General features: G+C 61.1%; 47 protein-coding genes, 1 tRNA gene and 1 pseudogene (1 of these 49 running past the window's edge). 13 read left to right on the plus strand and 36 right to left on the minus strand.

Going from position 1 to position 57671, the window contains the following annotated elements; genetic code table 11:
* The coding region (locus EFB14_RS30500; protein WP_164737616.1) for a MobA/MobL family protein at positions 1-463 on the minus strand (463 nt) is incomplete at its 3' end.
* A gap of 324 nt (positions 464-787) precedes the next feature.
* Between EFB14_RS30500 and EFB14_RS30505 the strand changes: the two genes are divergently transcribed.
* A complete protein-coding gene (locus tag EFB14_RS30505; protein WP_245438345.1) occupies positions 788-1801 on the plus strand; it encodes a nucleotidyltransferase and HEPN domain-containing protein in 1014 nt (337 codons plus the stop codon).
* A 286-nt stretch (positions 1802-2087) separates the two neighbouring features.
* On the opposite strand, the gene EFB14_RS30510 is transcribed toward EFB14_RS30505, so the two are convergent.
* Positions 2088-2164: transfer RNA gene (locus tag EFB14_RS30510), tRNA-His, on the minus strand.
* Between the two features lie 130 nt (positions 2165-2294).
* Complete coding sequence (locus EFB14_RS30515) at positions 2295-2744, minus strand: phasin (RefSeq protein WP_125842673.1); 450 nt, start codon at positions 2742-2744, stop codon at positions 2295-2297.
* Positions 2745-2956: 212 nt separating this feature from the next.
* On the opposite strand from EFB14_RS30515, the gene EFB14_RS30520 reads away from it, so the two are divergent.
* Entirely contained in the window at positions 2957-6775 is a 3819-nt protein-coding gene (locus EFB14_RS30520; RefSeq protein ID WP_126830417.1) for an ATP-binding protein, read from the plus strand.
* A gap of 237 nt (positions 6776-7012) precedes the next feature.
* Here EFB14_RS30520 and EFB14_RS30525 read toward each other — a convergent pair whose 3' ends face one another.
* Positions 7013-8965: an acetoacetate--CoA ligase gene (locus tag EFB14_RS30525; protein ID WP_126830419.1), complete on the minus strand. Its 1953-nt coding sequence runs from the start codon at positions 8963-8965 to the stop codon at positions 7013-7015.
* Positions 8966-9298: 333 nt separating this feature from the next.
* Here EFB14_RS30525 and EFB14_RS30530 point away from each other — a divergent pair, with 333 nt between their 5' ends.
* Complete coding sequence (locus EFB14_RS30530; protein WP_126830421.1) at positions 9299-11188, plus strand: AsmA family protein; 1890 nt, start codon at positions 9299-9301, stop codon at positions 11186-11188.
* A 105-nt stretch (positions 11189-11293) separates the two neighbouring features.
* Here the strand turns inward: EFB14_RS30530 and EFB14_RS30535 are convergent, their stop codons facing one another.
* The 5 genes from EFB14_RS30535 to EFB14_RS30555 all read right to left on the minus strand — a co-directional run bounded on the left by EFB14_RS30535 (position 11294) and on the right by EFB14_RS30555 (position 16899).
* Positions 11294-12112 carry an ABC transporter permease gene (locus EFB14_RS30535; RefSeq protein ID WP_125842665.1) on the minus strand — a complete coding sequence of 273 codons (819 nt, stop codon included), beginning with the start codon at positions 12110-12112 and terminating at the stop codon, positions 11294-11296.
* 3 nt (positions 12113-12115) lie between these two features.
* Positions 12116-13027 carry an ABC transporter permease subunit gene (locus tag EFB14_RS30540; RefSeq protein WP_125842663.1) on the minus strand — a complete coding sequence of 304 codons (912 nt, stop codon included), beginning with the start codon at positions 13025-13027 and terminating at the stop codon, positions 12116-12118.
* 4 nt (positions 13028-13031) lie between these two features.
* Complete coding sequence (locus EFB14_RS30545) at positions 13032-14174, minus strand: ABC transporter ATP-binding protein (protein ID WP_125842661.1); 1143 nt, start codon at positions 14172-14174, stop codon at positions 13032-13034.
* A gap of 91 nt (positions 14175-14265) precedes the next feature.
* The gene (locus tag EFB14_RS30550; protein ID WP_125842659.1) at positions 14266-15363 is read right to left on the minus strand and encodes a polyamine ABC transporter substrate-binding protein; all 1098 of its coding nucleotides are present in this window, start codon (positions 15361-15363) and stop codon (positions 14266-14268) included.
* Between the two features lie 126 nt (positions 15364-15489).
* Complete coding sequence (locus tag EFB14_RS30555; RefSeq protein WP_126830423.1) at positions 15490-16899, minus strand: helix-turn-helix domain-containing protein; 1410 nt, start codon at positions 16897-16899, stop codon at positions 15490-15492.
* Between the two features lie 190 nt (positions 16900-17089).
* Between EFB14_RS30555 and aceA the strand changes: the two genes are divergently transcribed.
* The 3 genes from aceA to EFB14_RS30570 all read left to right on the plus strand — a co-directional run bounded on the left by aceA (position 17090) and on the right by EFB14_RS30570 (position 19907).
* Positions 17090-18379 (plus strand): isocitrate lyase, encoded by a 1290-nt coding sequence (gene aceA, locus EFB14_RS30560; RefSeq protein ID WP_125842655.1) that lies wholly within the window; start codon positions 17090-17092, stop codon positions 18377-18379.
* Positions 18380-18400: 21 nt separating this feature from the next.
* The gene (locus EFB14_RS30565) at positions 18401-18637 is read left to right on the plus strand and encodes an SMc00767 family acetate metabolism repressor (protein WP_039617955.1); all 237 of its coding nucleotides are present in this window, start codon (positions 18401-18403) and stop codon (positions 18635-18637) included.
* 166 nt (positions 18638-18803) lie between these two features.
* The gene (locus EFB14_RS30570) at positions 18804-19907 is read left to right on the plus strand and encodes a helix-turn-helix transcriptional regulator (protein WP_125842653.1); all 1104 of its coding nucleotides are present in this window, start codon (positions 18804-18806) and stop codon (positions 19905-19907) included.
* Positions 19908-19923: 16 nt separating this feature from the next.
* On the opposite strand, the gene EFB14_RS30575 is transcribed toward EFB14_RS30570, so the two are convergent.
* Positions 19924-20793, minus strand: coding sequence for a LysR family transcriptional regulator (locus tag EFB14_RS30575; RefSeq protein WP_125842651.1), 870 nt, complete (start codon positions 20791-20793; stop codon positions 19924-19926).
* Positions 20794-20882: 89 nt separating this feature from the next.
* On the opposite strand from EFB14_RS30575, the gene EFB14_RS33655 reads away from it, so the two are divergent.
* Positions 20883-21116 carry a hypothetical protein gene (locus EFB14_RS33655; RefSeq protein WP_164737617.1) on the plus strand — a complete coding sequence of 78 codons (234 nt, stop codon included), beginning with the start codon at positions 20883-20885 and terminating at the stop codon, positions 21114-21116.
* Here the strand turns inward: EFB14_RS33655 and EFB14_RS30585 are convergent.
* From EFB14_RS30585 to EFB14_RS30595, 4 genes and pseudogenes are all read right to left on the minus strand, one after another.
* Complete coding sequence (locus EFB14_RS30585; protein WP_126830425.1) at positions 21089-22936, minus strand: methyl-accepting chemotaxis protein; 1848 nt, start codon at positions 22934-22936, stop codon at positions 21089-21091. The two genes, EFB14_RS33655 and EFB14_RS30585, sit on opposite strands and share 28 nt — an antisense overlap.
* Before the next feature lie 235 nt (positions 22937-23171).
* Entirely contained in the window at positions 23172-25703 is a 2532-nt protein-coding gene (locus tag EFB14_RS30590) for a methyl-accepting chemotaxis protein (protein ID WP_125842647.1), read from the minus strand.
* A 309-nt stretch (positions 25704-26012) separates the two neighbouring features.
* A complete protein-coding gene (locus EFB14_RS33140) occupies positions 26013-26156 on the minus strand; it encodes a hypothetical protein (protein ID WP_164737618.1) in 144 nt (47 codons plus the stop codon).
* A 197-nt stretch (positions 26157-26353) separates the two neighbouring features.
* A pseudogene (locus tag EFB14_RS30595) lies at positions 26354-27575 on the minus strand (BaiN/RdsA family NAD(P)/FAD-dependent oxidoreductase).
* Positions 27576-27663: 88 nt separating this feature from the next.
* Here EFB14_RS30595 and EFB14_RS30600 point away from each other — a divergent pair.
* The 5 genes from EFB14_RS30600 (at position 27664) to edd (ending at position 34618) form a co-directional block, all read left to right on the plus strand.
* Entirely contained in the window at positions 27664-29100 is a 1437-nt protein-coding gene (locus tag EFB14_RS30600; protein ID WP_125842643.1) for a glutamine synthetase family protein, read from the plus strand.
* 10 nt (positions 29101-29110) lie between these two features.
* Positions 29111-30409, plus strand: coding sequence for an NAD(P)/FAD-dependent oxidoreductase (locus EFB14_RS30605; protein ID WP_125842641.1), 1299 nt, complete (start codon positions 29111-29113; stop codon positions 30407-30409).
* 135 nt (positions 30410-30544) lie between these two features.
* Entirely contained in the window at positions 30545-32020 is a 1476-nt protein-coding gene (gene zwf, locus EFB14_RS30610; RefSeq protein WP_125842639.1) for a glucose-6-phosphate dehydrogenase, read from the plus strand.
* Between the two features lie 10 nt (positions 32021-32030).
* On the plus strand, positions 32031-32729 hold the full coding sequence (gene pgl / locus EFB14_RS30615; RefSeq protein ID WP_125842636.1) for a 6-phosphogluconolactonase: 699 nt from the start codon (positions 32031-32033) through the stop codon (positions 32727-32729).
* Positions 32730-32797: 68 nt separating this feature from the next.
* Positions 32798-34618: a phosphogluconate dehydratase gene (edd, locus tag EFB14_RS30620; RefSeq protein WP_126830429.1), complete on the plus strand. Its 1821-nt coding sequence runs from the start codon at positions 32798-32800 to the stop codon at positions 34616-34618.
* An 85-nt stretch (positions 34619-34703) separates the two neighbouring features.
* Here edd and EFB14_RS30625 read toward each other — a convergent pair whose 3' ends face one another.
* The 6 genes from EFB14_RS30625 to EFB14_RS30650 form a co-directional block, all read right to left on the minus strand.
* A complete protein-coding gene (locus EFB14_RS30625; protein ID WP_008523602.1) occupies positions 34704-35057 on the minus strand; it encodes a hypothetical protein in 354 nt (117 codons plus the stop codon).
* Between the two features lie 176 nt (positions 35058-35233).
* Positions 35234-36322 carry an ABC transporter ATP-binding protein gene (locus EFB14_RS30630; protein ID WP_125842632.1) on the minus strand — a complete coding sequence of 363 codons (1089 nt, stop codon included), beginning with the start codon at positions 36320-36322 and terminating at the stop codon, positions 35234-35236.
* 49 nt (positions 36323-36371) lie between these two features.
* The gene (gene bglA, locus EFB14_RS30635) at positions 36372-38024 is read right to left on the minus strand and encodes a beta-galactosidase BglA (protein ID WP_126830431.1); all 1653 of its coding nucleotides are present in this window, start codon (positions 38022-38024) and stop codon (positions 36372-36374) included.
* 34 nt (positions 38025-38058) lie between these two features.
* Positions 38059-39222, minus strand: a complete 1164-nt coding sequence (locus EFB14_RS30640) for a carbohydrate ABC transporter permease (RefSeq protein ID WP_125842628.1) — start codon at positions 39220-39222, stop codon at positions 38059-38061.
* 1 nt (position 39223) lies between these two features.
* Complete coding sequence (locus EFB14_RS30645) at positions 39224-40237, minus strand: carbohydrate ABC transporter permease (RefSeq protein WP_126830433.1); 1014 nt, start codon at positions 40235-40237, stop codon at positions 39224-39226.
* Positions 40238-40423: 186 nt separating this feature from the next.
* Positions 40424-41785: an ABC transporter substrate-binding protein gene (locus EFB14_RS30650; RefSeq protein WP_125842624.1), complete on the minus strand. Its 1362-nt coding sequence runs from the start codon at positions 41783-41785 to the stop codon at positions 40424-40426.
* A gap of 390 nt (positions 41786-42175) precedes the next feature.
* On the opposite strand from EFB14_RS30650, the gene EFB14_RS30655 reads away from it, so the two are divergent.
* Entirely contained in the window at positions 42176-43204 is a 1029-nt protein-coding gene (locus tag EFB14_RS30655; protein WP_125842622.1) for a LacI family DNA-binding transcriptional regulator, read from the plus strand.
* On the opposite strand, the gene folD is transcribed toward EFB14_RS30655, so the two are convergent.
* The 16 genes from folD to EFB14_RS30740 form a co-directional block, all read right to left on the minus strand.
* Positions 43205-44104: a bifunctional methylenetetrahydrofolate dehydrogenase/methenyltetrahydrofolate cyclohydrolase FolD gene (gene folD, locus EFB14_RS30660; RefSeq protein ID WP_126830435.1), complete on the minus strand. Its 900-nt coding sequence runs from the start codon at positions 44102-44104 to the stop codon at positions 43205-43207. It lies immediately after the preceding gene.
* A gap of 120 nt (positions 44105-44224) precedes the next feature.
* Complete coding sequence (locus tag EFB14_RS30665; protein ID WP_125842618.1) at positions 44225-45991, minus strand: GumC domain-containing protein; 1767 nt, start codon at positions 45989-45991, stop codon at positions 44225-44227.
* Positions 45992-46240: 249 nt separating this feature from the next.
* Positions 46241-47083 carry a WecB/TagA/CpsF family glycosyltransferase gene (locus tag EFB14_RS30670; protein WP_125842615.1) on the minus strand — a complete coding sequence of 281 codons (843 nt, stop codon included), beginning with the start codon at positions 47081-47083 and terminating at the stop codon, positions 46241-46243.
* Between the two features lie 384 nt (positions 47084-47467).
* Entirely contained in the window at positions 47468-48007 is a 540-nt protein-coding gene (locus tag EFB14_RS30680) for a hypothetical protein (protein WP_125842613.1), read from the minus strand.
* Positions 48007-48372 carry a hypothetical protein gene (locus EFB14_RS30685; protein ID WP_097619885.1) on the minus strand — a complete coding sequence of 122 codons (366 nt, stop codon included), beginning with the start codon at positions 48370-48372 and terminating at the stop codon, positions 48007-48009. The genes EFB14_RS30680 and EFB14_RS30685 overlap by 1 nt, the downstream gene beginning before the upstream one ends.
* An 11-nt stretch (positions 48373-48383) precedes the next feature.
* Positions 48384-48947: a rod-binding protein gene (locus tag EFB14_RS30690; protein WP_126830437.1), complete on the minus strand. Its 564-nt coding sequence runs from the start codon at positions 48945-48947 to the stop codon at positions 48384-48386.
* Between the two features lie 31 nt (positions 48948-48978).
* Positions 48979-49392 (minus strand): hypothetical protein, encoded by a 414-nt coding sequence (locus EFB14_RS30695; protein ID WP_126830439.1) that lies wholly within the window; start codon positions 49390-49392, stop codon positions 48979-48981.
* A gap of 7 nt (positions 49393-49399) precedes the next feature.
* Entirely contained in the window at positions 49400-50152 is a 753-nt protein-coding gene (gene fliR / locus EFB14_RS30700; protein WP_125842607.1) for a flagellar biosynthetic protein FliR, read from the minus strand.
* Complete coding sequence (gene flhA / locus EFB14_RS30705; protein ID WP_125842605.1) at positions 50149-52236, minus strand: flagellar biosynthesis protein FlhA; 2088 nt, start codon at positions 52234-52236, stop codon at positions 50149-50151. The genes fliR and flhA overlap by 4 nt, the downstream gene beginning before the upstream one ends.
* 89 nt (positions 52237-52325) lie before the next feature.
* The gene (fliQ, locus tag EFB14_RS30710) at positions 52326-52592 is read right to left on the minus strand and encodes a flagellar biosynthesis protein FliQ (protein ID WP_125842603.1); all 267 of its coding nucleotides are present in this window, start codon (positions 52590-52592) and stop codon (positions 52326-52328) included.
* 90 nt (positions 52593-52682) lie between these two features.
* A complete protein-coding gene (flgD, locus tag EFB14_RS30715) occupies positions 52683-53111 on the minus strand; it encodes a flagellar hook assembly protein FlgD (RefSeq protein ID WP_125842601.1) in 429 nt (142 codons plus the stop codon).
* Positions 53102-53551, minus strand: coding sequence for a flagellar biosynthesis repressor FlbT (flbT, locus tag EFB14_RS30720; RefSeq protein WP_012482697.1), 450 nt, complete (start codon positions 53549-53551; stop codon positions 53102-53104). The genes flgD and flbT overlap by 10 nt, the downstream gene beginning before the upstream one ends.
* Positions 53548-53895 (minus strand): flagellar biosynthesis regulator FlaF, encoded by a 348-nt coding sequence (gene flaF, locus EFB14_RS30725; RefSeq protein WP_125842599.1) that lies wholly within the window; start codon positions 53893-53895, stop codon positions 53548-53550. Before flaF ends, flbT begins: the two co-directional genes overlap by 4 nt.
* A 36-nt stretch (positions 53896-53931) precedes the next feature.
* A complete protein-coding gene (locus tag EFB14_RS30730) occupies positions 53932-54978 on the minus strand; it encodes a flagellar hook-associated family protein (protein WP_126830441.1) in 1047 nt (348 codons plus the stop codon).
* Positions 54979-54981: 3 nt separating this feature from the next.
* Positions 54982-56466 carry a flagellar hook-associated protein FlgK gene (gene flgK, locus EFB14_RS30735; protein WP_125842595.1) on the minus strand — a complete coding sequence of 495 codons (1485 nt, stop codon included), beginning with the start codon at positions 56464-56466 and terminating at the stop codon, positions 54982-54984.
* 19 nt (positions 56467-56485) lie between these two features.
* A protein-coding gene (locus tag EFB14_RS30740; RefSeq protein WP_125842593.1) for a flagellar hook protein FlgE crosses the window boundary here: on the minus strand, positions 56486-57671 show its 3' portion. It continues 119 nt past the right edge of the window; the window shows 1186 of its 1305 coding nt (coding positions 120-1305); the start codon falls outside the window, past its right edge; its stop codon occupies positions 56486-56488.

Raw genomic sequence — 57671 nt, forward strand, 5'->3', positions numbered from 1 at the left:
CCGTCAGCGGCCTCAATGTCATCAGCACATGGGCATGCGGGTTGCCCTCCTTGTCGTGGTAAACCCAATCGACGACCATTCCCTTCGCGGTGAGATTGTCCCGCACGAATTCGCGCACCAGCGCGATGTTCTCGGCCCGCGTCAGTTCCTCCGGCAGTGCAATGATCAGCTCGCGCGCCAGCTGCGCGATTGCCAGTTTCTCGAACGCTTCAACAGCATTCCACAGCGCTTCGCTGGCACCAGCGACGGAACGCCCCTCGACCGCCGATCGCAGCCAGGCCGGCGTCTGGTCGGGCAGAGCCAGTTCCTCATGCACCAGCTCGGAAGCTCCACCCCTGTAACTGAACGACGTGCCCGCCTGTTCGTCCATCATCCTAGTGCGATGACGATAGGCGGCGGCCGAGACGATGTTGCGTCCGGCTCCCCTGCTGATCACCTGTGCTCTGACGAACATGATTGCCATGATTGCCCTCGCATATTCGGAGCGGTTGCAGCAACGAGCGAGATCGCTCTTTCACAATAGTCAGACCGAACGACCGACGCGCTCCGCGCTTGTCTCCGGTCGTTTTTGCGCGGGTTCATATCAAGTGCCACAAATAAGGGATTTAACTGATTTATTCAAGACAGTATAATGCGAGGCTGATTTCACGCTTTGTTCGCCTAGTGCACAGCGTCTAACTATGCCGCGTTCAGACGATCCTTGTCCCTAAGCACTTGAAGCTTTTGATCAATCTCCAGCGTTTGGTAGCAACCGGATGAGAAGCAAGGGCAAAGCAGGAGTTGAGGGATACTAAAATTGCCAGTAGACGATCTTGGATCTTTCGCCTATCGATTGCTCATGAAATCGTCGCTTGAACATATGCCGCTTCGCAAGCAGCGAGAACTCGGACGGGTTCTTGAAATCCTCCACGAGGAATTCGAGGACGCGTTGAAGGAAGGTACCGCCGATTTCAAAAAGCGCGGCCGGATCCTGAAGATCATCCTGTTCGGCTCCTACGCCAAGGGTGGGTGGGTCGATGAACCCTTCACGATGAAGGGATATCGCTCCGATTTCGATCTCTTGATCATCGTCAACAACCGCAAGCTCTGCGAGTTCGCCGAATACTGGTACAAGGCCGCCGACCGGCTGATCCACGAAGCCTCGATCGAAACGCCGGTAAGCTTCATCGTCCATTCCAGGCGCGAGGTGAACACCTACCTCAGGGAAGGACAGTATTTCTTTTCCGACATCCGCAAGGAAGGCATTGTTCTCTACGAACTGGACGATGAGCCGTTGGCGGAGCCGGAACCACTCTCCCCCACGGATCGACTACCGGTGGCAAGAGAGCATTTTGCGCGTCGGTTTGCAGAGGCTAGCGCCTTTCTCGCAACAGCTGAGTTCCAACGCAAAAATTCGGAAAGCGTCGGCGACGCTTGGGGAAACTTGTCCGCCTTCAGCCTGCATCAATCAATCGAGCAGGCCTATTCATGTGTCCTACTTACACTCACCAATTACGGCCCGCCATCGCACAACATCAAGTTCCTACGCTCGCTTGCCGAGGAGCAAGACCGACGACTGATCGAGGCCTTTCCTCGCGATCAGCACAGAGAACGTGCCTGGTTCAACACGCTAAACGAGGCGTACGTGAAGGCGCGCTATTCCAAGCACTTCGAGATCAGCGAGGAAGCGCTTGGCTGGCTCGCAGAACAAACTGCGTTACTGCTCGAACTGGTCAAGGCGGTTTGCAAAGGGCACCTAGAGATCCTTAAAGGAATAGCTGGCAGCGATATAATTAAGCGAGAATCGCTGTCAGGCGGTTGACCAGCTGCGTGAATGGAAGTTGTCGCGGCACGACCCGCCGCAAAATCTTCAATTTTTGCAAAGATGACGGCCGGGAGGCGCTGACGGATTGGTCTCGGTGGCCGATGCGTTGCGCCACCTAACTACCTAGCCGGGCGATGCGATATTCAAGCAGGTGCCAGAAGATCAGAGATCTGCCGGTCAGGCACCTGGCCGGCGATGTGCGCGTTTCCGTCGACAGAAGACTTTGCGAACGTCGACGACCCTTTCGTCTGTACCTATGCCTTCGGTATGGACAAGGGGGAGATGGTACGGTTGGGGGGTCTCGAACCTCCGACCTCAGGTGCCACAAACCTGCGCTCTAACCAACTGAGCTACAACCGCATAAATCACGCTTGGCGCGACGGGGGTCACATACGAGGACTTGGCGAGGAATTCAAGCCCCATTCCTCGCGAATATACAAAAAGGCTGGACACGAGGTCCAGCCCTTTGTCGCTGACTGGTAAAGACCGATCAGGCCTTCTTGAAGGAGGCCATGGCCTTTTCGGCGGCATCCTTGGAGGGCTTGGCAAGCTTTTCGGCCACCTGCTTGGTGGTTTCCTGGATCGACTTCGCCTGCTCGACGGCAAGTTCAGCCTGCTTGCGCAGGAAGGAGGTCTGCAGTTCGAAGAATTCGGCCGCGGACTTGACGCCGAGGAGCGCTTCCATGTGCGAGAGCGAGCTCTCAGCGTTGACGCGCAGAACGTCGATCGCCTTCAGGCCGAGTTCGACGCTGCCGGCCTGTGCCGTCTGGACGGTGGCTTCGAGCGTCTTGCCGGCTTCCTCGCCAGCCGTCTTCAGCTTGGCATAGGCGTCCTTCGACTGCTGGGCGCCTTTTTCGGCGAAGTCACGGAAGGATTCCGCGAGCTTGGACGGGTCGAAAGAAGCAATTGAAAAAACGTCATCGGTCTTTATGGTAGCCACGGTCGCATTCCTTTAGGTTGAGGCAGTCGCTGCCTATGATCATCGAATGACGTCTATATAGGATATTTTATTGTGCATTGCAACATTGTTGTGCAGCGCACAAGTCGTTAACCTTTCCGGCCGAAAGCACCCCGCTCTTCTGGACCGGGTTGCGCCCTGCAGTTATTAATAAGCCGTTAATGTAAAGAGGCCGACAGCGACAAGGTTAGATCATGCCCGCAGTCCAATATCCGTTCATCGATATCGCCGTGCATGCGCGGGTGCGAGAACGCTTTTCACGCGGCGAGGCGATGGTGCTGGTTTCGGCCGATCTTGCTCGCCTGCTCTGGGCGAACGGCGCTGGCGCGGAGCTTTTCGGCCATTCGGCGGTCTATGATCTACTCGACCAGGGCGTCGACCGTGCCGACATCACCTTCCGCCAGTTGGAAACGGCCGCGCGCCAGCTCACCGATATCGGCGACAGCCGCACCCTGATGATCCGCGTCGCCAAGGGCTTTCAGCGCGTGCAGGTGCAGGCGGCGGCCGAGTTGATCCGGCTCTCCCAGGGCGAGAAGGCCATCCTGTTTTCGGTGCCGGTCTCGACCAAACCGCTTACAGCCGGCGCCTCGGCCGCCCAGATGCTGCAGGGGCTGGATGATCCCGATACGCATATGGCTGTCATCGGCGCCAATGGCGAGGTCATCGCGGCCTCGCCGGGCTTTGCCTCGCTCGGCATTTCCGAGCAGACCGCAAAGACGCTGATCAACCTTGCCGGCGCACATCCCGACCGGTTGGTGAAGCGTCCCGTCGCCACCGGCCGGGGCTATCTTCCGGCCGCCGTCGGCAAGCTCAGCGACGAGCCGGCGCTCAATCTGCTCTTTGCGGTCGAAACCGTGCTCGGCCATCTCGACCCGATCGATGCACCCGTGCACGAAACCATCGATCCATCAGTGCCGCAGGCAGCCGAGGCGCTTACGGGGGAAGAAAGCCCGGCGCCCCCCGAGGCGCTCCAGGACGAACCCGTCGCCGCGGCAGGCTTCACCGACATGATCGACGCGGTCTCCGGGATCGAAGAGGTCGAGGAGACACTCGAGGAAATCGCCGGCGAAAGCGAACAGCCGGCCGAGACCGCTGCGGAATCCGCAGACGAAACAGTGGACGGGATGCCGTCTGGCGGGCACCAGGAGCCGGAGAACCACGGCGTCAGCGATAGCAGCACGGATGACGCCTATGAGCCCGCCGCGATCGATGAGGATGCCATTACCTCCGCTTCGAAACCGGTGGGAGCAGCTGAAATTGCGGAACCCCCAGTTGAAGCAACCGAAGCAGAGATTGAAGAAGCACCGGAAGCGGTCATCGAAGAACCCGCCGTGACAGCGCCGGCTGCTCCCGAGGCCGCCCCTGCCCCGCAGCCTGCGGCTGAGCCCGGCTTCGTCTTCAGGCCGAACAGCCGCGCCACGCGCTTCGTCTGGAAGATCGACGCCGAGGGCCGGTTCAATGAGGTCAGCCATGAATTTGCCGAGGCCGTCGGTCCGCACGCATCGGACATCATCGGCTCCGCCTTCAGCGATATCGCCGCCCTCTTCAACCTCGATCCCGATGGCAAGCTTGCCGAAGCGCTCGCCCGCCGCGACACCTGGTCGGGCAAGACGATCCTCTGGCCGGTCGAAGGCACCAGTCTCGTCGTCCCGGTCGATCTCGCAGCACTGCCGACCTATACTCGCAACCGCGACTTTGACGGTTTCCGCGGCTTCGGCGTCGTCCGGCTTTCCGATGTGCAGGAAGATCCGCTGGCGCTCGGCCTGACGCTCGGCCATGATGGCGTCGGCCATGATGCGGCAAGCCTCGGCCCGATAACGGAAACCACACACGAAGCGGAAGCCGCGCCTGAAGAAGCATCAGCCGAAACCGCTGCAGCGATAGAGATCGAAGACCAGGCGCTCGCCGCAGCCCAGCCGGAGATCGAAGAACCGGCATCGGAAGAGATTGCCGCCGAAGAGGCAGCGTTCGAAAGTGCCGCGGAGGAACCGGCAAGCGATGTTGACGCGGAGGATACACCTGCCGCCGAGCCGGTCGTCAATTCTCCGGAAGAGCTGCCTGCTCTTCGCATTTCGGAAACGCCCAATCGCCGTTTCACCGACAAGGTCGTTCAGCTTCACAGCACGGGCGCCGGATTGACGGCCGCCGAGCAGGCCAATTTCCGCGAGATCGCCAAGCGTCTCGAAGCCTTCGGCGCCCGCAAGGAAGAGCCTGCAGCGCCTGACGAAAGCACCGCAAAACCGGCCGGTTTCGAAGAAGCCTCCGCATCCGAGGAGCCTCAGTCCGAAACGACCTTTACCGACAAAAGGGAGACGCCGCTCGTTGCGGAGACGGCGCCGCAGGAGGCGATCTTCGAGCGTGCCGTCGAAACTGAGCGCGACGACGAGACCGAGGAGCCGGCGATCGCTGCCGAGGACGACGCGACGGAAGGGCTCGAGGAAACGGTCAGTCAGATCGAGGTTCTCACAAGCTTCATTCCACCGCGCGTCAAGATGACGGACGGTCTTTCGGCCGGAACGGTCGACCAGTTGCCTGTCGCCGTGCTCATCCATATCGGCGATGCATTGATCCATGCCAATCCCGAATTCATGCGGCTGACGGGCTATGCTTCGCTCGACGCGCTGCGCGAGGTGGGTGGCATCGAAGCCCTGCTGCAGCGCCGCGAACTCGAGGAAAAGGCGGCGGGCTCCAGCACGATGATGCTCGTCAAGGCTGATGATACGCTGGCGCCGGTGACCGCGCGGCTGCAATCGGTGCGCTGGGAAGATGCCAACGCCCTGATGCTGGCGCTGATGCCAGTAGAAGGCAAGGAAGACAGCCGCGGCGAAGCAAGCCGTTCCGAGGGCCGGTCTGAACCGCGCCCCGAGCGGATGGTCGAGAAGGTCGCCAAGCTTCAGGTCGAAGTGGAAGAATTGCGCTCGATCCTGGAGACGGCAACCGACGGCGTCGTCGTCATCGGCACCGAAGGCGATATCCGCTCGATGAACCGGTCGGCCAGCGCACTTTTCAACTATGACGAACAGGAGACGCGGGGCAAACCCTTCGTCATGCTGTTTGCCCATGAGAGCCAGAAGGCGGTTATCGACTATCTGAACGGCCTCTCGGGCCATGGCGTTGCGAGCGTGCTGAACGACGGGCGGGAAGTGATCGGACGCGAAGCCAGCGGCGGCTTCGTGCCGCTGTTCATGACAATGGGCCAGCTCACCTCATCCAACGGCTATTGCGCCGTCATCCGCGACATCACCCAGTGGAAACGCACAGAAGACGAGCTGCGCAACGCCAAGGGTGCTGCGGAAACCGCCAACGCCCACAAGACCGATTTCCTCGCTCGCGTCAGCCACGAAATCCGCACGCCGCTCAACGCCATCATCGGCTTTTCGGACATGATGGCGGGCGAACGCTTCGGGCCGATCGGCCATCCCCGCTACATCGAATATGCCAACGACATCGGCCGCTCGGGCCGCCACGTCCTCGATATCGTCAACGACCTGCTCGACATTTCCAAGATCGAGGCAGGCGAGATGGATCTCGATTTTGCCGCCGTGGGGCTCAACGAGGCGATCTCGGAAGCCGTGGCGCTGGTGCAGCCGCAGGCAAACGGCCAGCGCGTCATCATCCGCACGGCGCTGTCGCATTCGGTGCCTGATGTCGTGGCGGATCTGCGCTCGATCAAGCAGATCGCGCTGAACATCCTGTCGAACGCTATCCGCTTCACCCCGTCGGGCGGGCAGATCGTCGTTTCCACCTCCTATGAGGCGAATGGCAGCGTGGCGCTGAGGGTCCGCGACACCGGTGTTGGCATGACGCGCAACGAGCTCGACCAGGCGATGAAGCCATTCCGGCAGGTCTCCTCGACCCAATCGCGCCATCGCGGCGACGGCACCGGGCTCGGCCTGCCGCTGACCAAGGCGATGGTGGATGCCAATCGGGCGACGTTCTCGATCAATTCGGCGCCGAACGAAGGCACGCTCGTCGAGATCACCTTCCCGTCGCAGCGCGTTCTGGCCGGCTGATCGGCATAAGGAGAAAGCGGCACCATAAAAGAAGGCAGCCAGGAGGCTGCCTTAAGAGTTGGTGCTGTTCAACAAGAGCTCAGTCGATCAACGTCATGTTGTAAGCCCGGAGGCTTTAGGCCGCCTCGTTCATGTGCGGCCCCCAAGTTGGCTTCACATTTGACAAACCTTTCTTAACGAAAGGTTTTCATGACAGGAGATTGATAGAGGGTGAAAGCTTGTAGTTTACGAGTCCTATCAATCCTTCAATTCGCTTAGCCCGGCGAAGAGCCGCAGCGCCTCGGGATTGGCGAGCGCTTCCTGGTTTTTCACCGGCCTGTTGTGAACGACCTCGCGCACGGCAAGCTCGACGATCTTGCCGGATTTGGTGCGGGGAATATCGGCAACCGCGATGATCTTGGCCGGAACATGGCGGGGAGAAGCGCCGACACGGATGCGGGTCTTGATCGCCTTGATCAGATCTTCGCTCAAGGTGACGCCAGCCGCCAGGCGGACAAAGAGAATGACGCGGACGTCGTCTTCCCAGTCCTGGCCGATGCACAGCGCCTCGGCCACTTCCTCCATCTGCTCAACCTGATTGTAGATCTCGGCCGTGCCGATGCGCACGCCGCCGGGATTGAGCGTCGCATCCGAACGCCCATGAATGATCAAGCCGCCATGCGCTGTCCATTCGGCGAAATCGCCGTGGCACCAGACGTTGTCGAAACGGTCGAAATAGGCGGCGCGATATTTCGCGCCATCGGGATCGTTCCAGAACATCACCGGCATCGAAGGGAAGGCCTTGGTGCAGACGAGCTCGCCCTTCTCCCCTCGCACCGGCTTGCCGTCATCGTTCCAGACGTCGACCGCGAGACCGAGGCCGGGGCCTTGGATCTCGCCACGCCAGACCGGTTGCAGCGGATTGCCGAGCACGAAGCAGGAGACGATGTCGGTGCCGCCCGATATCGAGGCGAGCTGCACATCTTCCTTGATGCCTTCATAGACGAAAGTGAACCCCTCAGGCGACAGCGGCGAACCGGTGGAGGTCATCAGCCGGAGGCTGGAGAGATCGTGGCTGTTGCGCGGCGCCAGGCCACCCTTGCGCACGGCGTCGATATATTTCGCCGAGGTGCCGAAGATCGCGAATTTTTCGGCTTCGGCATAGTCGAACAGCACGTTGCCGTCAGGCGCGAAGGGCGAGCCGTCGAACAGGCAGAGCGTTGCGCCGCTGGCAAGCCCGCTCACCAGCCAGTTCCACATCATCCAGCCGCAGGTGGTGAAATAGAACAGTTTCTCGCCCGACTGCAGGCCGCAATGCAGCCGTTGCTCCTTGAGGTGCTGCAGCAGCGTGCCGCCGGCGGAATGCACGATGCATTTCGGCACACCCGTCGTGCCAGAAGAAAAGAGAATGTAGAGCGGATGCGAGAAGGCAAGCCGTGTGAACTCGACTTCCCTTGCCTCATAGGGCGCGACGAAGGCCTCGAGCGTCGAAGCATTGGGCGTTTTGCCCGCCACTGCCTCGGCGTCGCCGGCGTAATGGACGACGACCGTCGGCACGCCCAGGCTTTTTGCGACCGTGGCGACCTTGGCCCCGACATCCTGCAGCTTGCCGGAATACCAATAGGCATCGCAGGCGATGAAGAGCCTGGGAGCGATCTGGCCGAAACGATCGAGCACGCCCTGCTCGCCGAAATCCGGGGAGCAGGACGACCATATGGCGCCGATCGAGGCGGCAGCGAGCATGGCCGCGACGGTCTCCGGCATGTTCGGCATCATGGCGGCGATGCGGTCGCCTTCCGAAATGCCGAGCGCCTTGAAAGCCTGCTGCAGCTTCGAGACGAGTGCGCGCAGCCGATCCCACGACCAGCGGTCCTCGGCCTTGTCCTCGCCGCGGAAGACGATGGCGTCCGCCTCGCCCCGGCCCGATAGCAGGTTTTCGGCGAAGTTCAGCGTCGCGTCAGGAAAGAAGCGCGCCTCCAGCATGCGGTCGCCGTTGACAAGCACCTTTGCGCCGCGCTCTCCCTTCACGCCGCAAAAATCCCAGACGGCCGACCAGAAACTCTCCCGCTCGGCGACCGACCATGCGTGCAAATCCTCGAAGCCTGAGAGAGAAAGCCCGAAATCGGCGTTGCAGCGCTCCATGAAGGCATGGATCGGGCTTTTTGCGACGGCGGCCTCCGAGGGCACCCAAAGTGGTCTGTTGTCCTGCATTCAATCCTCCTCCCCAATGCCGTTCTTATATCATGCTGCACTGCATTATAAAGTGCGGAACCGCCCCGATCCGGCGCCTAAAGTGCATCGCGTCAAACCGGATTCCTGCGACGGGCTTTAAGTCTTTTATTTATGCACGTCGTTCTCCCATACCGTTATACACTTTCGGAAGAAACGCATCATCGGCACATCGAGCTTTGAATGTGTTACGGCCTCCTTTGCGCATCTGAAAAGACGCGCGGCGCCTTAGGGCATTTGCATATGCCTGATATTTCCTATATCCGGCGAAACCAGCGCATAGCTGCACAACCGGCTGAATTACCGGCGGAGATCATGGGTACGTCAAGACATCGCAGGTGGCGCAGGAAGATCGGACCCGTTTCGCGCTGGCTGCCGGCTTTTGCCCGTTTTTCGACCGTTCTCCTCCTAATCGCGCTCGGGCTTTTCGTGGCCCTCAGGGTCGCCGCCCCCTATCTCATCTCGACCGGTTTCGTGCGCTCCGGCATCGAGGACGCCCTGTCGAAATGGACGGGCTATCATGCCGAGATCAAGGGCACCCCGGTTCTCGAATTCTGGCCGACGCCGCGCATCACGCTGAACCAGGTCACCATCCGCCAGCCGCGCGAAAGCGGCGACAAGCTGCTTGGCAGCATCGAAAGCCTGTCGGCCGATTTCAGCCTCATCGATGCGCTGAGAGGGCGCACCAGCTTCCACGAGTTCAACCTGCTGCGCCCCAACCTTGCGCTGACGCGCGATGAAAACGGGCTGATCGACTGGAGCTATGCCGGCCTGCTCGCCCGCGCGATCAGCGGCGTGCGCTACGAAAACGGAGCGGAGGTGCTCGATCCCGATCTCGATGCTGAGATCGGCGCGGTGACGGTCGAGGACGGTGCGCTTGTGGTCACCGACATCAGGACCGGCAATATCTATCATTTCGACAGCGTCACGGCCGACATTGCCTGGCCGCGGCTATCGGGTGCAATCTCGGCGGTCGTCATCGCCCGCATCAACGGCGAGGACCTGAAGGTCGACTACGCCTCGCGTCAGCCGCTGCTTGCCTTTGCCGGCAAGAATGCCGAAACGCGGACATCGATCACCTCCAATCTGCTGACGGCGCATTTCCAGGGAATTGCGAGCATCGCCAGCATTTCCGCCCTTTCCGGCAACATCAATGCGACCATTCCCGACGTGCCGTCGCTTCTGACCTGGTCGGGCAAGTCGATCCCCGGCATCGGGACGCTGAAGAGCGCCTCACTGGAATCCGACATCATGTCGTCCGGAAGTGGGCTACGCTTCAACAATCTCAGCCTGTCGCTCAACGATGCGAGCGCCACCGGGGTGATGGATCTTTTCACCCAACCCGGCAAACGACCGAAAATCGGCGGGACGCTCGCCTTCGACGAAATGAACCTCAAGCCGTTCCTCGACGCCTTCGCGCTCAGGCTCGCCGCCGGAGAGGCCAAGGAGATATCCACCGGCATGAGTGAGCCGCTGCAGCTGCTCGATGTCGACGTCAGGCTTTCGGCACGACGCGCGCAGATGGGTCTTTTCGAGCTTTCCGATGTCGGCGCCAGCATGATCGTTGCGGGCGGTGAGGCGAAATTCGACATTGGCGACAGCCAGTTTGAGGGCGGCGAGATGACCGCGCATCTGGAGGCGACAAAGCGTGACTTCGACGGCGGCGGCAAGCTGCAGCTGTCGATCCGCGATGCCGATTTCGCAGCGCTCGCCGAGCGCCTGCACCTCAAGGGACCGCTGCCGCTTGCGACAGGATCGCTCGATCTCGACCTGCAATCGTCGAAGGCGATCTGGACGGCCGGTCTCGGCGACGTCACGGGCAAGCTGCGTTTCTGGACCAGGGAGGGCACGATTCCTGGCATCGATGCGGGAGCGCTGCGGACCCAAGCAGCCGAAAAGCCGTTCTTTCCGCTGAGCGCGGCGGCAAGCGGCGCCTTCAGCTTCGACAGGCTAAACCTTCAGGCCAATTTCGCCAACGGTTCCGCCGAAATCCACGACGCTCATATTACCGGCGCAACGCAGACGTTGACGCTTTCCGGCGTGATCACCTATCAGTCGAACGGGCTGGCGCTTTCCGGATCGCTGGAGGCAACCGATCCGGCCAAGGCGGCGGAGCTGCCGCCCTTGCCATTCTTCGTCGGCGGCTCCTGGCCGAACCCCGTCATCTCACCGGTTCCGCTGCTCAACGCACCGGCGAAACCCTAAAGCGCATCGCGATCTTTCGGATTCGCCTGCCACGCTTTAGGTCTTTGGTTGTCCGCAGGATATCATCCGAAAACCGCTCACGCTTTTCGCCTACATGCCGTGACCTCAAGCGGTCGCAGCCGCGGCCCGCTCGTCCCGCTCGCGCTGCACTTCGCGGCGCTTGGTGACGAGAGATGCGCAGATGACGCCGATCGCCACGATGGCGATCAGAATGGTGCAGACTGCGTTGATCTCAGGCGTCACGCCGAGACGCACTTGGCTATAGATCTTCATCGGCAGCGTGGTTGCGCCCGGTCCTGATGTGAAGCTCGCAATCACGAGGTCGTCGAGCGACAGGGTGAAGGCGAGGATCCAGCCGGAAAATACGGCAGGTGAGATGATCGGCAGCGTCACCTCGAAGAAGGTCCTGACCGGCGGGGCGCCGAGATCCTGAGCTGCCTCCTCGATCGACTGGTCGAAGCTCAGAAGCCGCGACTGCACGACGACGGCCACGAAGCACATGGTCAGCGTCGTATGCGCCAGCGTGATGGTCCAGAAGCCGCGGTCAAGGCCGATGGCCACGAAGAGGAGCAGCAGCGACAGGCCGGTGATGACTTCAGGCATGACGAGCGGCGCATAGACCAGCCCGGAAAAGATGATGCGGCCACGGAAGCGCGTGAAGCGCACCAGGGTGATCGCCGCCATGGTCCCGAGGATTGTCGCGAATGTCGCCGACAGCAGGCCGACGCGGACCGTCACCCAGGCCGCATCGAGCAGGGCCTGATTGGAGAGCAGCGAGACATACCATTTCGTCGAGAAGCCGCCCCAGACGGTGACGAGCTTCGATTCATTGAAAGAGAAGATCACCAGAAGCACGATCGGCAGGTAGAGAAAGGCGAAGCCGAGCACGACGGAGGTGATGTTAAAACGGGTCCATCTCAGCATGGCTTATTTCCCTGCCTCATCGGCTTTCGCCTGCACATTCTGGAAGAAGACGATCGGGATCACGAGAATGAGAAGCAGGATCGTCGCCACCGCCGAAGAAACGGGCCAGTCACGATTGGAATTGAATTCGTTCCAGATCGTCTTGCCGATCATCAGCGTCTGCGAACCGCCAAGCAGGTCGGGGATAACGAATTCGCCGACGGCAGGAATGAAGACCAGCATGCAGCCGGCGATGACGCCCGGAATCGACAGCGGGAAGGTGACGCGCCAGAAAGCCCGGATCGGCGTGCAGCCGAGATCCTGCGCCGCCTCGATCAGCGTGCCATCCATCTTCTCCAGTGCCGAATAGAGGGGCAGTACCATGAAGGGCAGATAGGAATAGACGATGCCGATATAGACGGCGGTATTGGTGTTGAGGATGATCAGCGGGCTATCGATAAGATGCAGCGACAGGAGAAGCTGGTTCAGCAACCCTTCTGGCTTCAGGATGGCAATCCACGCATAGACGCGAATCAAGAAGCTCGTCCAGAAGGGCAGGATCACCAGCATCAGCAAGGTCGGGCGGACGCTGCGAGGCGCCTGCGCCATGCCATAGGCGATCGGATAGGCGATCAGAAGCGTCAGGAAAGTGGAGAGCCCGGCGATCACCACACTCGAGATATAGGCGTTGAAATAGAGCGGATCGTCGGTCAGGTAGCCGTAATTGTCGAGGGAGAAGCTCGAGACCTTATCCCAGAAACCGCCCCAGCCATCGGCGAGAGCGAAGACCGGCTCATAAGGCGGCATGGCGATCGCCGTCGCCGATAGCGAGATGCGGAAGACGATGAAGAACGGCGCCAGGAAAAAGAGCAGCAGCCAAGCATAAGGAATGATGATGACGAGGCGATTGTAGAAGCGTGAAGCCAAGGTTCCCATGGTTTCAATCCCTCAGCAGCACGCCGCTGTCCTCGTCGAAAGAGACCCAGACTTCCTGATCGTAGGTGAAGGGGTCATCGACGGTGCGCTGTGCGTTGAGGGAAGACGCCTTGACGACATTGCCGTTCGGCAGTCTGACGTGGAAAACTGTCATGTCGCCGAGATAGCCGATGTCCCAGAGCTCGCCCTTGGTGGCATTGATCGAGGCATTCGCGGGTGCCGCGCGGGTGACGCGGAGCTTTTCCGGGCGGATCGCGAAACCGAGCGCGCTACCAACGGCCGGCGCGCCTGATGAGGCCGTGCGGACCGTGAAGCCGCTGTCGACGGCGATTTCGACCGCGCCATTTGAGGCCGTTGTCACCTTGCCGTCGAAAATGTTCACGTCGCCGATGAAATCCGCGACGAAGCGGCAATTCGGCGCCTCGTAGATCTCGGCCGGTGTTGCCACCTGCACCACCTTGCCGTGGCTCATGACGGCGATGCGGTCGGCCATGGTCATCGCTTCTTCCTGGTCGTGGGTGACGACGACGAAGGTCAAACCGAGGCTCTGCTGCAGGTCCATCAGTTCGAACTGGGTTTCCTCGCGCAGCTTCTTGTCGAGCGCGCCGAGCGGCTCGTCGAGCAGCAGCACCTTGGGGCGCTTGGCGAGGGAACGGGCAAGCGCCACGCGCTGGCGCTGACCGCCGGAAAGCTGGTTGGGCTTGCGGGAAGCGAACTGTTCGAGCTTCACGAGCTTCAGCATCTGCGAGACACGCTCGACCATTTCGTCCTTCGGCATGCCATCCTGCTTGAGGCCGAAGGCAATGTTCTTCTCGACCGTCATGTGCGGGAAAAGAGCGTAGGACTGGAACATCATGTTAACAGGCCGCTTGTAGGGCGGTGTGCCCGAGAGATCGGTGCCGTCGAGAATAATTTCGCCCGATGTCGGCTGTTCGAAACCAGCCAGCATGCGCAAGAGCGTGGACTTGCCGCAGCCGGACGCGCCGAGCAGCGCGAAGAATTCGCGGTGATAGATATTCAGCGACAGATCGTTGACGGCGGTAAAATGGCCGAAGCGCTTGGTGACATTCTTGAAGGCAATGAATGGTTTTGCTGACGGATCGGACCAAGGTGCGAATGCGCGGCGGATATTGCCAAGAGATTTCATATTATTCCCCGAAAATATAAGGTTTCAGCCAGCCTCCACCCGGGCCGGAAATGGAAAGGCCCGGACGTTTCCGTCCGGGCCGAAATCTCGATTACTGGCCGGTGACGACCTTGGTCCAGATTCGTGTCACCAGACGCTGCGTCTTCGGATCGAGCGGCGGCACCGTGAAGAGCTTGGCCATGATCTCCGGCGTCGGATAGATCGCCGTGTCGTCGATCACGTCCTTGTTGAGAAACTGCTGCGAGGCCTTGTTGCCGTTTGCGTAGAAGACGAAGTTGGATGCTTTGGCGACGACCTCCGGCTTCATCATGTAGTTGATGAATTCATGCGCCTCCGCGACATGCGGCGCATCCTTCGGAATGCCGAAGACATCGAAGAAGATCTGCGCGCCCTGGCTCGGAACCGAATAGTCGACATTGACGCCGGCCTTTGCCTCTGTTGCGCGATCCCGCGCCTGGAAGACGTCGCCCGAAAAGCCGAGTGCGATGCAAATATCGCCGTTGGCAAGCGCGCTGATATATTCAGAGGAATGGAACTTGCGAACGAAGGGACGAACGGCAAGCAGGACCTCTTGCGCCTTGTTCAGGTCGTCCGGCTTCTTGCTGTTCGGATCGAGGCCGAGATAGGCAAGAACGGACGGAATGACGTCCGTCGGTGAATCCAGCATATAGATGCCGCAATCCTTGAGCTTGGCAGCCTTGGCCGGATCGAAAAGCGCATCCCAATTCGGCTTTTCATCCGTGCCGAGTGCAGCCTTCACCTTGTCGACGTTATAGCCGATCCCTGTTGTGCCCCACATGTAGTCGACGGAGTATTCGTTGCCCGGATCGAAGGTGGCGACGCCCTTCATCACGATGTCCCACATGTTCGACAGGTTCGGCAGCTTGGACTTGTCGAGCTTCTGATAAACGCCGGCTGCGATCTGGCGCTGCATGAAGGACACGGTGGGAACGACGACGTCATAACCTGTGCCGCCGGCAAGCAGCTTGGTTTCCAAAGTCTCGTTGGAATCGAAGGTGTCGTAGACGACCTTGATGCCGGTTTCCTTGGTGAAGTCCTCGAGAATGGAACTGTCGATATAATCCGACCAGTTGTAGACGTTGACCACTCGCTCCTGCGCAAAAGCCGGCGCGGCAGCAAGGAGTGCGGTAACGGCGGCCGCCGTCACACCTAGGATGGTTGACCTCATGACTTCTCCTGTTTGTTCAAAGATTCCGCACCCCCGGACATCTTTTCCCTCTGGTTTTTCACGCAGACTAAGAAGGATTTTAACAGCCCACAAGCGCAAAATCCTGCGCCCTCAATGATTTCACAATCACTGGAAGTCGAAGGCGCTGAGCCCCGCCACCATCTCGTCGAGCGCCAGCGGTCTCGTCACCGGCGGCTCGGCACGGGAAAGACAGCCACGCCGCTCGCAGAGGCGACAGGCCGGACCGACCGCAACCGGATCGAGCGCCGTCGCCTGCCCATAGACAAGGCCTTCGCCAACAGCGGCGTCACAACCGATTAGAATCGCGGTGCGCCTTATCCGTTCGCCGAATTCGACGCTCGGCCCCTCCAGGGTGCGGGCGATCGTCAGGAAGGATGCGCCGTCCGGCATGACGACCGTTTCGGCGAGGATCTGGCCCGGCTGCAGGAAGGCGGCGTGGATGTTGAGCTTCGGGCAGCCGCCGCCGAAACGGGCCTGCGGGAAGCCCTGCGCGCCCACCCTGCGCAGCCGGTGGCCGGCAGTATCGATCTCGATCAGGAAGAAGGGGATGGCCGCCGCCCCGGGGCGCTGCAGCATGGCAAGACGCGCGGCCGCGTGGCCGAAGGAGACGCCGAAGCGCGCACGAAGAATATCGATGTCGTAGCGCGTCGATTTTGCCGCCGACAGGAAGGCCTCGTAGGGCATTGCAAGCGCCAGCGCGGCGACACGGGCAAGCTCGAAACGGGCGATGCGGCGCGCCTCGGCGGAAGATAGCGAGAGATCGTCGAGTTCGGCATCGATGGCCGGCAGCAGCGCGAGCGTTGCGGCCTCGATGGCGATCTCATGCGCCCGGTCGGCCTGCGACAGGCGTTCCGAGATGAAAAGCCGCATCGAATGACGATCGAAACGGCGGCGCAGATCCGGCATGACATGCACGGGAAGCACACGCACGGCGATGCCGCGCTCGGCGCGCAGCCAGTCCTTGAGCCCGGCGACAAGATCGAGACCGCCGGAAAGCGTCGCGGCGAAGGCTTCCGCCGCCGTCTCGATCCGTGCGAAATAGGCGGATCTGCGCTCCAGCGTCTCGCGCACCTCGTCCAGCGGCAAACGGCCGGCGGCGACTGGCGCATGCCCTTCGGCAGCCATCAGCGCCGTCAGATCGGAAAGCCTTGCCGCCTGCTCACTATAGGCGCGGTAGAGCTTGATCATGCCGCTTGCGGCATTGGGGGCGGCCTCCGCGACCTCCACCAGTTCCTGATCGCCGGGCAACTCGCCCGAAAGCAGCGGATCGGCAAAGACTTCCTTGAGCTGGCCGAGACTGCCGCCGGTCTGGCCCCGCAGCTCCTCGAGATCGACCCTGTAGACGGCCGCAAGCTTGAGCAGGAGCTGCACCGTCAAAGGCCGCTGGTTGCGCTCAATGAGGTTGAGATAGGAGGGAGAGATTTCCAGCGCCTCGGCCATGGCGGTCTGCGTCAGCGACAGCGCATTGCGGATGCGCCTCACTTTCGGGCCTGCGAATATCTTCCGTTCCGCCATGTCACACCCTTTGACAAGCAAGGCGGGCTATATTTACAATAATTTACAATTTCACAGCGCCGCTCTGTCAATCCTCCTCATCTTAACTCCTTTCTGGCCCCGAAATCAAAGGTTTTTCTGGTCATTCCGCGCGATATTGTCAATCTTGTCATGGAGCATTTTGAAACAGACTTCCAGTGAGGAGAGCAGCATGACCGATTTTTACAAACTAGTCCCAAACGCACCCACGGACCGTTTCGACGGCATCGAGAGGCCCTACTCGGCCGATGATGTGGCCCGGCTCAGGGGCTCGGTCGCGCTACGCCATACGCTTGCCGAAATGGGAGCAGATCGGTTGTGGCGGCTTCTGCACCAGGAGGATTTCGTCAATGCGCTCGGTGCGCTTTCCGGCAACCAGGCCATGCAGATGGTGCGCGCCGGGCTGAAGGCGATCTACCTCTCCGGCTGGCAGGTGGCGGCCGACGCCAACACGGCATCGGCGATGTATCCCGATCAGTCTCTCTATCCGGCCAATGCCGGGCCGGAGCTTGCCAAGCGTATCAATCGCACGCTGCAGCGCGCCGATCAGATCGAGACGTCGGAAGGCCAGGGACTTTCCGTCGACACCTGGTTCGCGCCGATCGTCGCCGATGCGGAGGCCGGCTTCGGCGGGCCGCTCAATGCCTTCGAGATCATGAAGGCCTATATCGAGGCGGGTGCTGCCGGCGTCCACTTCGAGGACCAGCTTGCCTCGGAGAAGAAATGCGGCCATCTCGGCGGCAAGGTGCTGATCCCGACGGCCGCCCATATCCGCAATCTCGACGCCGCCCGGCTGGCCGCCGACGTCATGGGCGTTGCGACGCTCGTCATCGCCCGCACCGATGCGGAGGCGGCAAAGCTCCTGACATCCGATATCGACGAGCGCGACCAACCCTTCGTCGATTATGATGCTGGGCGCACCGTCGAAGGCTTCTACCAGGTCAGAAACGGCATCGAGCCGTGTATCGCTAGGGCCGTGGCCTATGCGCCGCATTGCGATCTCATTTGGTGCGAGACCTCGAAGCCGGATCTGGAACAGGCGCGGCGCTTTGCCGAAGGCGTGCACAAGATCCATCCCGGCAAGCTGCTCGCCTATAATTGCTCGCCTTCCTTCAACTGGAAGAAGAACCTCGACGAGGCGACGATTGCAAAGTTCCAGCGCGAGCTCGGCGCGATGGGCTACAAGTTCCAGTTCATTACGCTCGCCGGCTTCCATCAGCTGAACTACGGCATGTACGAACTGGCGCGCGGCTACCGGCAGCGGCAGATGTCGGCCTATTCCGAGCTGCAGCAGGCGGAATTCGCCGCCGAGGCCAACGGCTATACCGCCACCAAGCATCAGCGCGAGGTCGGCACCGGCTATTTCGACGCAGTGTCGCTCGCCATCACCGGCGGTCGGTCTTCGACCACGGCGATGCACGATTCCACCGAACATGCGCAGTTCAAGCCGGCTGCGGAATAACCCGAAGAGGAGGAGAAGACCATGGCATCCATTTCACGCGTCAGAGAACGGGCCGAGGAGCAGACATCAAGCATGAGCGAGGATCAGCAGACGACGATCCGCATGCTTGCCAACGACCTGCATCGGCTGAACCAATCGGTAATGAAAGCCGTCGAGGCCGGCGTCTCGGTCGAGCTGGTCCGTTCGGCCCGCCATCATGGTGGCGACGGCAACTGGGGCGATCTGCTCATTCCAGTCGTCGTCACCAACCGGCATTGACGAAAGGCGGTCGACGATTTCGGCCCTGTTCCCAATCAGGGCACCCGCGCATCCCAGAAGATGCGCGGGCGCCCTATCCGCGCGCGACGCACGGCCGTCACATTTGCCGCAATTGTCAGTGCCGCGAAGCCGAGCCATAATGGGTCATCTTCGAACGGAATTGCCCATGCCCGGCGCGCCGCACCCCAGACTCGAAGCCTTGACCGATCTGATCTACGCCGCGCTCTTCGGTGAGACGACATGGCAGGCTTTTCTCGACGCGCTGAACGAGACGATGCCGGATGGGAAATCCACGCTGTTCTTTCATGATTCTATCGCTCGCACCGGTGGCCTGTCACTTGCCTCCGGCATTCAGGATGCGGAAGTCGAGGCCTACAATCGCTACTATGCAAAGATCAATCCCTGGATGCCCAAAGCCGCTGTCCGGCCGGTCGGGCTCGGCGTCATCGCCGAACAGATGCTGCCGCGCAGCGACCTCCTCAAGACCGAATTCTACAACGACTTCATCCGCACGATCGGCTGCGAAAGCAGCGTCGGCGTCACCATCATGCGGGAGAACGGCCGGTCCTTCAACCTGTCGACGCTGACCTCTTCGGCCGATCCCGATCGCAACCGGGCGAATGCCGATCTGCTGAGCGATCTTGCGCCGCATCTCAAGCGCGCCTTCGAGTTCGTTCGACGCGACCGTCGCGATTCCCAGAACGATGAAAGCCGGCTGGTGCTCTTCGACGCCATCGGCGTCGGCATCGTTTACCTCGGCGAGGACCGGCAGATCCGCTCGTTTAACAAGGCCGCGGAACGGATGCTTGCCGAGGGTGTCGGGATCGGCATCGGCGTGTCCGGACGGATCGTCATCGGCGATACGGCGCTGAGCGCCCAGTTCGACATGCTGAGCCACCATCATGCGTTGGCCAGCGCGCCGCCGTCGTCGTCGCTCGTCAAGACGAAAGACGGCAGCGTCAAATGCACGCTCGTCAGGCTGCAATCGGATTTCATCACCACCTTCCTGGAAGGCCCGACGATAGCGCTCATCATCGAGCGGACAGGCGCGGCGCTAAGGGCCGATATCAATGAAGCGCTGACACGCGACAAACAACTGACGGCCGCCGAGATGCGCATCGCGTCTGCGATCGCCGACGGGCTTTCCCTGCGGGAGGCGGCCACGACACACGATGTCAGCTATGAGACGGCCCGCTCGCACCTGAAGAGCATCTATTCCAAGCTGGGAGTGAACAGCCAGGTGGCGCTGGTGCGCCGGCTGATGCCGTAGCTTTTGCTGGAATTGCCTAACCGCGGCGCGGTCGTTTTCCGGCGAAGAGATCGGCATAACTTCTGATGAGCTTGGTCATGCGGTCGGCGACGGTGCGGATCTCCGGGCGATGACGGTCTTCGGCATTCATGACGATCCATTGCCGGTGGCGCAATTCCGGCAGATCGCCGCCCTGCCGCTGCAATTCCGGATGGAGATCGCCGACGAAACAGGGAAGTACTGTTTTGCCGGCGCCGGCGCGCACGAGATCCGGCAGCGAACGCGGTCGGTTGACGGTGGCGACGATGCCTGCCGCGGCGTTGGCGTGCGGCCAGCGCAGATAGGCCGATATCGCCTCCTCCTCAGCGACCGCAATCCAGCGGTCGTCGGTCTCGGCGGCATTGCGTCTGGTATAGACGGCGTAGGCCACGTCTCCGAGCAGACGGGCTGCAAGATTGGTTTCCTCCGGCTCGAAGGCGCGAATGCCGATATCGCTCTCGCGATAGGCAAGGCTTGCGCGCGCTTCGCCGATGGTCAGCGAAATGGCGAAAGCATCGCCCGGCATGCGGATCGCGGCAAAATTCTCCGTCAGCAGCCAGGCGACCCAGGTACCGGCGGCGATCCTGACGGTCGCGCCGCCCTCACCGGATTGCCGCCACGCCTCCACCTTACGGGCGGCGGCTTCCATCTCATGAAGATGATCGAGCAGCGCCTGGCCGTCCGGCGTCAGACGGTAGCCGGTCTGGCTGCGCGAAAACAATCCGCGGCCGATCTCCTGTTCGAGATCGAGCATGCGCCGGCCGACCGTTGCCGGGCTGAGCCCGCTTGCGGTGCTTGCCCCCGTCAATCCGCCGAGCCGGGCGACCTGCAGGAAAAGCTGATAGGAATCCCAATTCGCGTTTTTCATCAATGAAAAACATAGCGGGGTTTTGTCCGTTTATGAAGAGAAATTCGATGCCTACATCAGTGATGTCTTCTACAGGAAAGGACATTACCATGATCGACATGATCACCCTCGCAGGTGTCCAGGGATATCGGCACTATCGCCCGCCATGCGCCAGCAAGGCGGCGGAGGATAGATTCTATGCCGAGTTCGGAGATAGCAGCCTCATTCGCTTCGCCGCCTGGCTGACATCGCCCAAGTTCAACTGGGGAAAGCGCCCCACAGCGGCGCGCTTTCGCGGCAGTTGCAACTGTGGGGCTCAGGCGACTTTTCTGCTTCCGAGATGAGAAGGTGCCGATTCTGCGACGATGCGGAAGCGCTCGATCAGCGCCATCAGCGTATCGGCTTCGCCGGCGAGCAGGCGGCTTGCCTGCGTCGTCTCGGCGACCATCGATGCGTTCTTCTGGGTCATCTGGTCCATCGCGTTGACCGAACCGTTGACCTCCTGCAACGCGGCCGACTGATCCCGGCTTGCGGTCGCGATGGTCTCGACATGGCCGCTGATCGCGATGATCTCGTGGCTGATCGAGGCAAGGACGCTGCCGGTCTTCTGGACCAGCTCGGAGCCTGCCGTCACCTCGCGGCTGGATGTCTCGATCAGCGACTTGATCTCACGCGCGGCGTCGGCTGAACGTTGGGCGAGTTCGCGGACCTCCTGGGCGACGACGGCAAAACCCTTGCCCGCCTCGCCGGCGCGCGCCGCCTCGATGCCGGCGTTGAGCGCCAGGAGATTGGTCTGGAAGGCGATGTCGTCGATCACTTCGATGATCTGCTCGATGCGCTGCGAAGCCTGCTCGATACGCTCCATGGCGGCGACGGCATCGCCGACGACGGCGCCGGAATTGTCGGCCGTGCGCTTGGTCGCAGCCACGACATTGTTCGCCTCGCGTGCACGTTCCGCCGAGGAGCGCACCGTCACGGTAATCTGCTCAACCGCAGCCGCGGTCTCTTCAAGGCTGGCGGCCTGCGCCTCGGTGCGTTTGGAAAGCTCACCGGTGGAGGCCGAGACGGCGCCGCTGTTGCGCTGGATCGTCGAGGCGCTGTCGCGGATACCGGAGAGCGTATCCTGGAGCCGCAGGAGGGAGGCGTTGAAATCAACGCGCAACTGCTCGAGCCTGCCGACGAAGGGCGTGCCGATCGTCTGAGAGACATCGCCCTGCGACAGGCGCCCGAGGCCGGCCGCAAGCTGGTTGACGGCAAAGTCGATCTGGCTGTCGAGCGAGCGCTTGTCGGCATCGTTTCTTGCGCGTTCGGCATCGCTCAAAGCACGCTGTTCGGCGGCCTGCATTTCCAGGTCGCGCCTGGCGCGGGCGCTGTCACTGAAAAGCGCCAGGGCTCGGCCGATGTCGCCAAACTCGTTCTTCTTATCGACACAAGGGATCGCCCCCTCCAGATCGCCCGAGGAAATCGAGCGGACGCTCGCCGTCAACGCCTGCAAAGGCTTCACCGACAAGCGGATCGCATAGAAGGCGAGAACCCCGACGATGAGCATGACGATGAGGCCGGCGCCGAGAACCAGCATCTGCAGATGATACATGTGCTGGTAATAGACCTCCATCGGAATGCCGATGAAAAGAATGCCGACATTGGCGCTCGATGCGTTCTTGATGGGGAAATAGCCGGTCATGAACTTGCGGCCGAAGAGCTCCGCCGGACCATAATAGGCCTCCCCCCTGGCGAGAACCGGTTGGGCGGGGTGATCTGCCACGAGCTTGGTGCCGACGGCGCGATCACCGTTTTCCTTCTTGACGTTTGTAGAGATGCGGACGTAGTCGCCGCCCTGTTTCTGGAAGATGGTCGCAACACCCGCGATCGACTGAGCAGTCCGGTCGACCAGCGAATGATCGGCCAGAGTCGGAATGGCGTCTTCCGTGACGGTGGAGAGCTGGTTGTCCTTCAGCTCGATCTTTGCAGCCTGATCGGCCGCCGCATAAAGGACGGCCATGGAGCGGGTGGCGTCCCTCGCGTCGGAGACGGCCCCGTCCATGACGTAGCGGCTCAGATTGCAGTAGGTCACGCCGACGATGGCGGCTGTGCTGATCGCCAGCAGAAACAGCGTGATCGCAACGATCTGGCGTACGATCGACGAAGAGAAAAGGCGCAGCATCAAAACCCCCGGAGATAAATCGAGGCTAAATTAAGCCAAAAGCATTAAGGAAAATTTTCCGTAAATCAGGGTCGCCCGAGATATTACTCCGTGTCATTTCCATGCAATGGATGCCCGGCATTCGGCCGATCCCTCCACCGCTCCAATCTCCTCCATCTTCGCGTTCTTGCACGATAAACAAAAACGGCCCCGGAAAACCTGGGGCCGTTCGAAGGAAGACAGGATCGATCGACGATCAGGCGGCGCGGTAGACCGGCGCTTCGCTTGCCTCGCCGTCGATCTTGAACTGCTGGATGAGACGGCGCAATGAATCCGCCTCGTCGGCGAGTTCGCGGCTGGCGGCGGTTGTCTCCTCCACCATGGCGGCGTTCTGCTGGGTCATCTGGTCCATCTGGTTGACGGTCGCGTTGACGCTCTGGAGCGCATTGGACTGGTCGTGGCTGGCGCGGGCGATCATCTCGACATGCTGGCTGATCGTGACGATCTGGGCGCTGATCTTGGCAAGCACCGTGCCGGTTTCCTGCACGAACTGCGAGCCGGAGCTGACCTCGTTGGTCGACTTGTTGATCAGCCCCTTGATCTCCTGCGCCGCGGCTGCGGAGCGCTGGGCAAGTTCGCGGACTTCCATGGCGACGACCGCAAAGCCCTTGCCGGCTTCGCCGGCGCGCGCCGCCTCGATGCCGGCATTCAGCGCCAAGAGGTTGGTCTGGAAGGCAATCTCGTCGATGACGCCGATGATCTGCTCGATCTGGCGCGCGGCGTCCTCGATGCGGCCCATCGCGTCGATCGCGTTGCTGACGACGACGGCGGAATCGTCGGCGCTGCGCTTGGCCTGGCGGACGATCTGGTCGGCATCCTTGGCGCGTTCTGCCGACGAGCGGACCGTGACGGTGATCTCGTCGACGGCTGCCGCAGTCTCTTCAAGCGAGGCGGCCTGCTGTTCGGTGCGCTTGGAAAGATCTTCGGCCGATTGGGCCATCTGGTTGCCGTTGCCCTGGATCAGTTCGACATTGTCGCGGATCTGGCTCATCGTGGCCTGCAGGCGCATCATCGAACCGTTGAAATCCTGGCGCAGCTGTTCGAGACGGCCGATGAAGGGCGTTTCGATGGTCGTCGAGATATCACCCTGCGACATCCGCTCGAGGCCGGCGGCAAGCTGATTGACCGCGAATTCGATCTGACGATCCATCTCGCGCTTTTCGGCGTCGTTGCGCTGGCGCTCGTGTTCGGCGGCGGCGCGCTCCTCGTCGCTTTGCTCCTCGATGCGGATCTTCGAGATGGCATTTTCCTTGAAGATGCCGAGCGCGCGGGCCATGTCGCCGATTTCGTCGTAGCGCTGTTCGCCGGTGATGCTGGTATCCAGCGCGCCTTCCGCGATGCGGCGCATGGCGCCGGTGATCTGGCTGATCGGGCGCTGCAGCGTCAACACCAAGGCGATACCGCCGAGGATCGACAGGAGAATGCCGAGACCAGTGGTCATTACAGAGATGCTGTTTGCCTGGGTCCGCTCAGTGCCGGCCGTCTGTTTCTGCAACTCGGCGAAATCGGTGAGTTTCGTCCAGATTTGATCGAGCTCCTGGCGGGCGGCGGCATAGGCCGTGACGCGCTCGCCGATCGTCTCCACGATCTTCGAGCCACCGCCGGAGATGGCGTCAAGCGCCGGCTGGATCGCACCTGATATGCCTTCGGCGAAGCCCATGCCCTTGGCGCTGGTGGTCAGCACCTGCATGTCCTTGCCAAGCGTGCCGGTCTGCTGCTGCAGGCGAACGAGATTGTCCTTGCTGGAATTGGCGAGGAAATCAGAAAGGACGATCTGCAGCGAGTAGACGGAATTTTCGAGACGCCGGGTATCCTGAAGTACTGAGTTGGTCTGGGCGATACGGCCCTCGAGTTCGGCAAAGCGCTGCGTCGCCTCGCGCATTTTCTGCGTTGCAGTCAGCTGCGTATAGGTCGAGGTCTGGCGGAAGCGCGAAACGAGGCGGCCGAGTTCGGCGATGTTATCGTCGGTCGGGCTGGGCATCTGGGCGATCGCCTTGATGCTGTCGATGGTCGCTGCCAGCGCGTCGATGACGTTCTTCTGATTGGTTGGAACCGAAATGGCGATGAGGCGCTGGGATTTGATGATCTCAGGCATCTGTTCGTTGATGAAGGCGATCTTGTCTTGCGGCGTCTGCGGCTTGCTGTAGCCGCTGGCGACGGTGCCGAGGAAATCGCCGCCCTTCAGCAGGCGGTCGGCGGTGCGAAGGGTGATGGTGGCGTCGCCTTCGTCGCGCTGGAGCGCGGTCTGCAGTTCCTCGGCCTGATAGGAGACCGTGAAACGGGTGCTGATCAGGCTCTTCTGCGCCGCATCGATCTGCTGGTGCAGCGCCTGCTCCTGCTCATGCAGAGCCCAGAGCTTGTCGACGACGCCCGATATGTCCTTGGTGCGGCTGGACGCTTCGGCAAGGCTGTCGCGGCCGGCTGCCTCATCACCGACCTGATGCAGCGTCGCATCGAGCACGCCTTGCTGGGTCTTCAGATCGGCAGTCAGCTTGTCGCGCGCCTCAGGACTGGTGACGCGCAGGAAATCGTCCATCGAGCCGTAAAGATCTTTGAAGCCGCTCAGCGACTGCAGCACGCTGTTGGAGATTTCCATGCGGCCCTGCAGAAGTCCCGAAGCGTAGAGGCCCGTGAGGCCCACTGCCGAAATGGTGACCACGAAGGGCAGAACGAAGATCAGGACTTTCGTCTTGATCCTGAAGCGGGAAAGAATCTTGTCAATCAACATTGCGTTCCGGGCCTTTCATACACCACTCCTCCCGCAGGCGGCCACATGGCGCCAGCCGGGTGCACATCGAGCTGTTCTTGATTACATTGGGAAACCCGGAGGCCAGGCGGCAGTCATTGCCAGTTCATTTCCAAACAACTTGGAGATGCCCAAATATTCGCGGGCAATTGTGTCAGATTAGATATTAATTTTCGGATAAGCAGAGATGGCGGCTTAAGCCAAGGTGGTGAAATAGTTGAAAATTGTGGGCCGCAGCACTGCTATGCGACAATCACATCCGTCAGGGACGTCACCGGTCTCGGGAAAGGATCAGATGAAGTGCGACAGCAGCAATGCGAGGCTGGCGGCGGTGGCGCCGGCGGCAAGCATCAGATAACGCAGGGCGACCATCCTGGCATTCGGCTTTGCCTGCGCAATTGCGATGGCACGGGCGCGTCGTGTGTTTCTGGTCATCGTCGAAACCTCACTTCTAACTGACACAACAATCCAACAAAACGGCTTGCTGGTAAAGCTTAATCTAGGAAGACCTTTGCAAACCGCCAATTGAGACAGGATGGCGCACCTCTATTAAGAAGTCTTGAATCGCTATTGCTAATACATGCCCCATGGAAGGGTACTACCCTCCTGAATAACGGCTGAGGTAAGGAGCGTCAGGCGTATTCACCCGCGGCAAATCCCGATGCCCATGCCCATTGGAAATTATAGCCGCCGAGCCAGCCGGTGACGTCGACGCATTCGCCGATGAAATAGAGGCCGGGCACGGCTTTTGCTTCCATACTGCGCGAGTCGAGTGCAGCCGTCTCGATACCGCCGAGCGTCACTTCGGCTGTGCGGTAGCCTTCCGAGCCAGAAGGCTTGATCGACCAGCTCTGCGCTGCGGCGGCAAGGCGCAGCAGCGCCTTGTCGGGCAGGTCGGCCATGTTGCCGGCGATTTTTTCGCGTTCCGCCAGAAATTGCGCCAGCCGTTTCGGCAGGATCTCGCCGAGTGCCGTCTGTGGCGACTGGCGGCCGCTGCGCTGCTTTGCCGACTTCAGATGCGCCGCGATGTCGATATCCGGTTCGATCGCCACGGCGATCTCGTCACCTTCGCGCCAATAGGAGGAGATCTGCAGGATGGCGGGTCCGCTCAATCCCCGATGGGTAAAAAGCAAAGCCTCGCGGAACGCGGTCCTGCCGTGGCGGATTTCGGCCGGGGCGGAAATGCCGGCAAGCGGCGCGATGCTTTCGAGCAGGCCGGGATCAAGCGTCAGCGGCACGAGGCCGGGGCGGGTTTCGAGCACGGCCAGGCCGAACTGCTCCGCAAGGCGATAGGCAAAGCCGGTGGCGCCCATTTTCGGGATCGACTTGCCGCCGGTCGCAACAATCAGCGAGGTCGCTTCGTAGACGCCCTGGCCGGTGGAGACGCGGAAGCCCTCGCCTGCCCTTTCGACGCCTGATATCTCGGTGCCGAGATGCAGCACCGCGCCGGCTGTGCGCATCTCCTCCAGCAGCATGCGGATGATGTCTTTGGCGCTATCGTCGCAGAAAAGCTGGCCCAGCGTCTTTTCGTGCCAGGCAATACCGTGGCGATCGACCATCGCGATGAAGTCGGCCGGCGTAAAACGGGCGAGCGCGGATTTGCAGAAATGCGGATTGGCGGAGAGGAAGCTCTTCGGCCCTGCATGGATATTGGTGAAATTGCAACGCCCGCCGCCGGATATGCGGATCTTCTCGCCGGGCGCCCTTGCATGGTCGAGGACCACGACTGAGCGGCCGCGCTTTCCCGCGCGGATGGCCGCCATCATGCCTGCCGCCCCGGCGCCGATGACGATGACGTCGCTTTTGCGCTGCAAACCCGTTTCCCCGATGAAAAATCGCGTCTTCTTTTTCCATCAAAGGGCGAAAGTCAACGTGTGCCACCCCTCGCCAATTGGCAAAGTCTGGTTATGATGGCGCCACGATCAACGCAAACCGGTGTGTCATGTCCCCAAAAAAGACGACGCTGAAGCCTGCCAGAAACGTACCCGCCTCGACGAAAGCTCCCCCGGACCCCGGATCCCTGCGCGGCGTTGCGAACTGGAAGGAAGCAGCGCGGTGGCTGCGGGACAGGGGCATCGAAGACATCGAATGCATCACGCCGGACCTTGCCGGCGTTCCGCGCGGCAAGATGATGCCGAGCTCGAAATTCACCTCGAACACCTCGCTGGCGCTGCCTTCGGCGATCTACCGGCATACGATTTCGGGTGAATATCCCGACGAGACGGAAAGTTTCCGATACGAGCCGCGCGACAGCGACCTGAAGCTGATGCCGGACCTTTCGACGCTGTCGGTCGTGCCCTGGGAAACCGACCCGACGGCGCAGGTGATCTGCGACATCGTCGATTCGGACGGCGGAGAAGTGCCCTATACGCCGCGTAACGTGCTGAAGCGCATCATGAGCCTCTATCATGACCGCGGCTGGAAGCCGATCGTCGCGCCCGAGATCGAATTCTACCTGGTCGCCAAAAACGACGATCCAGACTATCCGCTGCACCCGCCGAAAGGCCGGTCCGGCCGCTCGATCCTTGGGGGCCAGGGCTATTCGATCGCCGGCATCAACGAATTCGACGAATTGATCGACGACATCTACCATTTCTCGGAGAAGCAGGGGCTGGAGATCGATACGCTGATCCATGAAGAGGGACCGGCGCAGCTCGAGATCAACCTGCGCCACGGCAATCCGATCGAGCTTGCCGACCAGGTGTTCCTGTTCAAGCGCACGATCCGCGAGGCGGCGCTGAAGCACGATATCTACGCCACCTTCATGGCCAAGCCGATGCAGGGCCAGCCGGGTTCGGCGATGCATATCCACCAGTCGGTGGTGAACATCGACACGGGCAAGAACGTCTTCTCCAATGCGGATGGTTCGGCTTCGAAGGAGTTCTTCCATTTCATCGGCGGCATGCAGAAATACGTGCCGAGCGCGCTTGCGATGCTCGCCCCCTACGTGAATTCCTATCGCCGCCTGCAGCCGGATATGTCCTGCCCAGTCAACAATGCCTGGGGTTACGACAATCGCACGACGGCCTTCCGCGTTCCGGTTTCCGATCCGCAGGCGCGGCGCGTGGAAAACCGGCTGCCGAGCTCGGACGCCAATCCGTATCTGGCGCTCGCCGCTTCGCTTGCTGCCGGTCTGCTCGGCATCATGAAGGAGATCGAACCGACCGCGCCGACCGAGGATTCGGCCAATGAAGGCTCGATCGACCTGCCGCGCGGCCTGCTGGAAGCGGTGGCGCTGCTGGAAGACGAGCCTGCCTTCGAGGAAATCTTCGGCGCGCAGTTCATCGGCCTTTATGCCGGTGTCAAACGCGGCGAGTTCGAGACTTTCATGCAGGTGATCAGCCCCTGGGAGCGGGAATTCCTTCTGCTCAACGTGTGAGGGGATTGTCATGGCATCGAACGAGATGTGGCAGAGCCCGATCGCGCCGGGATTATCCTGGTATCAGGCAACCGTCGGCGAGCGGCCCACCTATCCCGCTCTCGACGGTTCTAGGACATGCGATGTCGCCATCGTCGGCGGCGGATATACCGGCCTGCAGGCCGCCTACAATCTGGCCAGATCAGGTGTCTCGGTAGTCCTGATCGAGGCCTGCCGCTTCGGCGACGGGGCCTCAGGTCGCAATGGCGGCCAACTCGGCACCGGCCAGCGATGGTGGCCGGAAGAACTCGAAAGGAAGATTGGCTACGAACGCTCGAGAGCGCTGTTCGATCTTGCCGAGGCGGCCAAGCGCCATCTCATCGATTTCTCCCGCGAGCATCAGATCGAGATTGACTATGTGCCCGGTCAGCTCAACGTCGCGCACAAGGCGAGCTACAAACGCGACTATTACGAAAATGCCGAGATTGCGGCACTGCGCTACGGCTATCCGCACATCAGTTTCATGGACGAGAAGGAAACGCAGGATAGGCTGGGTTCGAAGCGTTTCCACTGCGGCGTGCGTGACGTCGGCACCGGCCATATCCATCCGCTGAAGCTGCTGGTCGGGCTGGCGCGGGTCGCCGCCAACGCCGGTGCCGCGATCTTCGAGATGAGCAAGGCAACGGCGATCCGCCAGAGCGGCGGCAAGGTGACGATCGAAACCGAAAGAGGGACGATCACCGCCGAGCGCGCGCTGATCGCCTGCGACGGCTATATCGATGGCCTCGAACCGGTGACGGCAAGCCATGTCATGCCGATCCGCTCCTTCATCGGCGCGACCGCCCCACTCGACGGCCATCCCGATGTACTGCCGGGCAGCGAGGCCGTGGCCGATTCGCGCTTCGTCGTGCGCTATTTCCGCAAATTCGGAGACGGCCGCCTGCTGTTCGGCGGACGGGAGGCCTATACCGCAGACAATCCGCGAGACATTTCGCAGCACATCCGCCGGCAGATCGCCGAGATCTATCCCGCACTCGAGAATATCGAAATCACCCATGCGTGGGGCGGCAGCGTCGGCATCACCATGCCGCGCCAGCCTTTCGTGCGCGAGGTCATGCCGGGTGTCACCTCAATCGGCGGTTATTCCGGCCATGGCGTCATGCTGTCAAACTACTGTGGCAAGCTCTATGCGGAAGCGGTGCTTGGAAAGTCCGGCGATCTCGATCTTTTCAAGTCGCTCGATATTCCGGCCTTTCCAGGCGGTGCCCGAATGCGGGCGCCGTTGCTTTTCCTTGCCTTGTCGTGGTTTGCGCTTCGCGACAAGTTTTAGTCCGTTTGCGGATTTCCTCTTCCGGAAATTCGCTCTAAAACCGGTGCCTGACAGATTCATTGCACTGCACACTGGCTTTTTTAAATCGATTAGATTAAAAGAGCCGTCAACCAAGCCTGATTGAGAGACAAGCTCATGAGCAGCCAAATCATTCCCGTTGAGCCTTTTGATTACGTCGTCTTCGGCGGCAGCGGCGACCTTGCAGAACGCAAGTTGCTGCCCGCCCTCTATCATCGCCAGATCGAAGGCCAGTTCGGCGAACCGACCCGCGTGATCGGCGCCTCGCGCAGCCCGCTGACAGACGAGGAATACCGCAAATTCGCCCGTGATGCGCTGAAGGAACACCTGAAGAAGGGCGAATATGACGACAAGGAAGTGGAGAAGTTCTGCGCCCGTCTCTACTACGTCTCGGTCGATGCCCGCACCGACAGCGGCTGGGATCAGCTGAAGAAGCTGCTCGATGAAGGCAAGGATCGCGTGCGCGCCTTTTATCTCGCCGTCGCGCCCGGCATCTTCGGCGATATCTCGCAGAAGATCCACGAGCACAAGCTGATCACCAAATCGACCCGCATCGTCGTCGAAAAGCCGATCGGCCGCGACCTTGCTTCGGCGCTGCAGCTCAACGACACGATCGGCCGTGTTTTCAAGGAAGAGCAGATCTTCCGTATCGACCACTATCTCGGCAAGGAAACCGTGCAGAACCTGATGGCCCTGCGCTTTGCCAATGCGCTCTATGAGCCGCTGTGGAACGCCAATTACATCGACCACGTGCAGATTACCGTGGCTGAATCGGTCGGCCTCGAGGGCCGCGCAGGCTATTACGATACCGCCGGCGCGCTGCGCGACATGGTGCAGAACCACATCCTGCAGCTGCTCTGCCTAACAGCGATGGAGGTGCCCTCGTCGATGGATTCGGAAGCGGTGCGCGACGAGAAGCTGAAGGTGCTGCGCGCGCTGAAGCCGCTCGACGCCTCCAATGTCGAGCAGGCGACGGTCCGCGGCCAGTATCGCGCCGGCGCATCGGGCAGCGGGCCGGTCAAGGGCTACCTTGAAGAGCTCGAAGGCGGCGTCTCGAACACCGAAACCTTCGTCGCCATCAAGGCCGAGATCAACAACTGGCGCTGGGCGGGCGTTCCCTTCTACATCAGAACCGGCAAGCGCCTTGCCGGGCGCATGTCGGAGATCGTCATTACCTTCAAGCCGATCCCGCATGCGATCTTCGACCAGGCGGCCGGGCGCATCGTCGCCAACCAGCTGATCATCCGCCTGCAGCCGGATGAGGGCGTCAAGCAGTCGCTGATGATCAAGGATCCAGGCCCGGGCGGGATGCGCCTGCGCAACGTGTCGCTCGACATGAGCTTCGCCCAGGCCTTCAACGTCCGCAATCCCGACGCCTACGAGCGCCTGCTGATGGACGTGATCCGCTCCAACCAGACGTTGTTCATGCGTCGCGACGAAGTGGAGGCGGCATGGAGATGGGTCGACCCGATCCTCAAGGGTTGGGAAACGACCGGCCAGCAGGTACAGGGCTATACGGCCGGTACCTGGGGCCCGAGCCAGGCCATCGCGCTGATCGAGCGTGACGGCCGCACCTGGCATGACGATATCTAGGAGGAAATCGATGGCATCGACCCTGCATTCCTTCGCCAGCGCCGCAGACCTCGCCGACAGCCTCGCCGACAAGGTCGCCACCACGCTTTCGGCAGCGATTGCCGCCCGCGGAGCGGCATCCATCGCCGTTTCCGGCGGCTCCACGCCGAAAGTCTTCTTCCAGGTGCTGTCGACACACGACATCGCCTGGGACAAGGTGACGATCACCCTTGTCGACGAACGCTTCGTTCCGGCCGACAATGCGCGCTCGAACCACCTGCTGGTCGATGCCAATCTGTTGCAGAACAAGGCGAAGGCGGCGCGTTTTGTGCCGCTTTACCAGCCAGCGGCCTCTGTCGAGGAGGCCGCACGGCTTGCGACTGTAAAGAGCGCAGAGATTGGCATCCCCTTCGACGTGGTCATCCTCGGCATGGGCGGCGACGGCCACACCGCCTCGTTCTTTCCCGGCGGCAGCAATCTTGCCGAGGCGCTCGACGCTTCGACGCCGCGTGGCATCATCACCATGGAAGCGGAGGGGGCCGGCGAGCCGCGCCTGACCTTCACCTTCTCCAGTCTTCAGGATGCCGCACTCCTGGTTCTCCATATTGAGGGCGAAGGCAAAAAAGACGTTCTCGCCAAGGCGGAAGGCAGCGGTGACGAGGCAGAAATGCCGATCCGCGCCATTCTGCGCCGGGCCACTTCCCCGGTCGAGATTTACTGGGCTCCCTGATACGGCCTGACAGGCCGCCGGAGCCGGCGAACAAACAGAGACGAACCAGAACAAGGCAGGGATATTCCATGTCCGCTCACGCACGCATTGCTGCGATCACCAACCGCATTGTCGAACGCTCGAAGCCCACTCGCGAGCGCTATCTGGAACGCCTGCGCGCCGCGGCGTCCAAGGGTGTCGCGCGCTCTGTGCTCGGCTGCGCCAACCTGGCCCATGGTTTTGCGGTCTGTTCCCCCACCGAGAAGGATGCGCTCGCCGGCGACCGCATACCCAATCTCGGCATCATCACCGCCTATAACGACATGCTCTCGGCTCACCAGCCGTTCGAGACCTATCCTGCGATCATCCGCGAGGCGGCCGCCAAGGCCGGCGGCGTCGCGCAGGTGGCAGGTGGCGTGCCTGCCATGTGCGACGGCGTCACCCAGGGACAGCCGGGCATGGAGCTGTCGCTCTTCTCGCGCGACCTGATTGCAATGGCTGCGGGCGTCGGCCTGTCGCACAACATGTTCGATGCCGCCCTCTTCCTCGGCGTCTGCGACAAGATCGTGCCGGGCCTCGTCATCGCGGCGCTCTCCTTCGGGCACCTGCCGTCGATCTTCGTTCCGGCCGGTCCGATGACGACAGGCCTACCGAACGACGAGAAGTCGCGCGTGCGCCAGCTCTTTGCCGAGGGCAAGGTCGGCCGCGACGAACTGCTGGAGGCGGAATCGAAATCCTATCACGGCCCAGGCACCTGCACCTTCTACGGCACTGCCAATTCCAACCAGATGCTGATGGAGATCATGGGCTTCCATATGCCCGGCTCCTCTTTCATCAATCCCGGCACGCCCTTACGCGAGGCACTGACACGGGAGGCCGCCAAACGGGCGCTGGCGATCACCGCGCTCGGCAATGAATTCACCCCGGCGGGCGAGATGATCGACGAGCGTTCGATCGTCAACGGCGTCGTCGGCCTGCATGCCACCGGCGGCTCGACCAACCACACGCTGCACCTTGTCGCCATGGCGCGGGCAGCCGGCATCCAGCTCACCTGGCAGGACATCGCCGAGCTTTCAGAGATCGTTCCGCTGCTGGCCCGTGTCTATCCGAACGGACTTGCAGACGTGAACCATTTCCAGGCCGCCGGCGGGATGGGCTTCCTCATCAAGGAACTCCTGAAGCACGGCCTCGTGCATGACGACGTCCGCACCGTCTTCGGCCAAGGTCTCGAAGCCTATACAATCGATGCCCTGCTCGGCGAAAACGGTGCGGTCATGCGCCAGCGCTCGCCGGAAAAGAGCCACGATCCGAAGGTGCTCTCCAGCATCGAGACGCCCTTCCAGGCGAATGGCGGGCTGAAGATGCTGCGCGGCAACCTCGGCAAGGCCGTCATCAAGATTTCTGCCGTCAAGCCGGAACGCCACGTGATCGAGGCGCCAGCGATCATCTTCCACAGCCAGCAGGAACTGCAGGACGCCTTCAAGGAAGGCAAGCTCAACCGCGATTTCGTCGCCGTCGTGCGCTTCCAGGGCCCGAAGGCGAACGGCATGCCGGAACTTCACAAGCTGACCCCGCCGCTCGGCGTGCTGCAGGACCGCGGTTTCCGCGTGGCGCTCCTGACCGACGGGCGCATGTCCGGCGCATCAGGCAAGGTGCCGGCGGCGATCCACGTCACGCCGGAGGCAGTCGACGGCGGCCCGATCGCCCGCATCAAGGACGGCGACATCATTCGCCTGGACGCGATCAAGGGCACGCTAGAAGTGCTCGTCGATGCGGCCGACATGGCCGAGCGTGAACCGGTGACGATCGATCTTTCCGACAATGAATTCGGCATGGGCCGCGAACTCTTCGCGCCGTTCCGCCGCGCCGTTGGAGCTTCGGATCAGGGCGCCAGCGTGCTCTTCCACTGAGCCCAGACGCTCGGGGCAAATGAAAAACCGCGGGGCGCGCGAAGCACCCCGCGGTTTTTTAATTTCGTCGGTCCGGTGCTATCCGTCAGGCGCGGATATCGAGGACGTAGTCGCGATGCGCCGGATGGGTGCTGTAGACGAAGATCTTGTTCAGTTCCTTCTGCGTCAGCAGGCGCAGGAAGCGAACTTCCACGGTATTGTTGGCGTTGACCTTCATCAGCAGGCAACCGACCTTGGTGATGCGGGCATCCGGAATATCCAGATAGAACTGCTTCGGCAGGTTGAACTGGGTCAGAATCGCGAGCGTCGCGCTGCTCATCGAGATCCGGACGATATCGCAGCGGCGCGAAGCCGCGTGCATAACGCCCTTTTCCGTATATTCGATGCGCGCGGCGTTCATGGTGTCCTCCATCTTGAACCGCGCCTCGCGGTCATACATGAAGGATTCTTCCTTGCTCAGGAAATGAGATTTTGGCTGTGACGGATTGGAAGCGGCCACTTGCTTATCCCCCTCATAAATTGACTGGGAAAAGGTAGCAGCCGATCTTTAACAGAAAGTGAGAATTCGGCCCGTCCCGCACAATTTCTGGTATTATTACCCCAAAAATGGCTGCCTCATTTCCGATAGGTGTGGCCGCTTGCATCAAAGAGATGCAGCTTCTGCCTGTCGGCGGCAAATCGCATCCTCTGGCCCTTCTTCACATCATAGATGCCGGGCAGCTTGACGACGATGGGCTCACCGGGAACTAGACCCTCGATATAGAGCAGCGTCACTTCGCCGAGCGCTTCGACGATGGAGACTTCGCCCTCGAAAACATAGTCGGCGCCATCGGCGATCCTGAGATCTTCAGGACGAACGCCGAAGCTCGCCTGCTTGCCCTTCTCGGACGCGTTGGTCGCCACATCGAGCGTCACCGACATGCCGCCGGTCAGCGTCACCGTCGTCTCGCTCCCGGTTCCGACGATCGTCGCGGGGATGATGTTCATGGCCGGCGAGCCGATGAATTTCGCGACGAAGAGGTTGGCGGGGCGTTCGTAGAGCTCCAGCGGCGCGCCGACCTGCTCGATGTTGCCGGCGGAGAGAACGACGATGCGGTCGGCGAGCGTCATCGCCTCGACCTGGTCGTGGGTCACGTAGATCATCGTCGTATCGGCCATCTGCTCGTTCAGGCGGGCAATCTCGATGCGGGTCGCGACGCGCAGCGCGGCATCGAGGTTGGACAGCGGCTCGTCGAACAGGAAGACCTTCGGATCGCGGCAGATGGCGCGGCCGATCGCCACGCGCTGGCGCTGGCCGCCGGAAAGCGCCTTCGGCAGACGGTCGAGATATTTGGTCAACTGCAGGCTCTCGGCCGCCGCCCGGACGCGGCGATCGATTTCCTGCTTGCTTTCGCCGGCGATCTTCATGCCGAAAGCCATATTGTCGAACACGGTCATGTGCGGGTAGAGGGCGTAGGACTGGAAGACCATGGCGATGCCGCGCTTGGAGGGCGGCACGTCGTTGACGAGATGGCCGTCGATATACATCTCGCCGCCGGTGATCGCCTCAAGACCGGCGATCATACGCAGAAGTGTGGACTTGCCGCAGCCGGACGGACCGACGAAGACGATGAATTCACCTTGCTTGATATCGAGGTCTATCCCATGGAGAACGTCCACGGAACCGTAGGATTTGCGGATATCCTTCAGCGTCAGTCCAGTCATTTCTCTCTCCCTGTGTTCCCTGGGCCTGTATTCCCTAGGCCTGCGTTCCTTAGGCAAGACGGGCGAAATACGCCCCCCAGGCCGGAATATCGATCTTGTCGCCATAGTTGTTGCTGGTAAAGCCATGGCCCGTCAATGCCTGCCATTCTCCTGCAGGCAGCGTGACGCCGGCTTCGACCGGGCTCATGTTGAAGATGCAGAGCAGCTTCTCATTGCCGTATTCGCGGGTGAAGACCAGGGTATCGCCCTGCTGCTCCTCGAATTCGATCTCGCCCTTGGCAAAAGCCGGATGCAGCTTGCGGAAGGCGATGAAGCGACGATAGTGCTCCAGCACCGAAGTCTCGTCACCCTGCTGGACGCTGACGGCGCGCAGGATATGCTCGACCGGCACCGGCAGCCACGGCTTGACGCTGGAGAAGCCGCCCTGGGCGACCTGGCTGTCCCAGACCATCGGCGTGCGGCAGCCGTCGCGGCCCTTGAATTCCGGCCAGAACTGGATGCCGTAAGGGTCCTGCAGATCCTGATAGGCGAGATCAGCCTCGGTGAGGCCCAGTTCCTCGCCCTGATAGAGGCAGACGGAGCCGCGCAGCGTCATCAGCAGCGAAGCATAGAGCTTGGCGAAGGCGTCGTGATCGGCGACCAGCCCACCCCAGCGGCTGACATGGCGTACCACATCGTGGTTGGAGAAGGCCCAGCAGGCCCAGCCATCGGGTGCTGCGGCTTCAAAATCCTGCATGACTTCCTCGACGCGCTCCGGCGACAGCGGATCGGGCGCCAGGAACTCGAAGGCATAACACATGTGCATCTTGTCGTTGCCGGAGGTGTATTCGCCGACGATTTCAAGACCGCGCTGGCTGTCGCCAACCTCACCGACGGCGGCGATTGCCGGGAATTCCTCGAGAACGGCGCGGAAGCGCTTCAGGAAGGCGAGGTTTTCGGGGCGGTTCTTGTCGTAGAGATGTTCCTGGAAATTATAGGGATTGACCGCCGGCGCCGTCGAAGCGTTGCGCCGTTCGGGCGCGAGCGCCGGATTGTCGCGCAGCAGCGGGTCGTGGAAATAGAAGTTGATGGTATCGAGGCGGAAGCCGTCGACCCCGCGATTGAGCCAGAAGCGCACGACATCCAGCAGACGGTCCTGCACTTCCGGGTTATGCAGGTTCATATCCGGCTGCGAGGTCAGGAAATTGTGCAGGTAATATTGCATACGCGTCGGATCCCACGCCCATGCCGAGCCGCCGAAGATCGACAGCCAGTTGTTCGGCGGCGTGCCGTCCGGCTTGGCATCGGCCCAGACATACCAGTCGGCCTTGGCGTTGGTCTTGCTGGAACGGCTCTGGACGAACCAGGGATGCTGGTCCGAGCTGTGGGAGATGACGAGGTCGATCATCACACGGATGCCGAGGCGATGGGCTTCGGCGATCAGCGTGTCGAAATCCACCAGCGTACCGAAGATGGAATCGACATTCTCATAGTCGGAGACGTCATAACCGAAATCGCGCATCGGCGAGGTGAAGAAGGGCGAGATCCAGATCGCATCGGCGCCGAGGCTTGCCACATGCGGCAGGCGGGCGGTGATGCCCTTGAGGTCGCCGATGCCGTCGCCGTTCGAGTCCTGGTAGGAGCGCGGATAGATCTGGTAGATCACCGCGCCACGCCACCAGTCCTTGTCAACTGTCGAGATCGATGGGGAAGCCACGTTCATGGAATATCCTGTCTGAAGTCACGTTCGAAAATGGTCAGCCTCCCTTGACCGAGCCCGCCAGCAGACCGCGCACCAGATAACGCTGAAGGCCGAAGAAGACGAGCAGCGGCACGACGATAGTGACGAAGGCCGACGCCGTCAAAATCTCCCAGTTGCCGCCGCGCGAACCGAGCAGCGCGTTCAGGCTGCCGGTCAGCACGAGGTGATCCTTGTCGGTGCCGAGGAAGACCATGGCGACGAGCAGGTCGTTCCACACCCACAGGAACTGGAAGATGGCGAAGGAGGCGAGTGCTGGAAAGGACAGAGGCAAAACGATGCGGACGAAGATCTCGAAATCGCTCGCGCCGTCGACGCGGGCGGATTCGATGATCTCCTTCGGCAGGCCGGCAATGTAGGCCCGCAAGAGGTAGATGGCGAGCGGCATGCCGAAGGCGGTATGGGCCAGCCAGATGCCGGGATAGGTCTTTGACGGTTGACCCAGCAGGTTGCCGATCTCGTTGTAAAGGCGCAGCAGCGGGATCAGCGACATCTGCAATGGCACGACGATGAGGCCGACGACAAGCGCGATCATCAGCGCACGGCCGGGGAATTCCATCCAGCTCAAGGCGTAGGCGGCGAAAGCGGCGATCAGGATCGGGATGATCGTCGCCGGGATCGTCACCGTCAGCGAGTTGATGAAGGACTGGCCGATGCCCTCGCCTGTTAGAACCGTGTTGTAGTTCTGCATCGTGAATTGAGGCGGCGCGGAGACGGATGCATAGATGCGCTTCGGGCGTTCGTCGGGCGAGAAGGCCGCGTTTTTCATGTAGCGGTAGCTGCCGTCGCTGTTGATCTGCAGCGTTTCCCCGTCGCCGAGATCGGCAGTCTCGCCGGCCTTGAAGGCCGCCGGCTGCTGCACGCGGTTGCCGAAGGCCTTCACAGAGCGGCCGGTCTGGCCTTCCAGCACATTGCCTGAAATGACGTAGGTGACGCCTTCCTGTTGCTGCTGATCTGAAGTGCCGAGGCGGACGGCGACGGTCTGCGTCGAACCGACGAAGGCTGTCCACCAGCCGGACACGACGATCTGGTCCTTGTCGCGCAGCGCGCTGACGAAGATGCCGAGCGTCGGGATCAGCCAGAGGATGACGATCAGCAGGACGGCGGCGTGAACGAAGAGACGGGCGGGGCCGATCTTGAAGTAGCTTCCGACAGCAGTCATCTCAATGCCCCTTCAGTTCGCGATTGGCGCGGCGCACGTTCCACACCATGATCGGCGTGACGGCGAGCATGATGATGATGGCGATAACGGCGCTTCGGCCGGAATCGCCGCCGCCGCGGAACAACCAGTTGAACATCAGGTTCGCCAGCACCATCGTCTGCCACTGGCCGTTTGTCATGGTCAGCACGATATCGAAGACCTTGAGGACGAGAATGGTGATCGTCGTCCAGACGACGGCGATGGTGCCCCAGACCTGCGGCACCATGATGCGCCAGAAGATCTGCCAGCCATTGGCGCCGTCGATGACGGCGGCTTCGATCGTCTCCTCGGGAATGCCGCGAAGTGCAGCCGACAGGATGACCATGGCAAAACCGGTCTGGATCCAGATCAGGATGATCATCAGGAAGAAGTTGTTCCAGAAGGGAACGGAGATCCACACCTCGGGCGTACCGCCGAAAAGCTGGACGATGGCGTTCAGCAGGCCGATCTGGACGTCGTTGCCGCCGCGATATTCATAGATGAATTTCCAGATGACCGATGCGCCGACGAAGGAGATCGCCATCGGCATGAAGACGATGCTCTTGGCGATATTGCCCCACCAGATGCGGTCGGTCATCACGGCGATGACGAGGCCGAAGAAGGTGCAGGCGGCCGGAACGACGGCGAGCCAAAGGATGTTGTTGAAGATCGACTGGCGGAATTCGCGGTCGCCGAGCGCCCATTGATAATTGGCGAGGCCGACGAACTGCAGGCCCGACCGGTCGTAGAAGGAAAGGACGACGGTCGCGATAACGGGATAGACGAGGTAGACGACGAGAAGAAAGAGCGCCGGACCGACAAACAGCCAGGGCCGGACGAGCGCACGACGGTTGAGATTGCGCGATGCGGCACGAATGTCGCCATCCTTCACCGGGAGAGCGAGATCCAGAATCTTGTTCGAAAAATAGAAATAGGCCGAGCACGCGATAACGGCCCCGACCACGACGCCCAAAGCGGACACAATCTGCAACAGCATTTCGTCCCTCCCCTGCTTCCCCTGATCTTATTCCGACCGGTTCTTATTCTGACGGGTCAACGCCGGTCATCGTCAATCTCTTTGTATTGCCCGACCACAATATATCCTGCGATGGCCGGGCTGTTTGCGAGCCCGGCCAGTCATGCAAGCCATGCCGCCGGCAAGCCGGCGGCATAATTTGAAGGATTACTTGATGCCATCCCAGGCGCTCTGGATCTCGCCAGCAGCATCTTGTGCAGACTTGCCGCCGACGAAATCGACCATGCCCGTCCAGAAGGCGCCGGCGCCGATCTTGCCCGGCATCAGGTCGGAGCCGTCGAAGCGGAAGGTCGTGGCCGAAGTCAGGATTTCGCCTTCCTTCTTCATCTGCGGGTTGGCATAGGCATCGACGTTGACGCCCTTATAAGGCGTCAGGAAGCTCGACTGCGCCATCCAGACTTCATGCGCGATCGGCGTCTTCAGGAAGTCGATGAAGGCACGAGCCGCCTTCGAGTCCTTGGTGATCGAGACGAGCGTACCGGCGCCGAGCACCGGCTTGCCGAGTTCGGGATGCGAAGCATAGGTCGGCATGTAGAAGAAGTCGGCATCCTGACCGAGCTTCGTGCCTTCAGGGAAGAAGGACGGGATGAACGAGGCCTGATGGTGCATGTAGCACTTCGGCGGAACCGAGAAGAGCCCCTTCGGGCTGTCGCGGAAGTCGGTCGATGCCACAGCCGCGACACCGCCATTGACGTATTTCTCGTTCTTGGCGAACTTGCCGAATTCGTCGATCGCGGCAACGACGGCCGGGTCGGTGAACTTCAGCTCGTTGGTCGTCCACTTGTCATAGGCTTCCGGCGGCTGGGTCCGCAGCATGATGTCTTCGACCCAGTCCGTCGCCGGCCAGCCGGTGGCGCCGCCCGAACCGAGGCCGATGCACCAGGGAACGCCACCATCCTTAACGATCTGGTCGGTCAGGGCATGCAGCTCTTCCATGGTCGTCGGGATCTTGTAGCCGGCTTCCTCGAAATTCTCCGGAACGTACCAGACGAGCGACTTCACGTCGGCCTTGAAGGGGAAAGCGTAGAAGGCGTCCTTGCCGTCCTTGCCCTTGTAGGTGCCGTAACCGACCCAGCTGTCGCCGGCGCCGTAATTGTCCTTGAGCCACTTGGAGTTTTCATCGCCGAGCGGCGTCAGGAAACCCTTGCTGGCGAGGTCGGCAAGGAGGCCAGGCTGCGGCAGAACGGCGATATTCGGCGGCGAGCCGGCCTGCGTGTCGATGACGATCTGCTGTTCGTAGTTTTCGGAAGAGGAATATTTGGCGTCGACGCCGGTCGCTTCGGTGAAATAGGCGAGAACACTCAGGAAGAAGGCCTCGTCCTCGCCGCGCCACGGCCCGAAGATCGCCAGCGGCTGACCCTTCAGATCGGCATGGGCAGCCTTGAATTCGTCATAGCTCTTCCAGTTGAATTTGGCATCCTGTCCCGGCGCAAATTTCAGATCGGCGGCGGACGCAGCACCTGCAAAAAGCGCCGCCACGGCAACGCCCATCAAAAATGACTTTTTCATGTGATCAACCTCCCATCACAATCCCAACCCACGCCGAATTCCTTCAAACGGAATTTCAAAGCGCTTTGACAGCTTCACTCATTCCACTTTCGGTGGAATGGAGTCAAGTCATTTCATGAAAACTCGATATAAACATGCAGCTCAGAGCGCCCCGCATCCTCCCGGACGCACAAAGAACGCTCTAACTCCTTGAATCTACGCACCGGGGCTTCCGAAAATCGAATTCGATTTTCAGATCGATGCGCCAGCACCGCTGAGCAGCGCCTATTGGGGAATATGGAGCGATTTTTCTTGAGTCAAGCGCACCAAATGATACATAATTGAAAGCGCTTTGGGCACTGGGAGGCAGCTGGCCCCCAAGCTCAGGCGAGCCGGGAGGAAGCATAGCAGGTGAATCTCAAACAGCTATCGGAATTGCTGGGACTGTCGCAGACGACGGTGAGCCGGGCGCTCAACGGCTATCCCGAGGTCAATGAGGCGACCCGCGAGCGTGTGCTCCAGGCCGTCAAGGAGACCGGGTACCGGCCGAACAAGGCTGCGCAGCGGCTTGCGACCGGCAAGGCAGGCTCGATCGGCCTCGTCATGCCGACAGCGCCCGGCCACCAGTCCGACGTGCATTTCGGCGAATTTCTGGCCGGGCTCGGCGAGGAGGCCGTGCGCCACGACTTCCACTTCGTCATCATGCCGGCCGATCCCGACGACGAAGTGGCCGCGCTCCGGCGCCTCGCCGTCAGCGGCAATGTCGACGCGCTGTTCGTCGCCTATATGCGTGGCCACGACCCCCGGCTCGCCATGCTGAAATCGCTTTCCATGCCCTATGTCGTGCATGGCCGCTCCTTCGGGTCGGAGCCGGACTATCCCTTTCTCGACATCGACAATGAGGGGGCCTTCTACGATGCGACGCGGCTGCTGCTGCAGCTCGGCCATAAGCGCTTTGCGCTGATGAATGGGCCAATGCATCTCGATTTCGCTATCCGCAGGAGGAACGGCGTCATGTCAGCCCTTGCCGAACGTGGACTGGCGCTCGACGAGGACTGCGCGAGCCACGCGCTGATGACCGATGAGCAAGGCCTGCTGGCGATGGAACGCTTCCTGCAGCTGCCGGACCGGCCGACGGCGATCCTCTGCTCCAGCACCGTGCTGGCGCTCGGCGCAATCCGCGCCGTCAACCAGGCGGGATTGCGGCTCGGAGAGGATATTTCTCTGATTGCCCACGACGACGTGCTGCCCCTGCTGAAGCCGGAAAACTTCTCCGTGCCGTTGACGACGACGCGCTCTTCCTTGCGGGCGGCAGGTGTGCGCATCGCCCAGCGGCTGATCGGAACGGTGAAACAGGCCGGGCCCTTCCCCGACCAGGAGCTCTGGAAGACCGAGCTGATCGTCAGGGCCTCGACCGGCCCTGCCCCGCAGCAGCGATAATCAAAACTTCGGCGGCACCTGCCCTGCGGTGCGGTGAGCGGCGATGACGGTGTTGGCCATCAGCATGGCGATGGTCATCGGTCCGACACCGCCGGGAACCGGGGTGATGGTGCTGGCGACCTCAGCGACCTCGGCGAAGGCGACGTCGCCGACGAGCCGGGTCTTGCCCTCGCCCCGCTCGGGTGCCGCCACACGGTTGATGCCGACATCAATGACCGTCGCACCCGGCTTGACCCAATCGGCTTTCACCATCTCCGGCCGGCCGACGGCAGCCACCAGAATATCGGCATTGCGGCAGACCTCGGCGAGGTTCTTGGTCCTGGAGTGAGCGATCGTCACCGTCGCATTGGCATTGAGCAGCAGCTGCGCCATCGGCTTGCCGAACAGGTTGGAGCGGCCGATGACGACGGCACTGAGGCCGGAGAGATCCTCGCCGTGGGTGCGGCGGACGAAGACCATGGCGCCGGCCGGCGTGCAGGACACCAGCCCGGTCTTCAGATCGCCGGTGGCAAGCTTGCCGGCATTGACGACGCTCAAGCCGTCGACATCCTTCTCCGGCAGGATCGACTGGATGATCGGCTCGCTGTCGAGCGGCTTCGGCAACGGCAGCTGCACCAGGATGCCGTGGATCGACGGATCGGCGTTGAGGCTGGCGACGAGGGCAGCCAGTTCCTCCTGCTTCGTCTCGGCCGGCAGCGTGTGCTGGACCGACTTGAAGCCGCATTCCTTGGCCATACGGCTCTTGGAGCCGACATAGGCGTGGCTTGCCGGATCATCGCCGACGATGATGACCGCAAGACCAGTGGTGACGCCGCTGCTTTTCTCCAGCGCGGCCGTCGCAGCCTTCACTGTCTCGATTACGGATGCGGCTACGTTCTTGCCATCGATTACTGTCGTCACGCGTCTCTCCGCCCTGTTTCGCGTCAATCTATGAATAGTCGGCGAGCGTCAATTGCTCACCAACGCCCTATCTTGTCCGAAAGCGGCAACGCAATAGCAAACTTGCAAGGAAATGTTCGGTCAGCGCAGCGGCTGCCGCGCTTCGAGCGCATGGACACGCAGCCGGTCACGCAGACCGGAGATTTCGGAGCGCAACACCTCCATCTCATCGACCGGCGCGGGATCCTGCGCAGGCATCGATGGCAACGGCGCCTGCGGCCGCGATAGCGGCACCTCTCCTCGTACCGGAGCGGCGACAGGCCTGCGCAGCCGCAGCAGGAAAGCCCCGGCAAGGCCTATCGCAAGGCCCACCGCTGCGCCGGCCAGCGAGCGGCCGGTCAAGCCATCCGTTTCCGTTACCCCGGTCGCCAGCGCGGGCTTCAGAAGAACGATGCGACCGTCAGTGGCTGTTCCCGCTGATGCGGACGTCGCGTCTTCCAGGCGCGAGCGGGCGGCATTCGCCTTTTCACGCAGCTCAGTCAGTCGTGACAAATCGACGCCGGTATCCCGGCTCTGGGCGATCAGCGTGTTACGACGATCATTGAGGCCCTTGCGTGCATCGACGGAGGTCTTGGCGGCGGTATTGGCGGCCTGGGCAAGACGGACAAGCTCCTTGCCCATATTCTCCTTCAGGCCGTCGGCTTCGGCCTGCTGCTGCAGCAGGCGCGGATGGCGCGGGCCGAGTTCGGCGGAAAGTTGCGCAAGCGCCGTCTTGGCGACGGCATATTTGTCGCGCCAGTCCTGCAGCGCCGGCGACAGCATATCGGAGGGCAGCGAACCGTCGAGCACATCGGCGAGTTTTGCGGCCTTCAGCCGGTCCGCCTGCGTCTTGGCAGTGAGGATGTTCTGGTCAGCCTCTTTGAGATCGGCATCGAGCCCGTCGATCTGGCGGCGTAGATCGATCGCCACCTTGACGTTGCCCTCGCCGCTTTTTGCCGTGAAGGCGGCAAGCTCGGCCTTGGCGTCGTCGTAGGTCTTGCGCAAGGCGCCGCCGGTTTCAGCGCTCCCGCCAGGCCCATCCCCTGCGGCAACCGCTTCGGCCAGCCTTGCGGCGATACGCATGGACTTGCCGCTCTCGCCGGTTGTCACCCTCACGAGGATCGTGCCGGCGGCTGCATCGGGCAATATCTCCACCGCGTGCTTCAGCGTCGCCTCAGCATGGGAAGCGGGATCGGCGGCAGCACCTGTCGCCGAAAGCAGGTCAAGCGCGACGCCAAGCGCATTGGCGCCGGCACCGGCAAATTCGGCATCGCGATCGAGCTTCAGGGCGGCGACCGTCGAAGCGACCACCCGCGCCGACAGCAATCCCTTCGCCGCAACCTGGGTGAAGGCCGCACGGCTTGCAGCATCCGTCTTTATCGCGAGCGTCGTCTCCGCGCGGTAGAGAGCCGGCGAAGCCGGCATCAAAATCGGTAAGCCGGCGCCGACGATCGTCGCCACGGAGACCATTGCCACAAGACCGATCCCGCGCGCGCTGCGCTGCGACGCTGCGGGCCCGCGCGGGGCGGGTTCTTGATGAATTGCGGCCAGCGGTTCGATCGCCGGTTCAGCGGCTGGTGCGATCAGCTCTTCATTCCGCAGGGGCTCCGGCGAAAGACGAGAACCGATATCGTTGGCAGCGAGCAGGCGATTGCCGAGGATGGTTTCGATACGGTCGACCAGCGGCGCCGTGCGCGCTGCCTTTTCGCGTTGCTCTTCCAGCGCGCGGCCGATGGCGCGCAGCAGTTCGGCCTCGGGCAGCGCGACATCAGGCCGGTTCGATCGGGGCAATCGATCGGAATCGCCAAGGGTGCGCGGCGCCGCGGCTGCGCGATGGTGAAAGCTGCTTCTGGCCCTGATATCGTACATTTGCGCCACATCTCATGCACATGATGGCCGGGTTCGCTCATCCGCACGACGCAGATGATTAAGCGACTTTAAATATTCATGGCAAAGAAATGGTTAACCGCGGCCGGCAAGAAACTGCTACGCCGCGCGTCTTTTCAGGCGCAGCGGACGCTGTGGCACTTCAATCGTCACATGGCGCGTTCCGAAAATAGATCCCGATTTTTCGACCGGTCGCAAACGCTGCACGCTTTTGCGCAACATACGTCGGGATCAGCTTGCCTTCTTACGATCCGCCCGCGGCGGCTGCAGCGCGGCGGTGTGCTCTTCGGGATGGCTGAGCATCCTTTCGCGCCGGCGGAAGCGATAGCGCAGGACATGATAGAGGAAGACCGGGATACCGATGATGTAACGGCGCCAGAGGCGCGTCGGCTCCTGCATCAGACGATAGGCCCATTCCATGCGCATCATCCGCACCGTCTTCGGGGCGCGGGGAACGGCGCCCGAGACGAAGTCGAAGAGCGCGCCTACCGTCAGCACCAGGCGCGCATGGTCGGCGCGGATGTTGTCGTGGACCCATTTCTCCTGAAGCGGCGTTCCCATGCCGACAATCAGGATATCAAGCTTCTGGCGCTCTATCTCTTCGACGACGGGGGCGGAGTTGACCTTGTCGAAGTAACCGTCGGATACGACGACGAATTCGTGCCAGGGCGTGTGCTTGCGAAAACTTTCCGCAGCCGCTTCGACGACCGAACGCGTGCCGCCGATAAGGCCGATGCGGCGCGGAGCCTCCATGAAGGTGAGGAAGGCCGGCACGAAATCGGTGCCGTTCAGGTTGGCGGGAAACGGCCCGCCATGGGCGATCTGCGATGCGATGTTGAGGCCGATACCGTCAGGCAGCACCAGATTGTGCGACATGATCCGGTAATATTCATCGTCGCGCAGCGCCGTCAGCATATTGTGGGCGTTGACGAAGCAAACCACGGTTTGGCCGACCGGGATGGAGGCCAACTCGTTGATAAAAACGAGGGCGTCGTCCCAGCCGAGGTCGCAGACCGGCAGATCGAAAATCGTCCGCCGCGATGCGAGCACCGCGAAGTTAGCAATCAGATTCATTCCAACCTCCTGCCGTGGGTGCTTCATGCCCCGACATCCCGGAAAACGAGCCCATATTTCCGCACCGGAGGTCTCGAAAGGACCGGTCGCGTCGCGCCGGGACGGCGCCGCTCCGATCCCCGGATGCGGCACATGCCCAGCTGTGAGGCCGGTTATATCAGGCGGGTTTCAAACAACCCTTAGGAAAATAATTTGAATTTCAATGCTCGTATAAGTGGTTTATTAACCACACGCGCCCATGACAAACGGCGCCCTCTGGCGCCGTTTGTCATCCTAACTCGCCGAAAGCGTCGCGATCTTTCAGAGTCGCTTGCCACGCTTCAGGTTTTTGATTGCTCGTATGTCGTGATCGCAAAATTGCTACGCACTTTTGCGCGACATGCCTTAATGGGCGGCTGGCACCGGCGCTTCGCCGGCCGGTACGGTCTCGACGATCTTGACCGGCGTGCCCACCTTCGTCGGCTTGCCGGAGGAGTTTTCCTTGACGTCTTCCTTGGAGAGATAGTCGAGCTGCTCCAGCATCACTTCGGCGACGTATTCACCGCCGAGGCGCTCGTTCATGCCCTTCTTGACCTCCTCGCGGAAAGCCTTCGGGTCGAAGGCTTTGACGTGGGCGATATCGACCATCTTGTTGCCGACGAGCAGGCTGAAGAGTTCGTCCGTCGTCATCTCGGCGAGCGGCAGCGTCACACCTTTCAGCATGTCCTTGTTCATCATGAAGGAAACGCGGCCGAGGAAATAACCGGTGACCGCACCGTCGCCGATAATCGGCACCGTGATCGTTTCACCCTTCACCAGTTCGAGCGCGCCCTGCTTGGAGTCCGTTGCCGCAGGCGCCGGCGCGGTCGCCAGGTACACCGAAAAATAGACCGACGCCAAGGTGATGGCACATACCCAGATACCGGTGAGGACGAGCTTGATCATCAGTTTCCACGCGAGGCGAATTGTTCCTGGGAATAAGTGCCGTCGGCATCGGCGTCCTGAACCGCATTCTTCAGGAGGTCGGCCACGGCGCGAACCGCTTCGAGATGCGCCTCGACGCGGCGGGCATTGAGAACCAGCTTCTTCTTCAAGCCATGCAGCTGATCGAGATGAGCAGCGGCAAGCTCGGCCGGATCGGTGTCGCGAAACAGCATCGACAGCTCGTAGAGGCAGCGGCTCTTGTGCGCGTTGGACACCTTCAGATCGAACTGCGGATCGCTGCCGATCCGGGTGTTCTCATTGTCGATGATCATTTCGAGGCGTCCGAGAACGGATTTGATCCTGTATTCGTTCGAAACTATTTCCATTGTACCCTCGGTTATGCGTCGCTTGCGGACTTGGCTTCGGCGGTCGGCGTGCCAAAGGTCTTGCGCTGGAAGTCGTCGATCATGCTGAGCGCCGTGTTACGGTCGCGATCATCAGTCGAAGCGTTGACAATCTTGCCTTCCTGCCGGCGCAGCTGCTCACTGTACATCTGCTTGGCGATGCCGATGCCGTCACCCTTGGACATGACGTTGCCGAGCTGCTCGGCCATCATGCCCTTCCAGATATCACCGGTCGCGCCCTTGCCGTAGACGTCGTCGCTTTCGCTTGGCAGCATGGACTTGACGAAATTCTGCAGAACCATGGCCTCGAACTTCCGGTAGCTTTCCGGAACGTCCTCGGTCTTGGTGCGGTTCTGGATGTTGGAGAGGCCGCTCTTCTGGCCGATTTGGTCGAGAACATCGACCGTATTGGAGAAGCCCTTGCCATTCTCGGCGAGGCTCGTTGCGGCAAAGGCCGCACGATTTGCCTTCAATTTTTCCTGGGCCGCCTGAACCTCTGTGGGGTCGGCAGCTTTGACAACGTCCAGGACCAGATCACTGGGGGGCGAAATAGCCACGTTACAATCCTCTAAATTAAGATCGTAGCGACTATGGTTTTTGAAGCTTGCTGGAGGCTGGCGTTGCGAATTGTTGATCGATCACATCGTAGACGGCATTGTCGTCGGCCTCGCGACGCTCGGCCTCCAGGGCGTCTTTCATGCCTTCTTCCAGGCGATCAGCCTTGGCGCGCTCGCGCATCAGCCACATCTCGTGAACCTGCTGCATGCCGGTCAGCTGCTGGTCCTTGATGGTGAGTCTGCCGAATCGATCGGCGTAATTCTGCGAGAAGGCATGATGGACGGGATCCATCGAGCCGAGCGCGAGGATGACGTCGTCCATCGCCACATTGACTTCGGCGCGCTGGCGGCTGGTTTCGGCCAGATCGTTCTCGGCCATCCTTTCGATATGCCGCTGCACCGAAAGGATACGCTTGAGTTTCTGAGAGCGGTTCTTCTCGATCATATCTGCCTCATCGCCCGATATAGATCGAATCGAAGGATTGAGCGAACTGGCTGACCATCGCCGCTATCGAGAAATAGATCAGGAAAAGCCCGCCGAGCAGCAGATAAGGCGTGGAAATGAAGTAGACCGGGATCTGCGGCGCCAGCTTGTTGATGAAGCCGATCGAGACGTTGAAGATCAGGCCGTAAATCAGGAAGGGGCTCGACAGCCGCAGCATGATGTAGGTGGTCTGTTCCAGCGTGTCGGTGAAGGAGATCAGTGTCGAGCGCATATGCACGAGGCCACCGAAGGGCATGGTGGTGTAGGAATCGATCAGCGCGCGAAAGACGATGTGATGAAAATCCATGATGAAGAGAATCATGATGCCGGCGAAGGTGACAAAGCTCGAAAGGCTGGTCTCCGGCGTGTCTTCGATGATGTCGGCTGAGCCCGGCTGGGTGTAGCCGACCATCGTGGCCAAGATCGAAGCGGCGAACTGCATGCCGAGCGTATAGATTCTCGCCAGCATCCCGTACATCACGCCGATCAGTGATTCGCTGAAGATCAGGCCGATATAAGTTCCGGCGCCCGTATGGACGGCCGGGTAGACGGTATCCCAGAGCAGCGGCATGACGGCGATCGAGAGAGCGGCGGCGATGAAGACGCGCAGCTGTTCGGGCACGCGCGCCGAGGAAAAACCCGGAAGAGCCAGCACACAGCCGCCGATCCGGCAGAAAACCAGAAACAGCGCGAGAACGGTCCCTTGCGGGTCTGTTATCATGAAATGGAGCCCAAAATCTTTATCTCGATGCCCTTGGCCAGTTCGACATGCGACAGGACCGGCAGCGTGGCGAACAGCCGTTCGATGATCATGCGCACATAGGAACGTGTTTCCGGCGACGTGACAAGGGCGAATGGCAGGCCGCGATCCATGAACTCACGGATAACTTTGGTCGCCTGCTCGCTGAACTCCTCCAGGCTGCGGGGATCGATGTCGAATTCGATCACCTCGCCCTTGGCGTCGCGCTTCAGCGCCTGATGGAAGGCAAGATCCCACTTGCTGCCGAGTCTCAGCACGCGCAGCACGCCGTTGTCGGCGAGATCCCCGCACAGCTGCTGGGCCATGCGGATGCGAACGTGTTCGACGATCTGCTCGGTCTTCCTGACATGCGGAGCGAGTTCGGCCACTGCTTCGAGAATGAGGTGCAGGTTGCGGATCGAGACGCGCTCGGCAAGCAAGAGCTTCAGCACCGCCTGCAGGCCGGAATAGGACATGTGCGACGAGCAGATCTCGTCGGCGAGCTTCTTGTATTCGGGGTCGAGGCGATCGATCAGCACCTTGACGTCTTTGTAGGACAGAAGCTGCGGCAGGTTGTTGCGGATGACCTCGCTCATATGGGTAAGCACAACGGAAACGTTGTCGATCGGTTGGAAGCCTTCGCGCTTCAGATCGTCGGCGAAGTTTTCGAGGATCGAGACGGCAGGCATGCCGAAAGCGGGTTCGCGTATTTCATCTCCTGGAATGCTCGGCCGACGGCCGGCGCCGGTGACAACGAGGACTTCGCCGACGCGCAGCAGGTTGGAGGCGACCGTCGTGCCGTGGATGCGGATCTGGTAGGACTTCTCGGCGATGGCGATGTCGTCTGTCACCTTGATTTCGGGCACGACGAAACCGTATTGCGTGGCGAATTTCTTGCGCATCTTGCCGACGCGGAAGGCGAGTTCCTGATGGGCGCCGAGCAGGCGCGTCGAAACCATCTTGCCGAGCGCAAGCTCGATCTCCGAGGTGCGGAGCACCGATTTGACCGAGTCCTTCTCCAGCTCCTTGCTCTGGACGACCTTCTTTTCCTCCTGTTCGCGGCGAAGCTTGTTTTCAGCTTCGACCTGACGCGGGATGAACCAGGCGCCGAAGGCGAGAAGACCGCCGAGGAACACGAAGGGGACAAATGGCAGACCCGGCATCAAGCCGAGAACGAACATCAGCACGGCCGAGACGGAGAGCGCGCGGGGATAGCCGCTCAACTGGTTGACAACGGCCTGGTCGGTGGAGCCGAGCGTGCCGCCGCGCGAGACGAGAAGGCCGGCGGCGAGCGAGACGATGAGGGCCGGCATCTGCGAGACAAGGCCATCGCCGACGGAGAGCTTGACGAAGACGTCGGCCGCTTCGCCGATCGGCATGCCGTGGCGGAAATAGCCGATGATGATGCCGCCGAAAATGTTGATGCAGGTGATGATGAGGCCGGCCACGGCATCGCCGCGGACGAACTTCGACGCACCGTCCATCGCACCGAAGAAGGAGCTTTCCTCTTCGAGTTCCTTGCGCCGGCGCTGGGCTTCCTTCTCGTCGATGATGCCGGCCGAAAGATCGGCGTCGATCGACATCTGCTTACCGGGGATGGCATCCAGGGTGAAGCGTGCGCCGACTTCGGCGATACGCGTGGCGCCCTTGGTGATGACAATGAAGTTGATAGTGATGAGGATCAGGAAGACGATCAGACCGATGACGAAATCGCCGGACATGACAAGACTTGCGAAGCCGGCGATGACGCCGCCCGCCGCATCGTGGCCTTCATTGCCGTGGGACAGGATGACGCGCGTCGTCGCGATGTTCAGCGCCAGGCGGGTCATCGTCGCGATCAGCAGAATGGTCGGAAAGGACGAGAAATCGAGCGGCTTCTGGATCCACAGCGCGACCATCAGGATCAGCACCGAAAGGGCGATCGAAAAGGCCAGTCCCATATCGATAAGAAACGGCGGGATCGGCAGGAAGAGAATGCAGATGATGACGATGATGCCGAGAGCAAAACCGACATCGCGCAGACTCGGGGCGACTTTAGGAAGGGGTAGTGCAGGTGGTTGCGCCATAACGATTCCGTCTCTTCATGAGAGGAGGCGGACATGAATCCGCCCAATTCGGATCGAGGGTTAAATGGCGAAGCTTGCGCGAAGGTGGCTCAGAAGCCTGACTGGATGCGCGAGAAGACCAGATTTGTAAAAATCGAGATCTGCGAGCCTACAAAGGGGGCGGTGACACCGACCGTGATCAGCACCGCGACGATCTTCGGCACGAAGGTCAGCGTTGCTTCCTGCACCTGGGTCAGTGCCTGGATCAGGGCAATAACGAGGCCGACCACCATCGCGGCGACGACGGCGGGACCGGTGGCGACCAGGACGGTCCAGATCGCGGCCTGGAACAGATCCAATGCATCAGCTTCATTCATCCGAAGGCAACCTCATATCGCCTTGAAGCAGCCCCGCTACAGCCGGGCCGCAATTGGTTGAAATCAAACCGGCGCGCCGCGCCGTTCGCATCAGGAGCTGCCGCTCGGAGCCTTGTCGGCGACGGTGATTCCCGTCTGCACGAGTATCTTATCGCCATTCGCGGTCGTCGCAATAATGCCGTCGGAATAAACCTTGACGGAATCGATAACGCCTTTGACGGTGCCGTCGGCGCTTTCCATGTACTTCCCGACGTAGCTGCTGGCCTGGGTGAGGCTCGAGTTTGCCAGAAGCGTGTCCAACTTGGTGTTGGTCTGAATCGTCTGCTCGACCTGCGAGAAGGTCGCAAGCTGCGCCACCTGCTGGCTGGCATCCATCGGAGAGGTCGGATCCTGGTTCTTCATCTGCGCGATGAGCAGCTTAAGGAAGTTGTCGTAGTTCAGCGTCGCCTTTTTCTGGGACGAGCTTGTCGAATCCGTCGAGGTCGACGTGGTCACCTTCGACGTTGCATCTACCGCCATGGTGCGATCTCCCTGCGAATCTGCTCGACCATCGTCGGCGGCAGTTCGTGGTTGTTGAGGATATTGTCTTCGATCGCGTAGAGGCCGCGAATGGCCTTGAGCGCGTCAAAGGCGCGGCCGGTCGAAACGAGCGCATCGATGCGCTTCAGTTCAGCGAGGATCTCTTCATTCTTGAAGCAGGTGAGCAGCATGGTGATCGACTTGCGGAACATCGCCGTCGAATGATCCTTGCCCTCGGGGTTGATGAGGATCATCTGCGCGATGAAATAGAGCTGTCGAAGCGGCGTCGTGGCGCCTTCCGGCTGGAGCACGTGGTTTTCGAGAAGGAACGTCACATCATTCAGGAATTCCAGCGCGACCTTGCGATCGACGCGCAGGACGGCGCCGTTGATGAAGATTCTTTCTCCGGCTTTCAGAGAAATGCGAAGTGTACTTTTCATTTAAGTCCATCCCTGATGATGGTGGTAACGTCGATGATGCCCTGGTAGTTGTTAGACAGACGTTTTCTGATCCTGTCGCATTCCTTCAAGATCCAGATTGCGATCGAGATGAGGTTGGCCCTAAGCTCAATCTCCAGCTGGTTGTCGGGATTTTTCAGATCCTCGATGAAGCTGATCCATACCCGGCGCGTATAAAACAGGGCTTCAATGGCTTCCCGGCCGTATTTTTCCTTGTCGCGCGCCAACGACAGCAGGTCTATGGACCGGTCAAGGACCTGCCATTCCCGCTCTTTCGCGTCGGCCACCGAGTCCTGCATGACTTCGGCATACGAGAACTGATACATTCATGCATCCTTCTTTATATTGCGCGCCTTTGCTCATCAAAGGTAGTTTACGAGACTCAACTGCTGGATCTTCGAAACGATCGTGTAAGCGGTTTCAAGCTGCGTTTCCAAAGTCTTGACGAGGGTCGAAGCTTCATAAGGGTCGACGCCCTGGAGATCGACGAGCTTGTTCTTGATGATGTTGGACTGAGCATCGAGAGCGTCGTTGGATTTCTTGACGCGCTCCTGCGAAAGGCCGAGCTGGCTTGCCTGTGTTACCAGGCCGGTGGTCGCCTTCGTCGTGTAGCTGATCGCCTTGCTGGAGACCTTGCTCATCGCGTCGGCGCTGAGATTCTGCCCGAGCAGCGCCGAGGTCATGACTGAGGCGAGAGCGAAATAGCGCATGCCTTCGGAATTGGCGTTGGTCGAGGATTCGATCACTTCCGAGTTGCTGATGCGGCTCGTCATGTTCTGGTTCGACGCCTGCGACCAACCGGTCGTCGGGTCGGTCCAGGCAGTCTGGTTGAACATTGGCTCGACCTGCGTGGTGATGAAGGTGTCCATTTCGGCGCCGGTCAACTGGTTGACCGGCTTCGTCAGGCCTGCCGCATAGGCATTCAGCTTCGTCACGATGTCCGCGCTTGTCGCGGCCGTCTTGTCGGTCAGCGGCTGCACATCCGTATTGATGCCGGAGAAGAGATATTCGCCGTTCACCATGGTGTTGGCCGTATCCATCATGGTGGACAGGGCGCTGGTCGCCGACTGGATGGCGACGGTGATGCTGCCGGGATCCTTGCTGCCCTGAAGCGCCGTCAGCTTCGAAACGAGGCCGTCGCCGACGTCCTTCATTTTGGAAAGCCCGAGCTGCGAGGACTCCATGCGCGCGTTGACGAGCGAATTGCTTGATTTGATCGAGTCTATCCTGTCGACCTCGCGATTGAAGTCCACGCTCCTGGCAGCGTTGCCGCCAAGGGAGACACCGATATCCGCGTAGACCCCCGTCGTCGCTTCCGTCGAGGCCTTCGTCATCTGGTTCTGCGCCTGACGGATCGTCAACCGCATTGCATTCTGGATGGCCGAACTTGAAATAAATGAGCTCTTCATGGCTTAACTCGCAATATCCAGCAATGACTTTAACATCTCGTCGACGGCGTTCAGGATCTTGGTCGCCGCCTTGTAGGACTGCTCGATGTCGAGAAGCAGGGTCAGTTCCTCGTCAAGGTTGACGCCCGTCTCGTTGGAATAAGCCTCGTCGGAACGCGACAGCGCCGCCGAGGTATTCTCCGCCGCCGTCGTGGCGTTGCTGCGGTACTGCTCGAGCCAACCCAAGGAATTGGTGGCGTATTCCATGATGCTGACGTTGGAGTCGATGCCCGTCGAGGCGTCGAAGCCAACCACCGGCGCCGCCGGATCGAAGTCGATGTCGGAACCCAATGCAGTATAGAGACGATCGAGGTCCGTCGTATACCCGCTAAGGTGGGTGGGATTGTTGACGACGCCGGTGGCGTTGACGCCGCCGTCACGCAAGCGCATCGGGTCACCGCCCTGCGAGGTGATCACGCTGCTGCTGACGGTGATGGTCGCCGCCATACCGGCAACGGCGGTGGCACCGGTATTGACAGTGCCGCCGCTCCAGGTGAAGAGGCCGGGCACATAGGCCGGACCGGCTGCCGTGTTCTGCTCCTTGAAGAGCGAGACCAGGCCGCGGGCGATTTCGTCGAGCTGCTTCTGGAAATTGGGGGCGATCTCGTCGCGGACCTGGAGGAGCGATTGAAGGCTCCCCTGCCCTGTCGTCGTCGATCCGCTGCCGCGCGGAAGCGCCACGCCGTCGACATAGACCGAATTGCCGGTAATGGTGGCATTGTAAACGTCTTGAGACTTGAACGTCACCTTGCGCGGGACCGTCTCGAAGAGGATCGTCCCGTCAGATGTGCTCAGCACCATGTCGTTGTTGGCGCGTGTCGTCGTGTTGACGCCGACGATCTGCGAAATCTGCTTGAGGGCCTTCTCACGCTCATCGAGAGCGCTCGACGCGTCCGCGCCCGAAGCCGTGGCGGTCTTCACCGCATTGTTGGCATTTTCGAACTGGCTGAGGAGCGTATTCAGGCTATCGACCGCCGTGGCGATCTGCTTGTCGGCGCTAGCGCGAACGTCCTGAACAGAATTCGATGCGTTGTTCAGGGAGTTGGCGACATCCTGGGCGGCGGTGATGGCGCCCTGAGCCGCGACCGTGCTGCCCGGCGAGGTTCTGAAAGCCTGCAGTTTTTGCTGGAAAACACCGAGATAGGTGGACGGCGCCGTTTCATAGTCGTTGCCGCCCATGATCGACTTCAGATCCCCGAGACCGCTCAGCAGCGTCTGTTGGGCGCTGTCCTGCGAGGACGACTTCAGATATTGGCGCAGCAGGGCATCTTCCTGCGCCCGGTCTATCTTGACGACCTGCGCGCCATTCAGGGACGTGGTGAGCATCGCCTGCCGGCGCACATAATCTTTGTTGCCGGCATTGGAAATATTGTTCGATACAACACTGCTCTGAGTGCCGGTATTGTTGAATATTCCCTGCGCGGTATTAAGTGCGGATGTGAGCGACATGGCTTACCCGTTACCCTACTTATCTCTTGAGATTGACGAGAACGTCCATGATGTCGGAACCCGTCTGGAACACCTTGGAATTGGCGGTATAGCTGCGTTGCGCTTCGATCATCTCGGTCAGCTCGCCGGCAAGATCGACGTTCGAACCTTCGAGAGCGCCCGATTTGATCGTGCCGAGGCCGTTGGTCTGCGGGAAGCCGGTGACAGTGACGCCCGACTGACCGTTGGCGCTGTAGACATTGCCGCTCATCAGCGTCAGCTTGTCAGGGCTTGCGACGTTGGCGAGTGGAATACGGTAGAGCGGCTTGGTGCTGCCGTCTTCATACTTGGCATAGACGATGCCATCGCCATTGATCGTGACATCCTGGACCGGGGTCGCCGCCTGGCCGTTCGGCGTGCCGGTACCCGAGAAGGCGGCGCCGAGCTGCGTGAAGCCAGAGAAGTCCATGGCGATCGTCTGGCCAGTCACCCCATCAGTGATGTTGATGGCGCCTGTCGAAGTCATCTTACCGTTGGCGTCGAAGGTGAGCGATCCCGTGCCGACCGCGCCACCAGCGCTATAGGGGAACGAGGTGGTGCCGCCCGTCGCTGCATTGGCGTTGCGGAACATCGCCACTTCCCAGGTAGCCGCAGTGGCGGGAGGCGCCGGCGGCGGCGCTGCCGCGACGGCGGTTTTCGTAAAGTAGAAGTCGTACATCACCTTGTTGCCGAGGCGGTCGTAGGCAACCATCGAGACCTTCTTGGTATCGGTCGTCGTGGTGGCCAGGTTGGCGCTCGGCAACGTCGCCGGAGCGACCGGAGCCACTTTAGCGTTCGAATCTAGGTTGCCTTTGAAGGACCCGGATGTCGAAGCGATGGCGGTCAGGCCATCCTGGCTGACGTTGACCGGAACGAGACCGTCGAAGCCGTTGACGACGACAGCAGGCGCGCCGGAGTTGTAGGAATAGCCCATCAGCTGGAAACCGGCGGAATTGACGAGGTTGCCTAGGTCATCCTTGGTGAAGTCGCCGGCGCGGGTCAGGACCGGCGTGCCGTCAGGACCCTGGACGATGAAGAAGCCGTCGCCCGAGATCGCAAGGTCGGTGCCCGATGTGGTGTAGGAAATGTCGCCCTGGTCGGAGACGGCCTGGCGGACGGAGGTCTGAACGCCGCCGGAATTGTAGTTACCGCCCGAGGAGGGCAGAACCAGCGACGAAAAGCTCGTC

The organism is Rhizobium fabae (assembly GCF_003985135.1).
In the GTDB taxonomy this organism is placed as follows: domain Bacteria; phylum Pseudomonadota; class Alphaproteobacteria; order Rhizobiales; family Rhizobiaceae; genus Rhizobium; species Rhizobium pisi.

Coding starts and splice junctions, on each gene's coding strand:
- flgK (WP_125842595.1), bottom strand. CDS start 56,466: ATGTCGCTCACATCCGCACTTAATACCGCGCAGGGAATATTCAACAAT.
- EFB14_RS30525 (WP_126830419.1), bottom strand. CDS start 8,965: ATGCAGGACAACAGACCACTTTGGGTGCCCTCGGAGGCCGCCGTCGCA.
- bglA (WP_126830431.1), bottom strand. CDS start 38,024: ATGAACGTGGCTTCCCCATCGATCTCGACAGTTGACAAGGACTGGTGG.
- EFB14_RS30605 (WP_125842641.1), top strand. CDS start 29,111: ATGGCATCGAACGAGATGTGGCAGAGCCCGATCGCGCCGGGATTATCC.
- EFB14_RS30545 (WP_125842661.1), bottom strand. CDS start 14,174: ATGAAATCTCTTGGCAATATCCGCCGCGCATTCGCACCTTGGTCCGAT.
- EFB14_RS30585 (WP_126830425.1), bottom strand. CDS start 22,936: ATGCTGCGCCTTTTCTCTTCGTCGATCGTACGCCAGATCGTTGCGATC.
- EFB14_RS30680 (WP_125842613.1), bottom strand. CDS start 48,007: ATGATCAAGCTCGTCCTCACCGGTATCTGGGTATGTGCCATCACCTTG.
- EFB14_RS30640 (WP_125842628.1), bottom strand. CDS start 39,222: ATGACTGCTGTCGGAAGCTACTTCAAGATCGGCCCCGCCCGTCTCTTC.
- EFB14_RS30520 (WP_126830417.1), top strand. CDS start 2,957: ATGCCCGCAGTCCAATATCCGTTCATCGATATCGCCGTGCATGCGCGG.
- flbT (WP_012482697.1), bottom strand. CDS start 53,551: ATGAAAAGTACACTTCGCATTTCTCTGAAAGCCGGAGAAAGAATCTTC.
- EFB14_RS30695 (WP_126830439.1), bottom strand. CDS start 49,392: ATGATCGAGAAGAACCGCTCTCAGAAACTCAAGCGTATCCTTTCGGTG.
- EFB14_RS30625 (WP_008523602.1), bottom strand. CDS start 35,057: ATGTATGACCGCGAGGCGCGGTTCAAGATGGAGGACACCATGAACGCC.
- EFB14_RS30535 (WP_125842665.1), bottom strand. CDS start 12,112: ATGCTGAGATGGACCCGTTTTAACATCACCTCCGTCGTGCTCGGCTTC.
- EFB14_RS30540 (WP_125842663.1), bottom strand. CDS start 13,027: ATGGGAACCTTGGCTTCACGCTTCTACAATCGCCTCGTCATCATCATT.
- EFB14_RS33140 (WP_164737618.1), bottom strand. CDS start 26,156: ATGACCAGAAACACACGACGCGCCCGTGCCATCGCAATTGCGCAGGCA.
- flgD (WP_125842601.1), bottom strand. CDS start 53,111: ATGGCGGTAGATGCAACGTCGAAGGTGACCACGTCGACCTCGACGGAT.
- edd (WP_126830429.1), top strand. CDS start 32,798: ATGTCCGCTCACGCACGCATTGCTGCGATCACCAACCGCATTGTCGAA.
- EFB14_RS30645 (WP_126830433.1), bottom strand. CDS start 40,237: ATGCTGTTGCAGATTGTGTCCGCTTTGGGCGTCGTGGTCGGGGCCGTT.
- aceA (WP_125842655.1), top strand. CDS start 17,090: ATGACCGATTTTTACAAACTAGTCCCAAACGCACCCACGGACCGTTTC.
- fliR (WP_125842607.1), bottom strand. CDS start 50,152: ATGATAACAGACCCGCAAGGGACCGTTCTCGCGCTGTTTCTGGTTTTC.
- zwf (WP_125842639.1), top strand. CDS start 30,545: ATGAGCAGCCAAATCATTCCCGTTGAGCCTTTTGATTACGTCGTCTTC.
- pgl (WP_125842636.1), top strand. CDS start 32,031: ATGGCATCGACCCTGCATTCCTTCGCCAGCGCCGCAGACCTCGCCGAC.
- EFB14_RS30550 (WP_125842659.1), bottom strand. CDS start 15,363: ATGAGGTCAACCATCCTAGGTGTGACGGCGGCCGCCGTTACCGCACTC.
- EFB14_RS30670 (WP_125842615.1), bottom strand. CDS start 47,083: ATGAATCTGATTGCTAACTTCGCGGTGCTCGCATCGCGGCGGACGATT.
- EFB14_RS30630 (WP_125842632.1), bottom strand. CDS start 36,322: ATGACTGGACTGACGCTGAAGGATATCCGCAAATCCTACGGTTCCGTG.
- EFB14_RS30590 (WP_125842647.1), bottom strand. CDS start 25,703: ATGTTGATTGACAAGATTCTTTCCCGCTTCAGGATCAAGACGAAAGTC.
- EFB14_RS30685 (WP_097619885.1), bottom strand. CDS start 48,372: ATGGAAATAGTTTCGAACGAATACAGGATCAAATCCGTTCTCGGACGC.
- EFB14_RS30665 (WP_125842618.1), bottom strand. CDS start 45,991: ATGTACGATATCAGGGCCAGAAGCAGCTTTCACCATCGCGCAGCCGCG.
- EFB14_RS30565 (WP_039617955.1), top strand. CDS start 18,401: ATGGCATCCATTTCACGCGTCAGAGAACGGGCCGAGGAGCAGACATCA.
- EFB14_RS33655 (WP_164737617.1), top strand. CDS start 20,883: ATGATCGACATGATCACCCTCGCAGGTGTCCAGGGATATCGGCACTAT.
- EFB14_RS30570 (WP_125842653.1), top strand. CDS start 18,804: ATGCCCGGCGCGCCGCACCCCAGACTCGAAGCCTTGACCGATCTGATC.
- EFB14_RS30575 (WP_125842651.1), bottom strand. CDS start 20,793: ATGAAAAACGCGAATTGGGATTCCTATCAGCTTTTCCTGCAGGTCGCC.
- EFB14_RS30555 (WP_126830423.1), bottom strand. CDS start 16,899: ATGGCGGAACGGAAGATATTCGCAGGCCCGAAAGTGAGGCGCATCCGC.
- EFB14_RS30650 (WP_125842624.1), bottom strand. CDS start 41,785: ATGAAAAAGTCATTTTTGATGGGCGTTGCCGTGGCGGCGCTTTTTGCA.
- EFB14_RS30600 (WP_125842643.1), top strand. CDS start 27,664: ATGTCCCCAAAAAAGACGACGCTGAAGCCTGCCAGAAACGTACCCGCC.
- EFB14_RS30530 (WP_126830421.1), top strand. CDS start 9,299: ATGGGTACGTCAAGACATCGCAGGTGGCGCAGGAAGATCGGACCCGTT.
- fliQ (WP_125842603.1), bottom strand. CDS start 52,592: ATGAATGAAGCTGATGCATTGGATCTGTTCCAGGCCGCGATCTGGACC.
- flhA (WP_125842605.1), bottom strand. CDS start 52,236: ATGGCGCAACCACCTGCACTACCCCTTCCTAAAGTCGCCCCGAGTCTG.
- flaF (WP_125842599.1), bottom strand. CDS start 53,895: ATGTATCAGTTCTCGTATGCCGAAGTCATGCAGGACTCGGTGGCCGAC.
- EFB14_RS30730 (WP_126830441.1), bottom strand. CDS start 54,978: ATGAAGAGCTCATTTATTTCAAGTTCGGCCATCCAGAATGCAATGCGG.